Here is a 41,857-nt window from a genome sequence, read left to right on the forward strand (position 1 = left end):
TCGAAGGAGACCAGCGCGCACATCACGTCCACCCGGACGTTGGACAGCGCGGTGAGCGGGCCGTACAGGCGGGTGAGCAGCAGGGCCAGCTTGAGGGCCGCCACCGTACCCGGGATGATCAGCCGCAGGAGCGGGCGCCGTAGGTTGCCTGGTACGACGCCGACACCGCCGCGCCGTCCACCGTCGCGGACGCCGTCACCGTCACCGAGCCGGCCGGCACGCTCGCCGCGCCGGTGGGGAACGAACGGAGCTTGCCCTTGCCCGGCGGCACCGCCCCGAAGGGCCGGGTCCCGTACGCGGACTCGGCCGACGCCGACACGTGGACCGCCTCGTTGTTCGTCGCCCGGACCGTCACCATCACCTGCTCCCCGACGCAGCGGGTGTCCGCCGTCACGGACAGGTCCAGCGCCGGTACGGCCTCGAACGCCCAGGAGTCGAGTTCGAAGAGGTCCTGGCCGGCCGGGCCGCGGTAGGTGAAGTAGACGTCGTGCACGCCGCTGACCCCGGTGAGGTCGGCGCTCACCTCGGCCCACTCGCCGGTGGCGGTGTCGACCGGGACGGTGCCGACCACGGGACCGGCCACGTCGTCCAGGCGTACCTCGATGCTTCCGCCGGTGGTCAGCGGGCGCACCTTGGCCGTCACGCCGCGGGCGCCGTCGCCGAAGTCGACCGACGACAGCGCGGTCCAGTCGCCGTCGTCGATGTCACGCACCACCAGGTTCGGCGCCGCCGTGCCGAACTCGGCGGAGCCGCCGTCGACCTTGCCGGTGGCGATGCCCTTGCTCCAGCCCACGGTCTCGGCCTCGAACGCCCGGTAGGGGTTGAAGTCGCGTACCTGGTCGACCCCGGCGTAGGTGCCGACGACCTGCTGGATCGTGCCGTCCGGGTTGAAGGCCAGCTCCTGGATGTGCGGGCTGCGGTAGCCCTGGGTGGTGTTGCCGTTGATGCGCTTGTTCAACGTCGGGGCGTGGTACGTGAAGTAGTACCTGCCCTCGAACTCGAACACCGACTGGTGGTTGTTGCCGCCGGTGCCGGTGCCGAAGAACTGCGACTGGTTGGGGAAGAGCACCCCGGCGTAGGTCTCCTTCGGCCACGACATCGGGTCGTCGGAGATCAGGTAGCCGATCTGGCCGCCGCCGGGGTAGCCGGGCACGCGGGGCTGGTTGCCGCCGAAGTCGTTCCCGCCGAAGTGCGAGGAGTAGGAGAGGTAGTACCTGCCCTCGCGCTTGAACACCTGGGCCGCCTCGAAGGCCACCGGGGCGTCCACCACCGCCGCCGTACCCTCGGTCGACACCATGTCGTCGCCGAGCTTGATCGCGCGGATGTTCTTCGGGTTGTTGAAGCGCTCGACCGCCGGCATGCTCGTCGACGCGGGGCCGCCACCGAAGTAGAGGTACGCCTCGCCGTCGGAGTCCACCAGCGGAGCCGGGTCGAACTTCCAGGCGACCGTCTCGGCGCCGGGGGTGCGGCCGTCGATCAGCGTGCTGGTGCGCTCGCTGGTCCACGGGCCCAGCGGCGACTTGCCCGTGATCACGTTGCTGGAGCCGCCGCCGTTGGCGTAGTAGAGGAAGAACTTCTCCTCGCCGTTGACCACCTTCTTGGCCATGCCGGGCGCCCAGGAGTTGCCGGTGAACGGCGCGACGCCGTTCGGGCCGGCCACCTGGATCTCGCCGTGGTCGGTCCAGTTCACCAGGTCGCTGGAGGAGATCACGGTGATCTGGTTGATGTTGCCGTAGTTGATGCCCGGCGAGACGCCGGTGGCGGGGTTGGGGGCGTAGCCCTGGGTGTCGTTGGTCAGGTAGAGGTAGACCCGGCCGTCGTGCACGAAGCCGAACCCGTCGGCGCCGAACTTGTGCCCGATGAGCGGGTTGTGCTCGCCGGGCAGCTTGCCGACGACCTCGATGGTCTTCGACACCACGTACTCCTGGAGGGTCACGTCGTCGACCTTGAAGTCCATCAGGTGGGTGTCCGGGGCGGTCGACGGGTTCGACGTCCACGGCGTCTCGACGAAGATCCGCGCGGTGCTGACGTCCTGCCCGGCGGGGATCGTGAAGGTGCCCTGGATCAGCCCCCACTGGCCGCGGGGCACCGTCACGGTGCCGAGGTTGGTGTAGGTGGAGCCGCCGTAGTGCATGGTGACGAAGAACTGCTTGGTCGACGGGCTGTTCGGGTTCTCGTACTTGACCCGCGCGGTGACCAGGTAGGTCTTGCCGGCCTGCACCTTGCCGGAGAGGTTCTGCATCGGGCCGGACCCGGTGGTGGTCCGGTTGGTGACGGCCACGGCGCCCGCGCCGGAGTAGGCGTCCGTGGTGGGTGCGAGGGTGGTGCTGTCGGCGGCGTTGCCGTTGTTCGGGAACCAGCTGGCCAGCCCGTCCTCGAACCCGCCGTTGACGATGAGGTTTCCGCTGGCCGCCTGGACGGGAGCCGCCGCGACGGCGGCGGATCCCGCGACCAGGGTGAGGGCCGCCGCTACCGCGGCGAACCGTCGTCGGGTCGCGTGACGCAAGCGATGATGCACGACACTTCCTCCTTGCTGGGTGAGGTGAACCGGGGTCGGTTCATCGGTGCCCGAGGTCGGTTGCGGTGCGGCCCGGAGCGGATCGGTGTGCTCGAGCGGGTCGGGGTGCGGCCCGGCTCGGCCGGGACCGCGGGGCGTGCGGTTCACCGCGCCCCGTCGGTCGTCTCACGCGCGGGCCCGGTACGGCCCGCGCCGACTGTGGTGGGTCCGGTGCCGGGTCCCGCGGCCGCGGGACCCGTGCCGTCCCTGGCTCACCCGCAGGATCGCGCCTTGTACGGCGCCGTCACCGTCACCTCGGCCGGCTCGCCCCGGTAGGTGGCCGTCCCGGTCACCGTCACTTCGCCGGCGGGCACGTCGGCCGCGCCGGTGGGGAACGACCGCAGCTTCTGGTGGCCCGGCGGCAGCGCCCCGAACGGCGCCGTCCCGTACGCCGAGTCGGCCGACGCCGAGACGTGCATCGCCTCGCCGTTGGTCACCCGTACCGTCACCATCACCTGCTCCCCCACGCAGCGGGTGGCGGCCACCGCGGACAGCTCCAGCGACGGTTGGTCGGTCCTGAGTACGCCGAGCCGGGCCAGCTGGTAGCTGAGCGCCCGCTCCGGGGCGTCGATCTGGTTCTGGGTGCCGAGGTCACCGGCGCGGGCCACCTTCGCGTCGGCGAGCGCGGCCTGCATCGCGGCCCACGCGTCCCCCGGGTGGTAGTGCCGGTCGAGGGTGCCCGCGTACGCGATGGCCGCGTCGAGGTCGCTGGTGCTCAGCGGCCGGCCCTGCGCGGTCAGCGTGTCGCTGAGCAGGTAGTGGTCGAAGTCGACGTGCCCGCCTGTCTGCTGCGTCGCGTAGTTGAACAGCCCGACGCGGTGTCCCATGAAGTGCGCGAGGCTGCCGTCGAGGGTCTGCGGGCCGACGCGGTTGCCCAGCTGGTGCCAGGTCAGGCCGTCCAGGCTGTAGGAGAAGGTCGTCCAGAGCTGGCCGACCGGCGCGGCGAAGTCGAGATCCGCCTTCAGGTGCACCTCGGTCGCGTCGCCGAGCGCGACGGTGGTGCCGGGCAGGAAGTTCTCCAGCGCCGCCTGGTCGAGGTCGACGGCGAACGGCTGTCCCCGGTTGACCACGCCCACGGTGTTGACGCCGCCGATCCGCTTGACCGCCACGTAGGAGAAGCCGCGGTTGTAGGCGGCCAGGCCGGCGACGTCCCCGTTCTTCATGCCGGCGATGTCCATCCGGGTCTCGGCGGACTGGCGGGGCCCGAAGGTGCGCTGCGACAGGGTGTTGCGGGCCTCCTCGAACCAGGCCAGCTCGGCCCGGTTGGACAGTTTGGTGTAGACGTACCGGCCGGTGACGACCTTGCCGTTGGTCAGGCGCAGCCAACCGTCGCGGTCGGTGAGCGACCAGTACCGGTTGTCGGGGGCGTGGTTCCACTCCCAGGCCATGTCCAGGCGGGACCCGTTGGGGGCGATCTCCTCCCGGGTCGGGTACTCGGTCGTCACCGGCTGCCCGACGATCGAGACGTCGTCGATCAGGTACTCGACGCTCGACGACGGTGGCTGCGGGTTGGCCCACGGCGTCTCCACCGCGAACTTGAAGTTGTCCAGGTTCGCCGTCGAGGGCACCGTGTACTGGCCCGACACGGTGGTCCACTGACCGATCGGGACGCTCCTGCTGGCCATCGTCTGCACGCCCGCGCCCCAGTCGGCGACCAGGTTGAACGGGATGCTGCTCGGGCCCGAGGTGTACCTGATCTTCGCCGACACGGAGTAGGTGACGCCGCGCTGCATCCTGCCGTTGAGGAACTGGTTGGGGCCGGAGCCGTTGAGCGTACGGTTGCTGACCTTGAGCGCCGCCGCCCCTGAGGCGGGATCGGTCGAATCCAGACCGAGCGACGCACCGAACTGCCCGCCCCAGGGCGTGACCGTCCCGGTCTCGAACCCCGGATTCTGCACCAGCTCGACGCCGATGAGCGACTGGTCCACGACGGGCGGCGCCGGGATCGACCACTCCTCGTCCAGGTACGCCTTGTGCGGCGCGTCGTTGGCGAAGTCGTCCGAGGCGACGATGCCCTTCTGCCGCTCGAACACCTCCTGCGCCGGGCTGAGCCGGATCGGCTTGTCGAAGACCCCGTCGACCGGCACGACGCCGTTGGTGCCGAAGGTCGGCCAGCCGTCCTGCCAGGTGGCGGGGATGAGCGCGGGAATGCGCCCGATGGGGAAGGTGTCGCGGAAGAACATGCCGTGCCAGTCGGTCCCGCCGTCCGGGCGGGAGGTCGGCACCAGGCTGCCCTGCGCGAAGCCGTTGGAGTTGAGCACGCCGCGGGCCTCGTAGGTGTTCACGCCGCCCGCCGAGGTGTAGCGCCCGAGCAGTTCCCGGGAGCGGAACATGACCACCTGGCGGCCCTGGCCGGACGGCCAGGTGATGATGACGGCGTAGTAGTAGCCGTCGATGTAGTAGAACTGGGCGCCCTCGAACAGGCCGCCGATGAACGGCCGGCCGGCGTAGTTGCTCGCGGTGAAGATGTTCGGGTAGTCCTGCTCGATGGCGGTGAGGCCGGCGTTGAGGCGTACCGCGCTGGTGCCGCCGGAGCCGTAGAAGATGTAGGGCGTGCCGTCGACGTCGAAGAAGAGCGACGGGTCGTGCAGGCCGCGGCCGAGGGCGGTGCGCTGCCACGCGCCGTTGTCGATGTCGTCGGTGCGGTAGAGGTACGCGCCGCCGAGGTTGTTGGTGTTGAACGCGACGTAGAACATGCCGTCGTGGTAGCGCAGGGACGACGCCCACTGGCCCTGGCCGTACGAGTTCTGCCCGTTGCGCAGGGAGAACGAGTCGCCGATGCTGGCCCGGTCGAAGACGTAGTTGACGATCTCCCAGTTCACCAGGTCGTAGGACTTCATGATCGGGGCGCCGGGGCTGAGGTGCATGGTCGTACTGATCATGTAGTAGAGGTCGCGGCCCTCGTCGTTCTCCGCGGCCGGAACGCGTTCCACGCTGATGTCGGGCACGTCGGCGCGCAGCAGTGGCACCGAGTAGGTGCCGTCGCCCCGGTCGGTCGAGGTGTACGAGGATCGGGGTGACCAGCCGTCGTCGGCGTGCGCCGTCGCGCCGGTGGGGAGCAGGGCGGCGCAGAGCAGGGCCGCGACGGCGGCGAGCGAGAACCTCCGCCGGCCTGGCGTGCCTGGCGGTCGTCGGGTCGCTGTCGGATCCGCGGCCGGCCCTGCGACCAGCCGACACGCCCATCGGTTGCCCATGGAGTTCTCCCATGTTAGCGCTAACATCGCGTGGTGACGTATTGAAACATTCGCGTGACGCGATCGTCAACGACCGGTAACCGCGGCTCTCCGATCGATCACCGCGGATCAAGCGCCGCGTCGCAGTCGCCCCTTTTGGACGAACTCACCCCCGACACCCCTTCTTCGTGGCAACTCCCGGGCCTGCGCACGGCGGTGGGAGCGCTTCCTCCCGGGGGGCGACCTGCGCGCTCATCCGCCGACCGTCCGTCGACAGCGCCCCCGCCGCGGCCAGCCGGGAGCCGGTCGGTCGAGAGAACCGCACCGCTCGGCGCAAACTTTCGTCGGCCAGTGAGAAAGTCCGGCCCTCCGCGCTAGAAGGTATGGACACATGGACATTAGTTTTATAGCGTCGCCCGGGTGACGAGGTGTTTCGTCGAGGTTAATCGATCCACCCGGCTCCGTCGTGCCGCGACCGTGTCGGCACCACAGTCGACCGACCACGGGCCCCGGAGCCGGCTGTCGCTCCGTCACCCCCCGCCCCCTGAAGAGAAGGACCAAGCCGTACGTCCCCGACCTGCCCCGCACACCCCTTGAGAGAAATGAGAGGCAGTTGAAGAGACGATTCACGCTCGCCATGGCGGGCCTGATGACCACGGCGCTCGTCGCCACGCCCACCGTCTCGCAGGCCGCGCCCGGTGCGGCCGCCGCGCCGCCGGAGAGCGACTTCCAGAAGGTCACCCTCAACGACCATCCGGGCGAGCCGATGGACCTGGCCGTGCTACCCGACCGCCGGGTCCTGCACGTGACTCGCGCCGGCGAGGTCTGGATGCACCACCCGGACAGCGGCCGTAACACCCTGGCCGCGACGCTCGACGTCTACCGGCACGACGAGGAGGGCCTGCAGAACGTCGCCATCGACCCGAACTTCGGCAAGGGCGGCAACAACTGGGTCTACCTGTACTACTCGCCGCCGATGAACACCCCGGTGGACGACCCGTCCACCCCGGACGTCAACGAGGGTGACGCGCCGGGCTGGGGCACCGCCGCGGACTTCGACAAGTTCAAGGGCGCCCTCCGGCTGTCCCGGTTCCGCCTCGTGAAGGACAAGCTGGACCTCTCCACCGAGCAGCAGATCATGGACGTCCCGGTCGACCGGGGCATCTGCTGCCACGTCGGCGGCGACATCGTCTTCGACGCCAAGGGCAACCTGTACCTGTCCACCGGTGACGACACCAACCCCTTCGAGTCCGACGGCTACGCGCCCATCGACGAGCGCCCCGGGCGCAACCCGGCGTTCGACGCGCAGCGCACCTCGGCCAACACCAACGACCTGCGCGGCAAGGTGCTGCGGATCAAGCCGGGCGCCACGGGCGGATACAGCATCCCGGCCGGGAACCTGTTCCGGCCCGGCACCGCGAAGACCCGTCCCGAGATCTACGTGATGGGGCTGCGCAACCCGTTCCGGATCGAGCTGAACCGCACCAACGGCGAGCTGTACATCGGCGACTACTCCCCCGACGCCAACCGGCCGAACCCGCAGCGCGGGCCGGCGGGCCAGGGCCGGTGGATGGCGGTGCGCAAGGCGGCCAACTTCGGCTGGCCGTACTGCGTCACCCCGGACCAGCCGTACGTGGACTTCGACTTCGCCACCCGTCAGTCGGGGGCGTCGTTCAACTGCGCCGCGCCGGTCAACGACTCGCCGCACAACACCGGCCTGCGGCAGCTGCCCCCGGTCGCGCAGCCCGACATCTGGTACGGCTACGGCCTGTCCGCGCAGTTCCCCGAGCTGGGTACCGGCGGCATCGGCCCGATGGCCGGGCCGGCGTACCAGTTCGACCAGCGCACCACCAGGGGACGCACCGCGGTGGGCTGGCCCGCCTACTACGACGGCAAGCCGCTGTTCCACGAGTGGACCCGCGACTACGTGAAGGCCTTCACGCTGGACGGCGAGCGCAAGGTCACCCGGATCGAGTCGGTGCTGCCCTCGATCGCCTTCGACAACCCGATGGATCTGGAGTTCGGGCCGGACGGGGCGCTCTACGTCCTCGAGTACGGCGACGGCTACTTCAGCGAGAACCCGGAAGCGCAGCTCGCCCGCATCGACTACACCGGCTGGACGGGCAACCACACCCCGGTGCCGCAGGTGTCGGCCGAGCCCACCAACGGCAACACGCCGCTGACCGTCACGTTCTCCAGCGCGGGCACCAGCGACCCCGACGGCGACAAGCTGAAGTACGCCTGGGACTTCGACAACGACGGCAAGGTCGACTCCCGCGAGCCGAACCCGACCTACACGTACACCAGCAACGGCCAGTACGACGCCACCCTGAACGTGACCGACCGGGCCGGCCTGTCGGCGTCGGCCTCGGTGCAGGTCGTGGTCGGCAACACCGCCCCGGTGGTGGAGCTGGTCAAGCCGGTCGAGGGGCAGACCTTCCGCTTCGGTGACACCGTCCAGTTCGAGGTGAAGGTAACCGACGACCAGCCGGTGGACTGCGCCCGGGTCACCGTCACCTACATCCTCGGCCACGACCAGCACGGCCACCCGCAGACCACCGCCAGCGGTTGCTCCGGCACCATCCAGACCACCCTGCCGGGCGGTCACGACCCGGAGCACGACAACCTGACCGGCGTCTTCGTCGCCTCCTACACCGACCCGGGCGACGACGGCCTGCCGGCCCTGAGCGGCTCGGACCAGGTCGTCCTGGTTCCCGTCGCATAGTTTCGAAGGAGCCAGCATGTGTTACGGATTCGACGGGGACGCCGCGCTGCGGCGGTCCGTCACGGACCGGCGGAGCCTGCTGCGCGGTTCACTCGCCGCGGTCGCCGGCCTCGGGCTCGCGGCCTCGGGAGTGGGCGCGACGGCGGCGACCGCCGGCGGCCAGCACGGTCACGGTCGGCGCCCCGTCCCCCCAGGCAAGATCAGTATCCAGCTCTGGACGATGCGGGACGCCCTGCAGGGCTCGCCGGGGTACGACGCCACCCTGAAGCAGCTGGCCCGGATCGGCTACCCGAGGGTGGAACTGGCCCTCGGCTACTTCGGGCGCACCGCCGCCGAGCTGCGCCGGTTCCTGGACGGGATCGGGATCAAGGCCAGCTCCAGCCACGACGGCATCAGCGAGAACGCCGACGCGCTGCGGCAGAAGATCCAGAACGCGGTCACCCTCGGCCAGTCGTACCTGGTGGTGCCGTACCTGTACTCGGAGAACGCCGACGACTGGAAGCGCTGGGCGCAGCAGATGAACGTCGAGGCCGCCGCGGCGGCCCAGGCGGGCCTGCGCTACGGCTACCACAACCACGCCCACGAGTTCACCATCGACCTGGGCGGCGGCAAGCGGCCCTGGGACGTGCTGACCGCGGAGCTCGACCCCCGGCTCGTGCACCTGGAGGTCGACATCTACTGGGCGGTCACCGGCGGCATCAACTCCGGCGACGGGGTGGCCGATCCGGAGGGCTTCACGCTGGACGTCATCCGCCGGGCCCCGCAACGGGTCCTGCAGTACCACGTGAAGGACCGGCATGCCGCCGACGGCGACATGGCCGACCTGGGCACCGGGACGATCGACTTCGCGCGGATCTTCCGGGGTCACCAGGTGCAGGAGTACATCGTGGAGAACGACACGCCGGACGTGACGCCGCAGCAGACCGCCGAGATCGGCTACCGCTACCTGCGCCGCGTGCGGTTCTGACCGGTGAGCTGACGGGTCACCGGGGTCGGCGGTGCGGCGCGGGAAACCCGCCGCGGGGCTGTCGACCCCGCTGACCCGGCGAGGCGCCCACGGTGGCGGCCGGAGAGTCTGTCTCCGGCCGCCACCGCGCGTCTGCGGTCCTGGGCGCTGTCGGCGGACGGGGGCGGGCCGGACCGGCGCACGCTGCGTAACCGACACACCACCCGGGTTCACCCGCCGGGAGGTAAATGCATCTGCATTCCTTGACGCCCTGGCCAGCGGCTGTCTAGCGTCACGTGCCATGACCCGGTCGAAGTTCCTGTCGCTGCTCGCCGCCCTCCTCGTCACCGTGGCCACTGTGGTCCTGCCGGCTCCGGCCGGGTCCGTCGCGGCCGCCCCGCCCGCCGGCCCCGGCGCGGTGATGCTGATCGGCGGTGCGCTGGCCGACGACAACGCCGCCGTCTACGGCGAGTTCGTCCGGCAGGCCGGCGGCACCGGCGCCCGCATCGGGGTGCTCAGCGCGTCGTCGGCGGTGCCGCACTCCAGCGCCAACGCGGTGAGCAAGGTCCTCAAGCAGTACGGTGCCGCCGAGGTCACCTGGATCCCGGTGAGCGTGAAAAAGAAGGGTAGCGGCGACGATCCGGCCAATGCCGCGCTGGCCGCGTCGATGACCGGGTTCTTCTTCACCGGCGGCGACCAGTTCCGGTACGTGCAGTCGATGATTCACGCCGATGGCTCCGACGGTGCGGTGCTCGCCGCGGTGCGGCAGCGGTTCACCGCCGGCGCGCCGGTCGCCGGCACCAGCGCCGGCATGCAGATCTTCGGCGGGCCCGACATGATCACCGGCGGTCTGAGCTACTACGGGGTCCGCGACGGCGCCCGGCCCGGCTACTACGACACCGACGAGGTCCTCGGCTACTGGCCCGCCGGCGGTTTCGGCTTCTTCACCTCCGGCCTGGTCGACACCCACTTCGACGCCCGCGGCCGGACCGGCCGTTCGATCCGGCTCGCCGCCGACACGGGCCACGACCTGGTGTACGGGGTGGGCGAGAACAGCGCTCTGATCGTCACCGGGGCCGGCACGGCGACCGAGTCCGCGCGGGTCGTGGGCACCAACGGGGTGTCGATCCTCGACCTGCGCCCGGCCCAGGTCGGCCGGACTGGCGGGCAGTGGTCGATCAGCGGGGTGCGGTGGAGCTACCTCACCGCCGGCGACACCTACTCGCCCGGCAGCCGGCGGGTCACCAAGGCCGGGACGAGCCGGCTGGCGGTGCCGCACGACCGGCCGGCGGCCGCACCGACCACCAACGTGTTCGGCTCGTACGCGCTGCGGGACGCCGCCTTCGACCTCGCCGACGCGGGCCGGTCCACCTCGACGACCGGCACGACGGCGCAGACCGACCCGCGGTTCGTGGTGGGCCTGACCAAGGAAGGGTCGTTCGGCGCGTACACGGCGGGTGGGGACCTCGTAGCGTCGTTCACCGACCTGACGCTGTCCATCCAGGCCGGCTGACGTCCCAGGGCGGCGACGATGTCCGGTTCGCCCTGGTGCTGGCGGGTGTCCCGTTCGGCGCCCCGACGCTGATCCGGCTCCCCGGGTACCCGGGCGGAGGCCCGTCATTCCCGGACCGCAGGGCACCCGATCGCGGCGGCTCTCGCACGTTTGTCCAGGTGAGCGTCGGGCAATCGCGGGGCTGAGCAGCCGGTGGGGCCGCCGGCCGGGCGGTGCCCGGTCCGCGGTCGGGCCGGGTCGCGCGGGAGGTTCAAGGAGCGTACGGGGTATGCGGCGAAGCGGCACGACCAGGCCGGCGGCCACCGCCGTCGAATCGGCGGGGCTGGCCGACCGGGTGTGGGACAACGCCCACCGCTACCCGGACACGGTGCAGTTCCTCCGGCCGGACGCGGACGCCGCGTCGTGGCCGGTCCCCCGGTCGGCGGCCGGCGGGACGGCCGAGGTGACCTGCCGGCAGTTCCGCGACGACGTGGCGGCCCTGGCCCGCGGGTTCACCGCCGCCGGGGTGGAGGCGGGTGCCCGGGTGGGGTTGATGAGCCGCACCCGGTACGAGTGGACCCTGGTCGACTACGCGTTGTGGGCGATCGGGGCGGTGACCGTCCCGGTGTACGACACGGACAGCGCCGAGCAGCTGGGCTGGATCCTCGCCGACTCCGGTGCGGTGGGGTGTGTGGTGGAGACGGCGGAGCACGCCGCGCTGCTGGCCGGCGCCCGCGACGGCCTGCCGGAGCTGAGCCAGGTGTGGCGGATCGACTCCGGCGGCCTGATCGGGCTGGTCGAGCGGGGCCGAAGCGTCGACGAGGCGGTGGTGCGGGCGCGCCGGGCCGCGGTGTCCGGCGGCGACGTGGCGACGATCGTCTACACCAGTGGGACGACCGGCCGGCCGAAGGGCTGCGTCCTGACCCACCGCAACATCGACCTCGATGTCGGCAACGCGGTCGCGGTGCTGCCGGAGCTGTTCAACGAGGGCGCGTCGACGGTGCTGTTCCTGCCGTTGGCGCACGCGTTCGCCCGGATGGTGCAGGTGGGCATGGTGCGCACCAGGGCGACCATGGTGCACAGCGCCGACATGGTCGGCGTGCGGGACCAGCTGCGCCGCTACCGGCCGACGTTCATCCTGGCGGTGCCGCGGGTGTTCGAGCGGGTGTACAACTCGGCCCGGCAGCAGGCCGCGGCCGAGCATCGGGGTTGGGTGTTCACCGTCGCCGAGCGGACGGCGGTGCGCTACAGCCGGGCGCTGGACACCGCGTCCGGGCCGAGCCCGGCGTTGCGGCTGGCCCGGCGGGTGGCTGACCTGCTGGTCTACCGGAGGCTGCGGGCGGCGCTGGGCGGGCGGTGCCGGATCGCGATCGTCGGCGGCGCCCCGCTCGGTGAGCGGCTCGGGCACTTCTTCCGCGGTGCGGGGCTGACCGCGCTGGAGGGCTACGGGCTGACCGAGACCTCGCCGGCGCTGGCGGTGAACCGGCTCTCGGCGATGCGGATCGGCACGGTCGGGCTTCCGTTGCCCGGGGTGGAGCTGGCGATCGCCGACAACGGCGAGGTGCTGGCCCGCGGTGACGTGGTGTTCCCGGGCTACTGGCACGATCCGGAGGCCACCGACGAGACCTTCACCGCCGACGGTTGGTTCCGCACCGGTGATCTGGGCAGCCTCGACGACGACGGCTTCCTGCGCCTCACTGGTCGGACGAAGGAGATCATGGTGACCGCGGCGGGCAAGAACGTCGCCCCGGCGCCCATCGAGGAGCGGGTACGCGCGCACCCGCTGGTCAGCCAGTGCATGCTCGTGGGTGACAGCCGGCCGTACCTGACCGCCCTGATCACGATCGACCCGACGGCCTGGTCCCGGTGGCGGGCCGCGCACGGGCGGCCGGACGCCTCGGTGGCGCAGCTGCGCGACGATCCGGCCCTGCGCGGGGAGATCCAGGCGGCGGTGGACCACGCGAACGCGGCGGTGTCGCACGCGGAGGCGATCAAGACGTTCCGCATCCTGCCCGACGACTTCACCGAGGCTGATGGGGAGCTCACCCCCACCTTGAAGATCAAGCGCGACGTGGTGCAGCGGCGCCGCGCCGCCGAGATCGAATCCCTCTACCGGGGGCACTGAGCCGCAGCGACAGCGGGAATTGTCGGTCGGCCTGGGTAGCGTGCCCGCCGTGAGCGCGCCTGGCGACGTACCGCCCGAGATTCTCGACCGACTGCGGCCCCGCTGCCTCGGGCTGCCGGAGACGTACGAGGAGCCGGCGTGGGTGGGCACGCGCTGGCGGGTCCGCAAACGCACCTTCGCCCACGTGCTGACGGCCGGCCCGAACCACCCTGCGGCGCGGGCCGCCGGGACCGACGGACCCGTCTGCGTGGTGACGTTCCGGTCGCCCGGTGACGAGATCGGCGCGTTGATCGGCGCCGGCCACCCGTTCTACCGCCCCGGTTGGGGTGCCGACGTGCTCGGGATGGTGCTCGACGGTGACACGGACTGGGTGGAGGTCGCCGAGCTGCTGATGGAGAGCTACTGCTGTGTGGCGCCGAAGAAGCTGGTGGCGCAGGTGGACCGGCCGGTCGGCGGGTAAGGAGCGAAGGACTGTTAGATATTTACATCTGTTTCAAGGTCGGCTACGGTGGCCAGAACTCGAGCACCCGAAGGGTGGCAGCCCCCTTACGAAGCGTGATTGCCGTGCCCACGTAGCACGTGCGAACACCGACGTGACAATGGGAGATTTGCCTTGGGCTCCGACGCCGTCCCGAACCCGTCCGGTCACCGCCAAGCCTCCACCGACGCCGCGATCCCTCGGCCGACGAGGAGAAAGCGCCTGCTTCGCCGTTCCGCCCTGGTGCCCCTGGCGGCGGCTGCCCTCGTACTGGGCAGCACACCGCTGTGGGGATCCGACAGCGCGCCGCTCGGCGCCGCGACCACCTCGGTCGCCGCGCCCACCGTCACCGTCGGGCTGCAGGCCCCGCAGGATCCGGGGCCGTTCCCGGCCAGCGTGACACCCACCTCCCCCACCATCACCATCGCCGGGCAGCGCGACGGGGAGAGCACCTTCAAGGTCGTCCAGTACGACCAGGTGCGGCCGAAGACGCCCGGCCGGATGGACTTCGACCACTTCCACACCGGCATCGAGATCCAGTGGTGGCTGCGCAAGTGGGCCCACGAGCGCCCCGACCTCGTCGACCTGCACGTCGTCGGCGAGAGCTACAGCGGCCAACCGATCCACCAGCTCACCATCACCGACAAGTCCACCGGGAAGGACACCGACAAGCCGGCCGCCTACTTCGAGGGCAACCGTCACTCCGGCGAGGTCTCGTCGGCGGAGAGTTCGCTGTGGCTCGCGCACCACCTCATCACCCGGGCGGGCAAGGACCGGACGGTCGACAGGCTGCTCGCCGACAAGACGGTGTACATCCGGCCGGTCAACAACCCCGACGGGCACGACATGTACCTGTACACCGCACAGACCAACCGGTCGACGGTGCGGCCGGACGACAACGACGGCGACGGCAGACGTGACGAGGATCCCGGCGAGGACCTCAACGACGACGGCTACCTCAGCCAGATGCGCCAGCACGTCGGCGCCGGCGAGGGCACTCACGTGGTGGACAGCCGGGACCCGGCCGGCAACGCCATGCTCAGCGTGGGGGCGGGCAAGGGCGACTACCTGATGTTCTCCGAGGGTGTCGACAACGACGGCGACGGACGTTACAACGAGGACGGTGTCGGCGGCCTCGACCTGCACCGCAACTACCCGTACAACTGGCATGTCATGCCGGCCGACGACGCCACCGGGCGCAATCTCACCCAGGGCGGCGCCGGAGCGTACCCGCTGTCGGAGCCGGAGACCCGGCACGTCTACACCTGGCTGATGTCGCACACCAACATCGGCGCGGTGAACAGCATGGACACCCGCGTACCGATGCACCTGCGCGGCCCGTCGACCTGCGACCCGGTCGAGTGCATGTACACCAGCGACCGCAAGCTCTACGAGCACTTCGACCGGGCAGGCGCCTCGTTCACCGGATACCGGAACACCGGAAGCGTGTACATCGACTACGCCACGCGCAACGGCGGGCAACCGACGCCGTTGTTCGGCCACGGCCCCGACTTCGGGTACTTCCAGTACGGCGCCGTCTGGTACGGCGACGAGATCTGGAACGGCGGCGACTTCACCGACTACGACAAGGACGGCCGGTACGCGGACTGGGAACGGTCGCGCTGGTGCGCGGAGAACGGACGCTCCACCTGCTTCCTGCCGTGGACCAAGGTCCAGCACCCCAGACTGGGCGAGGTCGAGATCGGGGGGATCAACCCGAAGTTCTGGTCGCAGAACCCGTCGGCCGACCTGATCGGTCAGTGGGCGGCGAACCAGGCCCGATTCAACCTCTACCTGATCGAGTCCCTGCCCCAGATCGACCTGACCGACGTCAGCGCCCGCCGGCTCATGGGCAGCCAGGGCGACGGCGCGACGCACGAGATCACGGCTACGGTGCGCAACACGGGCCGGATCCCGACCGCGCTGGAGCAGGCCAAGGAAATCAAGATCGTGGCACCGGACACCGTCCGGGTCGAGGGCGCCCGGGTCGTCGGCGGGGCACCGCAGTTCCACCTCGACGGCGGCGACAAGCAGAAGGTCCGGCTACGGGTGGTCCGGACCGGCGGTGAGACGGCCACCCTGACGGCGGTCAGCGTCCGGGGCGGTCTGGACAGCGCGTCGGCGCGGCTGAGCTGACTCCCCCCGGTGGCCTCCCATTCCGCGGCACGCGGGATGGGAGGCCACCGCGCGGCCGCCAACCCGGGCCGCAGCAACGCCCGCTGGCCGGACGGCGCCGACACCGACAGCCTCTGCCGGGACTTCGTCACCAGCACGCTGCCCACGCCGGGGGCGGCCAACGCCAGATGAGGTGACCGGTCGCTGATCGTCTCCGGTGCCCGCCTCCGACGGCGGGCACCGGAGGCGGTTCCGCCCTCCCCCGGCGCCCGGTCTGGGAAATCCGGGTGCGCGCCGTGGCGCCGGGCCCTACGGTACGGCCGTGACGATCGACATCTCGAGCCTGGCCGAACGCCCCGACCTGGCACCGCTGCTCGACGAGGGCTTCGACCGGGCGTGGCCGGAGTTCATGCTGTGGGATCCGATGGGCGCGTTGTACTACGCCGTCGCCAACGACCTTTACCCGCAGTTCGTGTTCGCCGCCGTCGATTCCGCCGACCCGGGCCGGGCCGTCGCCCGCGCGTACGCCGTGCCGTTGCGCTGGACCGAGGATGTCCTGCCCGACGGCGGCTGGGACCGGATGATCCAGCGCGCCACCCTCAACCGCCTCACCGACGCCACCCCCACCATCGTCTCGGCGCTGGAGATCTGCGTCCGGCCCGACCGACGTGGCAGCGGGCTGTCCGCGCTGATGCTCGCCGCCATGCGCGAGGCCGTCGCGAAGATGGGCTACGACACGCTGGTCGCGCCGGTCCGCCCGAGCGGCAAGCACGCCCGGCCCGACCTGCCGATGACCGAGTACGCGGCGCAGGTCCGCGACGACGGGCTCCCGGTCGACCCGTGGCTCCGGGTGCACGTACGCGCCGGTGGAACCGTCGAACGCGTCGCCGGCCGGTCGATGACGATCAGCGGGAGCCTCGCCGACTGGCGTCGCTGGACCGGGTTGCCGTTCGACCGCAGCGGACCGGTGCACGTGCCGGGGGCGCTGGTGCCGGTGCACTGCGACGTCGCGCACGACCATGCCGTCTACGTCGAGCCCAACGTGTGGGTGCGGCACCGGTTGCCGGTTTCCTGACCGCAGCCCGGGCCGATGCGGCGGGCACCCGTCGCGGTCACGCGCCACCCTCCTGATCAGGAATCGAGAAGCAGCGGGGAGGCGGCCCGGCCTAGCCTTCTTCCAGACAGCCGGCAGCACGCCGACGTTTCCGACGGAGGGAAACCGACAGTGTCCGCGAAGAACTCCACCACCGAATCCGAAGGCTTCAGCCCCGCCGAGCGCGCCGCGATGAAGGAGCGCGCCGCCGAGCTGCGCGCCGAGGGCAGGAAGGGCGCCAAGCGGGCCGACGAGCTGCAGGCGCTCCTGGACCGGATCGCCCAGATGGCGCCGGCGGACCGCGCCCTCGCCGAGCGTGTGCACGTGGCGGTGACCGCCGCCGCCCCGCAGCTGTCGCCGAAGACCTGGTACGGGATGCCGGCCTACGCGAACGCGGACGGCAAGATCGTCGTCTTCTTCCAGGACTCGGGCAAGTTCAACTACCGGTACTCGACGCTGGGCTTCCAGGATGCGGCCAACCTCGACGACGGCGACCTGTGGCCGGTGGCGTACGCGCTCCAGGACTGGAGCCCCGCGGTGGAGAAGCGGGTGGTCGCGCTGGTGAAGGCCGCCGTCTCCTGACCTCAGTCGGCATCGGCGGCGAGCAGCCGGTGGAGAGCGGCCCGGGGCTTCGGATGGTCGTGGCTGTCCACGAACCAGTCGTAGCCGCCGTAGGTGTCCGCCAGCCGGCGGATCAGCCGCAGGTCGACGCCGTCGCCCGGTGCTCGCAGGTGCAGCGGCGGCGGATAGCAGCAGTCGCCGAGGAGGAGCACGCCGGAGTCGGGCACCGCGACCACGGTGGAGTCCTCGGCGTGCCGGCCGCCGACATGGTGCAGGTGCACTCCCCCGGTCAGTTCGAGGGTGTCGGCGAACTCGACGTCCGGCGGCACGACCCGGAATCCTTCCCAGGTGGGCATCGCGCGGGCCCGGGCGCCGAAACTCGCCGCCAGGCGGGGGTTGGCGTCGACCTGCCCGCGCAGGTACGCCTCGCTCCACGGCCAGTCGGCCTCGGCCGCGAGGATCCGGGCCCCGGCGGCGTGCCCGATGATCTCGACGTCCGGCCAGGCGCACGCCCCCCACGTGTGGTCCCAGTGATGGTGGGTGTAGACGAGCCGGGTCGGGAGGGGCAGCCCGGCGGCCCGGACGGCCGCGCGGATCCGCCGCGCGGCGGTGCGGCTGTTGCCCGCGTCGACGAGCAGGGTGCCGCCGGCGTCGGCGACGACGGCCACGCAGCCCTGCACCGCGGCCGGGTCCTCGTCGTGCGGCCACAGCCAGACCCGGCCGGCCAGGTGGCGCAGTTCCCGGGCATGACGGGAGGATACCGCCGGTCGCGCCGAACTCGGCGGCCGGCGGTGCCGGTTCAGGGCCGCACCACCGGTCAGGGCACCCGCTGGCCACCGAGGGACGCGAGATCGCGAGGGTCCTTGGACCGTGGCTGACCTTCCCATGGTGGCGCGTCCGGGGAGCGGGTCACCGGACGCGCTTCTCGTAGCGCCGGCAGGCGACGGTGACGGTCGTGGCGCCGCGATCCGGGCCGCCGGTGCCGGCTTCGGCGCGGTAGTCGAGGGCCGCCGCGTCGTGCCAGCCGCGGCGGGCATAGAACCGGCGGGCCCGGGTGTTGCCGACCGCGACCGCCAGCCAGGCGATGTCGAACCGTTCGGCGACGGCCCGTTCGCCGGTGGTGAGCAGCGTGTCGGCCACGCCGGTCCCGCGGGCTGGCCCGGCGACGTACACCTGCTCCACCTCGTCGTCGCTGACGGTGACGAACCCGACGACCCGCGCGCCCAGGGTGCCGACCGTGGTGGCGGGCAGGCGGGGTGGCACCCGGTCGCGGAAGTCGGCGAGCCGCCGGTGCCGGTACAGCTCGGCGGGGACGTGTCCGGCGTGGCCGTCCCGCCAGCCCTGGTGCCACAGCACGGCGATCGCCTCGGCGTCGTCCGGGCGGGCCGGGCGCAGTACGAGATCGGGGGTGTGCGCCACCATGTGGCCCTCCTTACGGAACAAGACTTGTGCTTCTAACTTAGGGCTCTAAGATATCGTCCATGAACCATCCGAACAACCTCGGGTTGGAGCTGCACACGCTGGTGTCCCGCCTGGAGCGTGCCGGTGACCGGATCCTGCGCGCCGACCACGGCCTGTCCTACCGGCGGTTCATGGTCCTGGTCACGGTCGGCGAGCTGGGCGCGTGCACCCAGCGGGCGCTGGCCGACAGCCTGGCGGTGACCGAGCCCTCGGTCAGCCGGATGATCGCCGCCCTCGCCGGCACCGGGCTGCTCACCGTGACACCCGACCCGGCCGGCGGCAACCGGCGACGGATCGCCCTCACCGACTCCGGCCGGCAGCTGGTCGAGCGGGCCGGCACCGAGCTGATCGGACGGCTCACCGCGCTGGTCGAGTCCGCCGGCGTGCCGTTCGACACCTACCTCGCGCACACCCGACGGTTGAACGCCGCCCTGGGCGGCGCCTGAGCCACCGGCGCCCGCGCCACGACACCCACCCGGATTCCCTGAGGAGTTCGCCATGCCGACCACCCCCGCCGCGCGGACCGTCCGTTCCGCCGACGGCACCACCATCGCCTACCACACCACCGGCGCCGGCCCGGATCTGCTGATCGTCCCCGGCGCGCTCAGCGACGCCGCCGATTTCACCACGCTGGCCGAGGCGCTCGCCGGCAGCTTCACCGTGCACAGCGTGCAGCGGCGCGGCCGCCCGGGCAGCGGCCCACTGGGACCCGAGTACGGCATCGCGGCCGAATGCGCCGACCTCGCCGCGGTCCGGGCGGCCACCGGCGCCCGCTACGTCTTCGGCCACAGCTTCGGTGGGCTGGTGGCGCTGGAGACGGCCCGCCGAAACCAGGACATCAGCAAACTCGTCGTCTACGAGCCCGGAGTCGACGTCGGCGGCCTGATTCCGACCGACTGGATCCCGCGGGCCCGCCGGTTCCTCGACCGGGGCCGCCCGATCGACGCGTTCGCCACGTTCGTCATCGCCACCGGACCGAGCGCGGCACGCCGCAACCCCCGGTGGCTGATGGCCGCCATCCTGCGGCTGGCCTTCCGCGGCGAGAAGCGCGCGAAGGTCTTCGAACTGCTCGACGCGGCCCTGCACGAGCACGCGGAGGTCGGCCGGCTCAACGACAGCTACCCCAACTACCGCGAGGTCTCCGCCGACGTGCTGCTGATGACCGGCGGCAGGAGCGACCTGGCCCACCTGGGCCCGGCCACGGCCCGGCTCACCGAGGCGCTCCCCTCGTCGCGGGTGCTCACCTTCCCGAAACTGGACCACTTCGGGCCGCACCAGAAGGGCGAGGCCGAGGTCGCCGAGGCGCTGACCACGTTCCTGCTCGCCTGACGACGCGCCGCGGTCGACGTACTCATGTTCTTGGAGATTGACGGGGGTCATTTTCCACCCCAACGCCGCCGGTGAACAGGGCATGGCGACCGCCCTGCTGGCCACCCTGAACCGCTGACCCCGGGCGAACGGGCCCCGCCGGCGGCCGGCGGGGCCCGTTCGATCAGGTCCCCTGCTTGCCGCGGGCCTCCTCGGCGGGCCCACCGCGACGAGGGCCAGCGCCCACTCAGCCCCCGGCCGGCAGGCGCAGGCCCGACATGCCCCCGTCGACGGCGACCGAGGTGCCCGTCACCGCGCCGGCCGCCGGCGACGCCAGCCAGACCACGGCCTCGGCCACCTCCTGCGCGGTGACCAGGCGGCCGATGGGTTGGCGGGCGGCCAGCCGGCGCTTCTCGGCCGGCGGGTCGGCCGCGCTGGCGAGCAGCCGCGCCACCCACGGGGTGTCCACCGTTCCGGGCGCGACGCAGTTGACCCGGATCCCCTCGCCGACGAGGTCGGCGGCCATGGCCAGGGTCAGCGCGTGCACCGCCCCCTTGGACGCCGAGTACAGGGCCCGCTTCGGCAGGCCGGCGCCGGCCGCGATCGAGGAGATGTTGACGATCGCCGCCGCCCGGGACCGGCGCAGGTACGGCAGGGCGACGGCGGTGGTCCGGGCGACCCCGGTCACGTTGACGTCCAGGACGCGGGCCCATTCCGCGTCGTCGTTCTCCTCGACGGCGCCGACGGCGGAGATGCCCGAGTTGTTGACCAGGATGTCCACCCCGCCGAACGCGCCGGCGACCGATGCCATCGCCGCGGTGACCGAGGCCCGGTCGGCCACGTCGGCCCGTACCGGGTGGATGCGCGGGTCCGCGGGGCCCGGCGCCGGGTCGAGGTCGAGTATGCCCACCCGGGCGCCGCGGGCGTGGAAGGCCGCCACGCAGGCGCGCCCGATCCCTGAGGCGCCACCGGTCACCACCGCGACCAGACCGTCGAACACGGAAATCCCTCCTTCGGTTCCGCGCCACCGACGCCGGCGGTCACGGTGAACGTGCCTCCTCGGGCAACAGACCGGCCCTCTTCAGGTCGGCCCAGAGGCCGCCCGGGATGTCCCACTCGAACATCCGCACGTTGTCGGCGACCTCCTGCGGGCTCCTCGCCCCGATCACGACGCCGGCCACGGCGGGGTGGCCGAGCGGGAACTGGATCGCCGCCGCCCGCAGCGGCACCCCGTGCCGCTCGCACACCTCCTGGATGGCCGACGCCCGGTCGACCAGCGTCGCCTGTGCCGGAGCCCGACAGCACCGCACCGGCGCGGCGCTCCGACCGGCCGCCGCCGTAGAGCGGGGCGGTGTCGAAGGAGCGCAGGCCGAGGCGCCAGGCCGCCTCGACCGTGGCGTGCGCGGCCTCGTCGCCGACGGCGGTGAACAGCCCGGCGATCGGCGCGAGCCCGAGGCCGAGCCGGGTCACCTCCACCTCGGTGCGTCCCAACCGGACCTTCTCGGTGGCTCGCACGCGCCCTCCCGGGGGATCGGTGGGCCGGCCGCGCGGCGGCCGGGTGTCCGACCGTACCGCGGCGTCGGCGCACCTGCCCGACGACGCAGTTGCGGGCTGATCTTCGGGCTCGCGGCCGCCGTCGGCTACGGCCAGACCCCCGGTTGACCGGGTCGCGGCGCGGCGATCGGGTCACGCGGGGTCGGCGCGGCCGAGTCGCCAGTAACCCATGAACGCCACCGCCCGCCGGTCCAGGCCCCGCTCCCCCACCAGGTGTCGCCGCAGGGCACGGATGACGCCGGCCTCCCCCGCCAGCCACGCGTACAGCGGTGTCGGCGCCACCTCCGCGGGCACCTCCCAGAGGACGTCGACGTCGACGTCGACGTCGATGTCGGCGGCCGGCGGGGTGGGCACCCGGGTAGCACCGTCGAGCAGCTCCCCCGCCGCCGCGGCGAGGGCGGGTACGAGCCGGCTGCCGTGGCCCTCGCCGCCCCGAGGCAGCCAGGTCAGCACCACGCCGGGCGGCGCCGCCAGCGGAAGGGCGTCGTCGGCGTGAGGCACCTCGAGCAGCACCCGGCCGCGCGCGTCGAGCGGCAGCCGCTCCAGGATCGCCGCGATCGCCGGCACGGCGGTCTCGTCCCCGGCCAGCAGCAGCTGACCGGTCGGCGGCGGCCGGAACTCCACGCCGCCGTGCTCGCCGTGGTAGCCGCCGTCCGGGCCGACGATGGCGATCTGGTCACCGGGGCGGGCGCGGCGGGCCCACCGGGTCGCCGGTCCGCCGTCGCCATGCCGGACCAGGTCGACGACGACCTCGGCGAGGTGCGGACGGACGGCCCGGACGGTGTAGGTGCGTACCGGGTTGCGCCGGTGCTCCGGCAGCGCCCGCCACCGCGCGTACCAGTCCGGCCCCGCCGGCATCCGCACCGTGCGCTCGCCGGGCAGCGGCAGCACGAGCTTGATCCGCTGGTCGTAGCCGTTGTCGGCGAACCGGTCCAGGTCGGGTCCGGTGAAGGTGACGCGGGTGAACGACGGGCTGAGCCGGCGTACCGCGCGTACCTCGACGGTGAACAGGCGCCACGGCGCGATGGGCAGGGTCTCGGTCACGGCTTCTCCGGTGGACACGGGCGGCTACCGGGAGGTGGCCGCCACGGCGCGCGAGCGCCACAGCAGCCAGACGAAGTAGGGGGTGCCGATCATGGCGGTGACCAGGCCGGCGGGGATCTGGGCGGGGGCGATGACGGTGCGGCCGAGGGTGTCGGCGACGCTGACCAGGGCGGCGCCGAGCAGCGCGGCGACGGGAAGCACCCGGGCGTGCCGGCCGCCGACGAGCGCCCGGGCGATGTGCGGCGCGACCAGGCCGACGAAGCCGATGACGCCGACGGCGGAGACCGCCGTGGAGGTGAGCACCGCCGCCGCGCCGAGGGCGACCAGTCGGGTGCGTTCCAACCGGACGCCGAGCACCCGGGGAGTGTCGTCGTCGAGGGCGAGCAGGTCGAGTTCCCGCCGGGCGGCGGCCACGGCGGGGGTGAGCAGCAGCAGGGCGATCGCCACCGGCAGCACCTGACCGGCGGTGCGACCGTAGGTGGAGCCGGAGAGCCAGGTGAGGGCCTTGCCGGTGTTCCACGGGTCGAACGCGACGATCAGGAAGGTGATGACGGCCGTACCCCCCTGCCAGGCGCCGAAGCCGATGAGGACCAGCCGGTCCGAGCTGAGCCCGCCGCGCCAGGCCGCAAGGTAGACGAGGGCGAAGGCGAGGACGGCGCCGAGGCCGGCGGTGCCGGAGACGGCCCACACGCCGGCCAGCGGGACGAAGGTGAGCAGCGCGACCGCGCCCAGGCCGGCGCCGGCGGTGATGCCGAGGATGCCGGGTTCGGCGAGCGGGTTGCGGCAGACCGCCTGCACGGTGGTGCCGGCGACCGCGAGGGCCGCGCCGGCCAGCACGGCCGCCGCGACGCGCGGCCACCGCTGGTCCAGCACGAAGGTGTACGCGGGCCCGGTGGTCCCGTCGAGCCAGTTGACGACGTCGCCGAAGAGCATCCACGTGTCGCCGGCGAGCATGCCGACGAGCACGGCGCCGGCGGTGACCGCGGCGGCCACGGCGACCACGCCGCGGTGGAACGTCGCCGAGCGGACCGCGGCGTGCCCGCCCGCGGGGCGGCGGGTGGGGCCGGCGTCGCGGTGGCGGCGGGCGAGCCAGATCAGCACGGCGGAGCCGAGCAGGGTGGTGACGACGCCGGTGGGGATGTCGACGCCGGCCTGCCCGCCCATGACGGCGCGCAGCAGCACGTCGGAACCGAGCACGATGAGCACCCCGGCGACGCCGGACAGCGGCAACAGGATCCGGTGCCGGTGCACGGCGGGCAGCACCGGGGCGAGTAGCCGCACGATCACCGGGGCGCAGAGGCCGACGAAGCCGACCGGGCCGGTGAGGGTGACGGCGGCGGCGGAGAGCAGCACGGCCAGCAGGGTCGTGATCAGCCGGGTACGCCGCACGTCCAGGCCGAGCACGGTGGCGGTGTCGTCGCCGAGGGCGAGGATGTCCAGGCGGTGACCGAGCAGGATCAGCGCCACGACGGCGGCGACGATGACCGGGGCGAGCTGGGTGAGCGCGGCCAGGTCGCTCTGCACCAGCGAACCGTTGCCCCAGGCGAACAGCCCGATGGCGGCCTGCTCGAACAGCAGCAGGAGCAGCATGGTGACGGAGCTGAGGGCCAGGGCGGTAGCCGAGCCGGCGAGGATGAGCCGGGTGGTGCTGGCCCGCCCACCGCCGGACATGGCCAGCACCAGGGTCGCCGCGGCGAGACCGCCGCAGAGGGCGAGACCCCCGGCGGGCAGCGCGGGCAGCGCGATGCCGAGCGCGGCGACGGCGACGATGGCCAGGTGGGCGCCCGCGTTGACCGCGAGGGTGTCCGGGGAGGCGAGCGGGTTGCGGGCGACCGACTGCAGGGCGGCGCCGGCGACGCCGAGCGCCACGCCGATGGCCAGGCCGGCGAGCAGCCGGGGCAGCCGCGCGGCGACCAGCACCCGGGCCGCCTCGTCGTCGGCGCCGGTGATCAGTCGCAGCAGGTCGAGGGCGCCGACGGAGGAGGTGCCCTGGGTGAGGTGCACCGCCGCGACGACGAGCAGGAGCAGGGCGGCGCCGGCGAAGACGCCGATGAGGCGGGGCGTGGCGGGGCGCCCGGCCGGAGCCGGCGCGACGGCCGGCCCCGGGCGCGGGGGTGCGATCGGCACGTTCACACCGCGTAGGTCTTGACGAGTTGGTCGACGTACTGCTTGCCGGAGAGCGGGCCGCCGAAGGTCCAGATGCCGTCGGGCATGCGGTGCAGGTTGCCGCGCTGGACGAAGGGCAGCGACGTCCAGATGGCGTTGCCGGCGAGGCCGTCGGCGAAGACGTCGGCGCCGTCGGAGGCGTTGTAGAAGAAGTGCAGGTTCGGATCCTTGAGGACGGTGAGGCCCTCGACGTCGGTCTGGCCCAGGCCCCACACCTCGTCGGTCTTGCCGGTCCACGCGTTGGTGAGGCCGAGCTGGATGCCGAGCTGGGACACCAGCGCGCCCGGCCCGAACATCCGGATGCTGACCGTGCTGCCCTCCTTCCACCCGTCGGCGACGGCGAACGGACGGCCGGCCGCGCCGGCCTCCGCGATCTTCTTCCGGCCGTCGGCCAGGTGGGCGTCGAAGTCGGCGAGCAGCGTGTCCGCCTGCGCCGTCCGGCCGACCGCGGTGGCGATCATCTTCAGGTCGGTGCGCATCCGGCCGAGGTTGTCCGAGGCGTCGCTGCCCTTGGTGACCAGCACCGGGACGTACTTCTCCAGCTGGGTGACCAGCGCGGCGCCGCGGTCGCCTCCCATCACCACGAGGTCGGGTCGGAGGGCGACGATCGAGTCGACGCTCGGTTCGCCGCGGGTGCCGACGTCCTTGACGCCCGGGTCGAGCCGGGCGGCGCTGACCCAGGTGGCGTAGCCCCTGGCGTCGGCGACGCCGACGGGCATGACGCCGAGGCTGACGAGCATCTCGACCTCGCCCCACTCCAGGCCGACCACCTTGGTCGCGGGGGCCTTCAGGGTGATCGCCTTGCCGCGGCTGTCGGTGACCGTGACCGGTCCGGCGGACGGGGCGGATGCGGTGGGGTGGGTGGCACCGGTCTCGGTGGTGCCGCAGGCGCTGAGCAGCAGCGCGGCCGCTGCGGTGACGAGGGCGGTGACGCGGATACGGGTCATGTCGTTCTTTCTGGTGACTGTGGATCGTCGGATCAGGCCATGGCCCGGGCGAGGTGCCGGCCCACGGGACGGGTGGTCACCAGTCCGGTGAGCGGGTCGGTGGTCACCTCGATGCGGATGCCGTAGGTGTCGGTCAGGGCGGGTTCGGTGAAGACCTCGGCCGGGGCGCCGGTGGCGCGGACCCGGCCACCGTGCAGCAGCACCACCTCGTCCGCCACGGCGGCGGCCTGGTTGAGGTCGTGCAGCACCACGCCGACCGCGACGTCGTGGTCGTCGGCGAGGTCCCGCATCAGGTCGAGAATCTCCACCTGGTAGCGCAGGTCGAGGAAGGTGGTGGGCTCGTCGAGCAGCAGCACCGGAGTGTCCTGTGCCAGGCAGGTGGCCAGCCACACCCGCTGCAACTCGCCGCCGGAGAGTTCGTCCACCGGACGGTCGGCCATCGCGGCCACCCCCGTGACGTCCATCGCCCGGCTGATCGCCGCCGCTCCCTGCGGGTCGTCGGCCCGCCACCGTCCCCGGTACGGGTGGCGGCCGTAGCCGACGACGTCGCGCACCGTGAGCCCGCTGGGCACCGGCCGGCTCTGGGCGAGCAGGGTGACCCGGCGAGCGAACTCCCTGGCCGGCAGGCCGGCCGCCGCGGTGTCGCCGCAGAGGTGGACCGCGCCGCCGGCGATCGGGTGCAGTCGGGCCAGCGCCCGCAGCAGGGTGGACTTGCCGCTGCCGTTTGGACCGACCAGGGCGGTCACCGTGCCCGGGCGGAGGGCGATGGACGCGTCGTGCACCACGAGCGTCCCGTGGTAGCCCAGGCGGAGGTCGACTCCGCGCAGGCTTTCGCTGCCGGCCGATGCCGGTGAACTCGACATGAGGTTAGGCTAACCTAACCCAACGATCACCTGTCAAGGCCAGCGACAATGGACGGGTGGACATCGAGCCGATCGAGCACGCACCCGAGCAGGCGTTTCCCCGCGCGACCCTCCGGCAGCGCTGGGCGGACCTCACCTTCCTGCACTGGGCGGTCGCGCCGGAGGTCGTCGCGCCGCTGCTGCCCGCCGGCACCCGCCCCGACACGCTGGACGGGGTCAGCTACGTCGGCCTGATCGGCTTCCGGATGGTCGGGTTGGGCCTCGGCCGCGGCCCGGCAGTGCCGTATCTCGGCAGCTTCTGGGAGACCAACGTCCGGCTCTACTCGGTCGACGACACCGGCCGCCGGGCCGTGGTGTTCCGCTCGCTCGACGCGTCCCGGCTGGTGCCGGTGCTGGTCGCCCGGGTGACCCTGCGGCTGCCGTACATGTGGTCGGCGATGCGGGTGGACCGCGACGGTGACCGCCGCGTCTACCGGTGCCGGCGCCGCTGGCCGGGGCCGGCGGGGGCGACGAGCCGGATGGTGGTGAAGGTGGGTGAGCCGCTCGCCGAGCCGACCCCGCTGGAGCATTTCCTCACCGCCCGCTGGGGGCTGCACACCAGGGCGTACGGGCGCACCGTGCACCTGCCGAACTGGCATCCGCGCTGGCCGTTGCACCGGGCCGAGCTGCTGCACCTCGACGACGAGCTGGTCGCCGCCGCCGGGCTGCCGGCGCCGGCCGGGCCGCCGGCCAGTGTGCTGCACTCCCCCGGCGTCGCGGTGCGGTTCGGCGTCCCCGCCGCCGTGGATTGACCGGGCGAGCGCGTGGCGGGCGGGCGTCGCGAGGCCGTCGGTAACCGGTTACAGTCGACGGACCGGATCGCCCACGACCGCCAGGAGGACCCCGGTGACGAACGCCAGCGGAGCCCAGCCGTCCGACGCCCGGGCCGACTGGGAGGCCCGCATCGCCCGGCGCAGCGAGGAAGGCGGCACCGCCGCGCTGCCCGACCTGCCGCCGCCGGCCGGGCTCACCGCCACCGGCGGCCACGGACACGTCCGCCTCTGCTGGCAGCCGGTCGACGGCGCGGTCGGCTACCTGGTGCACCGCGCCGAGCTGGACGGCGACCGGGTGTCCGGGCCGTTGCGCCCGGTGGACCACCTCGGCGGGGACGTGCTCTCCGTGCCCGACACCTGGTACGTCGACACCACCGGCACCCCCGGCCAGCGGTACGCGTACGCGGTGGCCGCCGTGCCCGAGGTGACCGTCACCGGGGCGCTGAGCGACCCGGTCCCGGCGGCCGCCCTGCCCGCGGCCGGCGAGCCGCCCACCGTCACCCTGCACCTCGACGCGAACGCCACCGGCGGCCCGCTGCACCGGCCCTGGCAGCCGATGATCGGTTCCGAGCGGCTGTCCCAACTGCTCTGCCGGGAGCACTCCGGTGGCCGGGAGATCGGCACCGAACTGCTGGCGGCGCTGCGCCGGGTACACGACGAGGTCGGCGTGACCACCGTACGGGCGCACGCGATCCTGCACGACGACCTCGGCGTCTATCGTGAGGTCGACGGCGAGCCGGTGTACGACTTCAGCCGGGTGGACCAGGTCTACGACCTGCTGCTGGGCATCGGCATGACGCCGGTGGTGGAGATCGGGTTCATGCCGCGCGACCTGGCCAGCGACCCGGAGCGCACCGTCTTCGCCTACCGCGGCATCATCTCCCCGCCGCGCGACTGGGACCGGTGGTACGGGCTGGTCCGCGTACTGGTGGCCCACCTGCTGGACCGGTACGGCGAGCAGGTGCTCGGCTGGGACTTCGAGGTGTGGAACGAGGCCAACCTGGAGGTCTTCTGGTCCGGCAGCCGGGCGGAGTGGATGCGGCTGTACGACGTGACCGCCCGCGCGGTCAAGGACGTCGACCCGCGGATCCCGGTGGGCGGACCGTCCTCGGCCGCCGCCGGCTGGGTGGACGCCCTGCTGGAGCATGCCGCCGGGTCCGGGACGCCGGTGGACTTCGTCTCCACCCACACGTACGGCAGCCCGCCGCTGGACCTGCGGCCCACCCTGGCCCGGCTCGGCTTCCCGGACGCCCGGATCCTGTGGACCGAGTGGGGGGTCACCCCCACCCACTTCCACCCGGTCAACGACGGCACGTCGGCCGCCACCTTCCTGCTCAGCGGCATGCGCTCGGCGGCGGGCCGGGTCGACGCGCTGTCCTACTGGGTGGCCAGCGACCACTTCGAGGAGCTGGGCCGGCCGCCGCGGCTGCTGCACGGCGGCTTCGGCCTGCTCACCGTCGGCGGCATCGCCAAGCCGCGCTACCACGCCCTGCGGATGCTCGCCCAGCTCGGCGAGACCGAGCTTGCGGTGCGGGCCGACGGTGACGGCGCCGACGGCCTGGTGCAGACCTGGGCCAGCCGGCGGGCCGACGGCAGCCTCGCGATCCTGGTCTGGGCCGCCACCCTGGACCAGGGCAAGCGGGACGGCGATCCGGCGCTGGCCCGGCGGATCCGGCTGGTGGTCGACGGCGCGGCCGGCCGGCCCGCCCTGGTCTCCCGGCTGGACCGGGAGCACGGCGACGTCACCACGGTCGCGGACCGGTTGGGGGTCGCCGACTGGCCGACCGACGAGCAGTGGCCGGCGCTGCGCGCCGCCGACCAGCTCCCGGTGGAGAAGGTGCAGCCGGTCGCCGAGGCCGGGGCCGCCGTGATCGAGCTGGCGCTGCCGCAGCCGGGGGCGGTGCTGATCGAGGTGGCCGGGGCCTGAGATCGGGTCGAGGCAGCCGGCCCGGGCTCGGCCGGCTGCCTCGACGACCGGGCACCGTTACGAGCCGACCCGACGCAGTTGCGGAAGGTCCTGGCCGGCCGGCACGTTGAACGTCTCCTTGGCGATCAACGGCCGGATCCGGCTCTCGAACTGCGGCGAGACGAACGCGCGGCGGATCAGGTCGTGGCGGAGTTCGTTGCCGAGCGCGGCCATGATCATGGCCTGGTCGAGCGAGAGGTGCCGCTTGGCCACCGTGCCGCTGCCGACCGCGATCGCGTCGTAGAAGCCACCGGGCCCGTACGAGTCGAAGTCGGCCTTGAGCCGGGCCAGGTTGTCCACGACCGGGCCCTTGGCGTACGGCAGGGCGAGGAACGCCGCGTGCGGGGTCACCACCCCGTCGCCGTAGTCGGGTTCCGGGCCGGCCGGGCGGCAGTCGCCGAACCCGGCGTCGTACTTCGAACGCTCCATGTCCGACGGGTAGCCGTCGGTGTCCATGCCCATCGCGTCGACGCCCCACGCCAGGTACCCGCCGGCCGGGTCGCTGGCCGGGGAGAAGCCCCAGTAGCCGTACCGGGCGTCGTTCATGCCGTGCTCGATCTGGCCGGCGACCGTGGCGGGGTGGTTACGGCCCCAGCTGTTGGGCGCCCACCGCGCCTCGGGCACGAACAGGTCGGGCATCAGCGCCTCGAACATGTCGCCGCCCCAGCTTGGTACGAACTGGATGCCGCGGTACCGGTAGGCGCCCTCGTACACTCCGACGCCCAGGTGGTGGGTGTCGAAGCCGACCGGCTGCATCTCGTGCCAGCTCCAGTCGCAGGTGGCCGGCAGGGTGCGCATGGTGTGGTAGTAGGCCTCCGGCGGGATCTGGCCCGCCGCGATGCCGAGGTACGTCGCGATGCGCGGCTCGGTGACCGTGATGTCGTAGTGGTTGCAGGTGAACCAGACGCCGGCGCGCTGCCGCGAGCAGCCCGGCGGCGGCGCGTCCCAGAAGCCGCCGGCGATCAGGCCGCTGGCGCCGAACGGGGTCGCCGCCGCCGGGTTGTAGTAGAAGCCGAAGTTCATCTTCCGCAGGATCGCGTCGGCCTGGCCGCGCAGCTGCGGCACGGCGCCCTTGACCACGTGCAGCGCGGCGGCGAGCCAGCCGTTGTCCACGCTGGACATGAACGGGTAGACGGGGTTGCCGTCGTCGGGCCAGACGGTGACGACCGAGCCGTCGCGCGGGTCGTACCAGTTGTAGTACATGCCCGACGGGGTGTGGTGCTTGAGCCGGGCCAGGGTGTCGAGGGTCTGGCCGATCCGCTCGCGGGCCTCGGCGGGCGAGATGATGCCGAGGTCGCGGGCGACCACCGCGGACCACAGGTAGCCGCCGATGTTGGTGGGTGACGTGTAGGTGGACCGGCCGCCGGCGGCGAGGTCGCCGGTGATGTTGTCGGCGACCAGGCCGGTGCCGGGGTCCGTCATCGCGGTCATCGACCGCCAGGTGTCCCGGGCATAGCTGAGCAGGGCGCGGTCGGCGGCACGGTCGTCGGGTGCGGCGACGGCGGCCGAGCCGCCCGCCAGGGTGAGGGTCAGCGCGAGGAGTGGTGCGAGTAGGCGTCGCATGGATCTCCTTGTCTGGTTCCGGCAGGGGTCAGGGGTCACTTGAGTCCGGTGGTGGCGATGCCGCGCAGGAAGTGCCGTTGGAGGACCACGAACAGGACGAGGACCGGGAGCACGACGATCACGGCTCCGGCGAGGAGCGGGCCGTAGTAGATGCGGTTCTGGCCGACGCTGTAGAGCGCGAGCGCGACCGGCAGGGTGTACTTGTCCTCCGTGGTCGCCACCACCAGCGGCCACAGGAAGTTGTTCCACGACTGCAGGAACGTGAGGATGCCGAGGGTGGCCAGCGCCGGACGGCACAGCGGCAGCACCACCCGCCAGAAGATCCGGAACTCTCCGGCGCCGTCGACCCGGGCCGCCTCGATGAGTTCGTCGGGGATCGACTGGAGGAACTGCCGCATGAGGAAGACGCCGAACGCTCCGACCAGGAACGGCAGGATCAGGCCGGCGTAGGTGTTGGCCAGGCCCATGTTGCTGACCAGCACGAACTGCGGGACGAACGTCACCATGCCCGGCACCATGAGCATGCCGAGCACGGCCAGGAAGAGCACCCGCTTGCCGGGATAGCGCAGCTTGGCCAGCGCGTACCCGACGAGCGAGCAGAACAGCAGGTTGCCGACCGTCACCGCGGTCGCGACCAGCAGAGAGTTGACGAAGTAGAGCGGGAAGTCGAGCCCGGAGAACAGGTCCCGGTAGTTGTCGAGGGTGGCCGCCTCGGGCCACCAGGTCGGTGGCACCTCCCGGATCTCCCGCTCCGGCTTGACCGACGAGAGCGCCATCCAGACGAACGGCCCGGCCACGGCGAACAGTCCGAGGATCAGCACGGCGTAGAGCAGGGCCCTCGCGACCCGGTCCCTGGTGCGCGGGGCGGTGTTTGCCGAAGCCATCGTCAGCTCCTTTCCCGCAGCAGGCGGAACTGCACGGCGGACAGCGCCACGATCGCCAGGAAGAGCACATAGCTGGCGGCGGCCGCGTAGCCGTAGTTGCCGAAGCCGAACTGGTTGTAGATGTGGAACGAGACCGACAGGGTCGAGGAGAGCGGGCCACCCTGCGTCATCACGAACGGCTCCTCGAAGAGCTGGAGGTAGCCGACGCCGGTGACCACCCCGCCGAAGAGCAGCGTCGGCCGCAGCATCGGCAGGGTGACGTTGCGGAACTGCTGCCAGCGCGTCGCGCCGTCGAGCGTGGCCGCCTCGTAGAGGTCGGCCGGCACCGCCTGGAGTCCGGCCAGGAAGATCACCATCAGGAACCCGAAGTTGCGCCACGCCGCCATGACGATCAGCGACGGCAGCGCCAGCCGGGTGTCGTAGAGCCAGCTCGGTCCGTCGACACCGACCAGCCGCAGCAGGTTGTTGACCAGGCCGATCTCGGGGTCGAGCAGGAAGCGCCAGACCACCGCGATCGCCACGATGCTGGTCACCACCGGCAGGTAGAAACCGACCCGGAACAGCGTACGGAAGCGGACCAGGCCGGAGTTGAGCCCCGTCGCGGCGGCCAGCGCCAGCACCATCGTCAGCGGCACGCCGACGGCGACGAAGACGAGGGTGTTGACCGCCGACCGCAGGAAGAGCCGGTCGGAGAAGAGCCGGGCGTAGTTGTCGATGCCGAGGAAGTTGACCGCGAGCGGGTTGCGCAGGTCGGTGGAGCGCAGGTCGGTGAAGCTCATGACCAGCGAGACCACCACCGGCAGCGCCATGAACACGACGAAGAGCACGGTGAACGGCGCGGAGAAGGCCCAGCCGGTCAGCGCCTGCCGCAGGCGCTTCCGCCGCCGGACCGGGGCCGGACGGCCGGGACTGGTCTCCCCGGCCGTCCGCGCCGGCGCCGCGGGGGCGCTGGTCATGTCAGCTCCCGGTCCCGATGGCGCTGGCCTGTTCCTGGATCGCCTTCGCGGTCGCGGCGGGGTCGGCGTTCTTCTTGCAGAGCTTCTCGATCTCGGTGTCGACCACGGACGCGATCTGTTCCCAGGTCGGGATCGCCGGCGGCGCCTTGGCGCTGTCGAGCTGCTCGCCGAACGTGGCCAGATACGTGTCGCCGGAGAGCGTCTGGTCGTCCCAGGCCGACTGGACGGCCGGCAGGTCCTTGACCGCCTGGTACCACTTGACCTGCACCTCGGGCTTGCTCAGCCACTGCACGAACTTCCAGGCGCCGTCCCGGTTCTTGGCGTCCTTGAAGACGGCGAGGCTGCTCCCGCCGATAAACGAGGTGGACGACTTCTTCATGGGCATCCGCGCGACCGCGTACTTGTCCTTGAAGCCGGGGCCGCCCTGCTCCTCGACGATGCCCATGTGCCAGGGGCCGGAGATGAACGCGCCGATCTCGCCCTTGACGAAGCCAGGCTCCATCGAGCCCTCCGGCAGCGCGGTCGGGGCCAGGCCCTCGGTGAAGAAGGACTGGTAGTAGCGGAGCGCCTCGGCCGTCTCGGGGGTGTCGAAGTTCAGCTTGTCCGCGCTGGCCACCTCGGCGCCGTTGGACCAGGCGAACGGCAGGACCGACTGCCAGCTGCCGGTCTTGGTGGGCGGCTGGAGGTTGATGCCCCACTTGGCGCCGGCCTTGTCCTTCATGCCCTTGGCCATGGCCTTGAGGTCGTCCCACGACTTCGGGCCGTCCGGGAAGCCGGCCCGCGCGGCCAGGTCCTTGCGGTAGAAGATCAGCCGGGTCTCGACGTACCACGGGACGCCGTACGAGGTGTCGTCGACGATCGTGGTGTCCCAGGCGCCGGGGAAGAAGTCCTCCTTCTTGATCAGATCCGGTGGGGTCGGGTCCAGCGCGCCGGTCTTGGCGAACTCGCCCTGCCAGGTGGTGCCGATCATCGACACGTCCGGGGTCTGCTTGGCGGCGATGGCGCTGGCGAGCTTCTGGTGCGCCGCGTCCCACGGCACCGCCGTCACGGTCACCTTGGCGTCGGGGTTCTCGGTGGAGAACTCCTTGGCGAACTCGCCGAGCTTCTCCCCCTCGGCGCCCATCGCCCAGACGGTGATCTCTCCGCTCGCCTTGCCGCCGCCGACGGACTTCGCCTCGTCCTGGCCGCCGCCGGAGTCGCGGCCACAACCGGCCAGCGCGACCGACGCGGCCAGGACCATCGCGGCCGCGGTGGCCAACCGCGTGCTTCTCATGTCGTACCTCCTGGGTGTGTGGTCTTGCCTGGGATGTCAGCTGCCCGCGCTCGGCGCGGGGCAGCCGCAGCTGCTGCGCAGGACGAGCTCGGTGGGCAGCACGAGGCTGCCGTGTGGGGTGTCGCCGGGCCGGCCGGCGGCGGCCAGGAGCAGCCGGGCCGCCTCGGCGGCCAGTTCGCGTACGGGTTGCCGGACGGTGGTGAGGGCGGGGGTGACGAGGGCGGCCGTCGGTACGTCGTCGAAGCCGGTGATGACGAGGTCCTGCGGCACCCGCAGGCCCCGGCCGAGCGCGCCGACCAGCACGCCGAGGGCGGTTTCGTCGTTGGCGCAGACCACCCCGCCGGGCCACGGGTCGGTCCCGCCCAGCAGCCGCTGGGCGACGAGCACCCCGTCGGCCTGTTGCAGGCCCACGGCGACGGGCTCGGCGGGCGGGGTGACGCCCAGGTCGCGGTGGGCCTGCCGGAAGCCGGCCCACCGTTCGCTGACGTCGGGCGAGCCCTGCGGGTTGCCGACGAAGACCAGGTCCCGCAGTCCGTGGTCGGCGAGCAGGTGCCGGGTGAGCGCCGCCATGCTGGCGGGGTTCTCGGGGCGTACGGAGGCGATGTCGCCCGGGCCCTGGCCCGCGATCACCACCACCGGGACCTTCTCGGCGAGGCGGAGCAGCGCGTCGTCGGAGACGGTGCCGCCGATGACGGCCACGCCGTCGACCCGGCGGCCCATCTCCAGCACCTGGGCGTCGGAGTCGGAGCGCAGGTGCGTGCAGAGGATGTGCACGCTGGCCCGCGACGGCCCGGCCTCGGACTCGAAGCCCTGGATGAGTTCGGTGAAGTAGGGGCCGGAGAGGCCGGGGAAGACCAGGCCGAGGGCGCCGTGCCGGCCGGCGGCCAGGGCCCGGCCGAGGTGGTCGGGACGGTATCCGTGCTTCTCGATCGCCTCCAGGACCCGGCGGCGCATCTCCTCGGAGACCTGCCCGGTGCCGTTGGAGACCCGGGAGACGGTGGCGACGGAGACGCCGGCGAGTCGCGCGATCTCGCGGACCGTCATGCGGCTGTTGCTCATCACTCCCTCGATCCGTAACGTGCGGTTAACAGAAACCGGTTACAGCGACGATAGGTAGCAGAGACGCGGATCACAAGCCCTGACCACAATCTTCGGTTCGAGGAGGTCTGCCCAGATGACAGACGTGCTGCTGCGGGATCGCCGGATCCTCGTCGACGGCCGGCCCGAGCTGCTGCTCGCCGGCGAGGTGCACTACTTCCGCCTCGCCCGGGCCGACTGGGCGGACCGGCTCGACCGGCTCCGCGACTGCGGCGGGGACACCGTCGCCACGTACGTGCCCTGGCTGTGGCACGAGCTGCCGGACGGCTCGGTCGACCTGACGGGGCGTACCCACGAGCAGCGTGACCTGGCCGGCTTCCTCGACCTGGCGCACCGGCGCGGGCTGCGCGCCGTGGTGCGTCCCGGGCCGTTCGTGATGGCCGAGCTGAAGAACGAGGGCATCCCCCACCGGGTGTACGACGAGCACCCGCACCTGCTCCCCACCACCTGGGAGGGCGCACCCGTCGGCACCCGCACCGTCGACTACCTGGCCCCCGAGTTCCTCGCCGCGGCCGACGGCTGGTACGCCCAGGTGATGCCCGTGATCGCGGCGCGCCTCGCGCCGCGCGGCGGCCCGGTGGTGGCGGTCCAACTGGACAACGAGATCGGAATGCTGTCCTGGGTGACCAACTCCCCCGACCTCACCGACGGGCTCTGCGCCGACCTGGCCCGGTGGGCCGTGCAGCGGTACGGCGCCGACGTCACCGCGGCACGGGTCGGCGCCGACCCGACCGACCCGCCGGCCTGGGCGGCCGCGCTGCGCGGCCCGGCCGAGGCGCACTCCCTGACGCTGCACGACGACCTGGGGCGCTACATGCGCGACCGCTACCGCCGGTACGTGGCGGCGCTGCGCGCGAGCGCCGAACGGCACGGGGTGACCGGCGTGCCGTTCCTGGTCAACGTGCACGGCACCGACCAGGGGCGGGGGCGCACCTTCCCAATCGGGATCAGCCAGCTCATGGAGTCGTACCGCGGGCAGCCGCAGCTCACCTCCGGCTCCGACCACTACCTGGGTGACCTGACCGTGGGCAACGTGGCCGACCTGTACGTGGCCAACGCCTTCCTGGCCGCCGCGCACGACGCCGACCAGCCGCTGACCTGCCTGGAGTTCGAGGCGGGCAACGGTGACTACGGCGAGGACCTGGCCACGCTGCACCCGCCGGAGGCGGTCGAGCTGAAGACGCGGCTCTGCGTGGCGCAGGGCAACCGGCTGCTCAACCTCTACCTGTTCGCCGGCGGCCACAACCCGCCGCTGGCCGAGCCGGTCGGCGACGGCAACGACCGGATCGCCTTCACCGGCGAGCGGCACGGCTTCGCCGCCCCGGTCGGCCCGGAGGGGCGGCCCAACCCGACGTACGCCGCCACCCGGCGGGCGCTGCACGCCGTACGTGGGGCCGCCGACCTGCTCGCCGACGGCGACGAGGAACACGACGGGTTCGCCCTCGGTTTCGTGCCCGACCACTACCTGACCGAGTACCACCACCCGGCCTCGACCAGCCGCGCGGAGCAGGTCGCCGAGCTGGAACGGTTCCGCGGCATGGGCGCGCGGGACGTGCTGGCCCGGGCGCTGCTGCTGGCCGGCTACTCGTTCCCGGCGGTGGACCTGCAGGCATCACCGCCGGCCGGCGGGGCCGAAAACCCGGCCGGCGCGGCTCAGCCGCCGGCCGGCCCGCCGCCGGTGCTGGTGCTGGCCACCGCACCCACCCTCGGGCGGGACGTCCAGCAACGGCTGGTCGACCGGTTGCACGCCGGCGGCCGGCTGCTGCTGCACGGCCCGCTGCCCGTCCGCGACCACGACGGCACGCCGTGCACCCTGCTGGCCGACGCGCTCGGGCTACGACCCGACGGCTGGCTGGAGGGCGGGCCGCACTACTTCCCGTCGGTGCTGGGCCGCGGCTGGACGGCCGGTCCCGCCGAGGTTCGGGTCGGCTACGCCCAACTGCTCGCCGGGGACGGCGAACGGCTGCTGACCGAGGTCGGCTCCGGCCGGCCGTGCGGCGCGGAGGTGACCGTGGGCGCAGGCCGGGCCGTGGTGATCGCCTTCGACTACCCGTGCCACCTGGACTTCTGGCGCGCGGCGCTGGACCGGCTGGGCGTACGCCCCCGGCTGCGGCACGACGCGGACCAACCCGGGCTGCTGCTCACCTCCACCGTGGACCGCTCCGACCAGCGGCTGCTGCACCTGGTCAACGTCGCCCCGTCGGCGGTCGAGTTCGGCCTGTGGCACCGGGACCAGCCGGTGCTGTCCGGCCGGCGGCTGCGGATCGGCGCCCGTGCCGGGCTGATGCTGCCCACCGGCGTCCGCGTCGGGCCGGCCACCCTGCTGGAGAGCAGTTGTGAACTGGTCGCCCGCGACCGCTCCGCGGTGCTGCTGCGGCCGACCCAGGCCGAGGACGTCGCGGTCTTCGCCACCGACCGGCCGGTACACGCCGACCGGGGTGCGGTGAGCGTCGCCGACGGACGGGCCACCCTCACCGTCCGGGCGCCGGACGGCGAACCGGTGCGGGTCAGCATCGGCTGACCGCAGCGGGAGCCGCAGCGGCGTACGCGGCGGCCGGGCCGGCCGGCGTCGCCGGCAGATCAGCCTGGTCAGGGCCGTTTCGCCGTGAGGCCGGTGCACCGCTTCGCCGTGGCGATCCTGTCCTCGATCCGGCCCTTGGCCGCGCCGGAGGCGAGCACGGGCTGCCCGGTGCCCGAGACCGTCGCCGGCAGGAACTCGGTGCGGGTCACCGTCCGGCCGCGCACGGTCAGCCGCAGGACGCCGGAGTCGGTGCTGCGCGAGCCGCCGTACCAGAGGAAGTTGCCGAGGCCGTAGTGCACGTACGTCCGGCCCAGCCAGCCGTCGGCGAGCAGGGTGTGCGCGTGGGCTCCGATCACGATGTCCGCTCCGGCGGCGGCCAGCCGGCGGGCGAACGTCTTCATCTCCCCGGTCGGGCAGGGGTCGCCCTCGATCCCCCAGTGCATGAAGACGACCACCAGGTCCGCTCGGTCGCGGGCCGCGCGCACGGCGGCGACGGCCCGGTCGGTGTCGAACGCCATCGCGATCCCCGGCCGGGTCTCCGTCGCCTGCCACTGCGCGGCCAGCTCGTGCACCTGCGACAGGCCGAGCGCCGCGACCCGCACGCCCTTCACCGTGCTCAGCCACGGCGCGTACGCCGCGTCGGCGGTGCGCCCCGCGCCGAACACCGGGAAGTCCACGTCCGCCGCCGCGTCGAGGGTGTCCAGCAGCCCCACCCGCCCGTAGTCGAGGGTGTGGTTGTTGGCGAGCGACACGGCGTCGATCCCCGCGGCGCGCAGCGCCGGGTACGCGGTCTCCGGCGACCGGAACTGGTAGCGCTTGGGCTGCGCGGTGCCGCGGCTGGTCACCGCCGTCTCGAGGTTGACCAGGGTGAGGTCGGCGTCGCGCAGCACCGGCACGATGGGGCCGAATGCCGTCCGCGGGTCGTCGAGCAGGCGCAGCGTGCGGCCCGTGAAGTGCACATCGCCCGCGAAAGCCAGCCGCAGCTCGACCGGCGGGACGGCGCCCGGGCCGGTGGCGCTCGGCGACGCCGCGGCGGTCGACGTCGTCGCGGCCGTGGGCTCCGGTTCGGCCGCCGGGCGGTCCGCTTGCCTGGTGGCGCACCCGGCCAGCGCTGCCCCGACGGCGAGGGCCGCCGCCGCCGTCCGCGCTCTGGTGCCGATCACCGGGACAGGATAGTGGGGCCGAGGTGCGTACCGCTCGCCGATCAGGCGGGGTGATGCCGGGTGGCGGCTGCGCGGGTGAGCACGGACCCGCCGTCCGGCTGGTCTGCGCCGAATCGCTCACCCGGCCCCGGCCCGGCTCACTACCGTGAACCGGGATCGGTAGCTGCCGGGAGGCGGGGCGTTGGCGCACGAGGTGGTCGAGTTGCGGGTGCACGGCGTCTCCGGTACGTCCGCCGAGGCCCTGCTCGACCACCCCGTGGTGACCCGGGTCGCCGGCGACGACCACGCCGGCTTCTACCGGCCCCGGCCGGGGTTCGGCGACAGTGACCGGCCGGCCGAGTTGCGGGCGGAGGCGTACCGCTGGGGTGCCCTGACCGCGGGCAGCGCCGCGCGGACCCTGTCACTGCTGTTCCTGCTGCCGTTCATGCTGGTCAACCTCGCCGTGTGGGCCCGCCCGCCGACCGGCGGGGCCGGTGGGCTCATCGGCCCGGTGAGCCGGCTGCTGGCCGCCACCCTGACCGCCGCGTTCGTCCTGTCGATCGTCGGGGTGACCGTCGACCTCGTCGGCTGGCAGTGCGCCCCCTACCGCCCCTGCGTGCGCGGTCGCCCCTATCTGGCCTGGCTGGCGGACCTGCCGCTCGGGCCGCGCCTGGCGGTGCTCGCGTTGCTGCCGATCGCCGCGCTGCGCCTGCTCTGGTGGCTCGGCGAACGCTCCTCCCGGGTGTTCGAGGCGTTTCCCGCCGGCGGGCAGGGCCGGTCCGGGGGTGCGGAGGACCGGCTGGACCGCCCGGGATTCTGGAACGACGCGCTCGTGGTGCAGCGGCTGCGGGCCATCCACGTCGCGGTCGGGCTCGGCGTGCTCGACGCGAGCCTGCTCGGCGCGCAGATCCACATCTATTCCACGCCGATCGCGCACGTGCTCTTCGTGGCGGTCTGGGTTCTGCTCGCGGCCTGCGTCGTGCTGCTCTGCCTGCCGGCCCGACGACCGGTCGACGGGCCGGGCCGGGGGCCGGTCGACCTGCGCGGCATCCGGGCGTTGCGGGTGACCGCCAACACGCTCACTGTGCTGGCTTTCGGCTACACCGTGGTGCCCCTGGAGCCGCAACCGCCACACGGCCAGTTGCCGGGCTACGAGGGCGGGGTGGCCGCGCTGGTCACCGTCCAGGCCGCCCTGCTGGCCGTGCTCGCCGCCACCACCCTGCACCAGCGGCGCCGCAGCCACAATCCGGCAGCGTCCTGGTTGAGCGGACTGGCCGCTCCGGTGTTCGCCGCCGCGGCCTTTGCGGCCGCGTACGGGTACTCGGCCGCGCTGGTCTACCGGGTCGCCGACTTCCTCGACCGCGGCGAGATCCCGAACCCGGCCCGGCCGAACGCGCCCGGCGCACCCCCGCTGGAGCCGCCGGTCACCTACCGCTGGGCGGCGCTGGCCGGGCTGGTGGCGGTCCTGTTCGTCGCCGTGACCACGGTGTGGCGCATCGCCATGACCCGGCGCCGCCGACGGCGGATGGCCGAGGAGATCGTCGGACGGGACTTTCCCGAGCCGCCGCCGGAGGCACTGCCCCGCCTGGCCGACGTCCGGGCGGTCGTCGCCCGGGCCGGCGTCGCCGAACAGCTCAACCCGGCCTTCCTCGTGTTCCTGGTCCTGTCGCTGCTCGGCGTCACCGTCGTCGCCCTGGACCTGTTCGGCATCGGGCCCTCGAGCCTGAGTGAACGCCTGGCGGGCACCAGCGGTCAGGCGACGATGGCCCTGGCCCTCGCCACCGACGCCGGGATCTACGTCATCGGCCTGGTCGCGCTCGGCATCCTGGTGCTCGGGCTGCTCTCCTACCGTTCGGAGGAGACCCGGCGCACCGTCGCGGTGATCTGGGATCTGGGCACCTTCTGGCCGCGTACGGTGCACCCGTTCGCGCCACCCTGCTACGCGGAGCGGGCGGTGCCGGAACTCGCCCGACGCATCACCGCGCTGACCGGCAAGGGTGGGGTGATCATCTCCGGGCACTCGCACGGCTCGGTCCTGGCCGCCGCCACCCTGCTGCAGTTGCCGGCGGACGTGCTGTCCCGGGTCGCGTTGCTCACCCACGGCAGTCCGCTGCACCGGCTCTACGCCCGGCTCTGCCCCGCCTTCCTCGGTGATCCGACCCTGCACGAACTGGGCGAACGGATCGGCTGGCGGTGGGTGAACCTGTGGCGCGACACCGACCCGATCGGCGGCCCGATCTTCTCGGCGCACCGGCCGGGCGACCCGCCCCGGGCGCCGGCGCCCGCCGGCACGGTCGATCGACGGCTCCGCGATCCGCTGGACGTCGCCGTTCCGCCGGACGACACCGTTCCGCCGCCGATCAACCGGCACTGGCCGTACCACACCGACCCGATGTACGAGGCGGCGGTGCGCGAGCTGGCGGGGCGGCTGGACCCGGCCTGACCGGACCGGACGACGGTCCCGACGGGCCGGTACCCCGAGCGTGTCGGGCACGCTCGGGGCACCGGTCTCCGCCGTCGGCTCACCGTGTCAGGCGGCGAACCGGAACAGCGCCGGGTGGGCCAGCTGGTGCCCCTCGCCGAGGTCGACCCGCAGCTTCTGGCAGGTGCCGGCGTACGACCTCGGGGTCTTCCAGTTGATCTGGTACTGCCCGTCACCGAGGTGCTGCGGCCCGGCGGCCTCGCCGGCGTACTCCTCGATGGTGGTGAGCGGCCCGGTGGTGCCGCGGTCGGTGGCGACGACGGCCAGCGGCGCCGCCGCCAGGTTCGTCACCGGGCTCCGGTGGCGTCGGTGATCCGCCACCTGAGCGGGATCGCCTGCCCGGCCTTTGCGTTGTTGGACCCGCCACCGTACCGTCCGCCGGTGACCCGCGGGTTCGCCGCAGATCGCTGGCGGCACGGCTGGCCTGGGCAGCGGACTCCCCCGCGGCACGCCGTGGCGCGGGGCCCACGTAGAGGAGGAGGGGGGGTGGGCGGCCGCCCCCCACCCCCCGGGGGGCCCGCCCCCCCCCCCCGCCGCGGGGGTGGCCCGCCC

General features: G+C 72.8%; 32 protein-coding genes and 1 pseudogene. 15 read left to right on the top strand and 18 right to left on the bottom strand.

The window, feature by feature from the left end:
• Window positions 1-118: 118 nt before the first annotated feature.
• Complete coding sequence (locus tag AB0H57_RS27250; RefSeq protein ID WP_357511234.1) at window positions 119-2,518, bottom strand: family 43 glycosylhydrolase; 2,400 nt, start codon at window positions 2,516-2,518, stop codon at window positions 119-121.
• 251 nt (window positions 2,519-2,769) lie between these two features.
• Complete coding sequence (locus AB0H57_RS27255) at window positions 2,770-5,751, bottom strand: family 43 glycosylhydrolase (protein ID WP_357511236.1); 2,982 nt, start codon at window positions 5,749-5,751, stop codon at window positions 2,770-2,772.
• A 592-nt stretch (window positions 5,752-6,343) separates the two neighbouring features.
• Here AB0H57_RS27255 and AB0H57_RS27260 point away from each other — a divergent pair.
• The 9 genes from AB0H57_RS27260 to AB0H57_RS27300 all read left to right on the top strand — a co-directional run bounded on the left by AB0H57_RS27260 (window position 6,344) and on the right by AB0H57_RS27300 (window position 17,286).
• Window positions 6,344-8,455, top strand: a complete 2,112-nt coding sequence (locus AB0H57_RS27260) for a PQQ-dependent sugar dehydrogenase (RefSeq protein ID WP_357511238.1) — start codon at window positions 6,344-6,346, stop codon at window positions 8,453-8,455.
• A gap of 16 nt (window positions 8,456-8,471) precedes the next feature.
• Entirely contained in the window at window positions 8,472-9,422 is a 951-nt protein-coding gene (locus tag AB0H57_RS27265) for a sugar phosphate isomerase/epimerase (RefSeq protein ID WP_357511240.1), read from the top strand.
• Window positions 9,423-9,702: 280 nt separating this feature from the next.
• Entirely contained in the window at window positions 9,703-10,914 is a 1,212-nt protein-coding gene (locus AB0H57_RS27270) for a cyanophycinase (RefSeq protein WP_357511242.1), read from the top strand.
• 268 nt (window positions 10,915-11,182) lie between these two features.
• On the top strand, window positions 11,183-13,018 hold the full coding sequence (locus tag AB0H57_RS27275) for an AMP-binding protein (protein ID WP_357511244.1): 1,836 nt from the start codon (window positions 11,183-11,185) through the stop codon (window positions 13,016-13,018).
• A gap of 49 nt (window positions 13,019-13,067) precedes the next feature.
• Window positions 13,068-13,478: an MmcQ/YjbR family DNA-binding protein gene (locus AB0H57_RS27280; RefSeq protein ID WP_357511246.1), complete on the top strand. Its 411-nt coding sequence runs from the start codon at window positions 13,068-13,070 to the stop codon at window positions 13,476-13,478.
• Window positions 13,479-13,739: 261 nt separating this feature from the next.
• On the top strand, window positions 13,740-15,632 hold the full coding sequence (locus tag AB0H57_RS27285; protein ID WP_357511248.1) for a M14 family metallopeptidase: 1,893 nt from the start codon (window positions 13,740-13,742) through the stop codon (window positions 15,630-15,632).
• Between the two features lie 36 nt (window positions 15,633-15,668).
• Complete coding sequence (locus tag AB0H57_RS27290; protein WP_357511250.1) at window positions 15,669-15,803, top strand: hypothetical protein; 135 nt, start codon at window positions 15,669-15,671, stop codon at window positions 15,801-15,803.
• A 130-nt stretch (window positions 15,804-15,933) separates the two neighbouring features.
• Window positions 15,934-16,686 (top strand): N-acetyltransferase, encoded by a 753-nt coding sequence (locus tag AB0H57_RS27295; RefSeq protein ID WP_357511252.1) that lies wholly within the window; start codon window positions 15,934-15,936, stop codon window positions 16,684-16,686.
• Between the two features lie 210 nt (window positions 16,687-16,896).
• On the top strand, window positions 16,897-17,286 hold the full coding sequence (locus tag AB0H57_RS27300) for a hypothetical protein (RefSeq protein ID WP_357511296.1): 390 nt from the start codon (window positions 16,897-16,899) through the stop codon (window positions 17,284-17,286).
• A 2-nt stretch (window positions 17,287-17,288) separates the two neighbouring features.
• Here the strand turns inward: AB0H57_RS27300 and AB0H57_RS27305 are convergent, their stop codons facing one another.
• Both AB0H57_RS27305 and AB0H57_RS27310 read right to left on the bottom strand, forming a co-directional pair.
• Complete coding sequence (locus AB0H57_RS27305) at window positions 17,289-17,945, bottom strand: MBL fold metallo-hydrolase (RefSeq protein WP_357511254.1); 657 nt, start codon at window positions 17,943-17,945, stop codon at window positions 17,289-17,291.
• A gap of 229 nt (window positions 17,946-18,174) precedes the next feature.
• Window positions 18,175-18,687 (bottom strand): GNAT family N-acetyltransferase, encoded by a 513-nt coding sequence (locus tag AB0H57_RS27310; protein WP_357511256.1) that lies wholly within the window; start codon window positions 18,685-18,687, stop codon window positions 18,175-18,177.
• 59 nt (window positions 18,688-18,746) lie between these two features.
• Here AB0H57_RS27310 and AB0H57_RS27315 point away from each other — a divergent pair, with 59 nt between their 5' ends.
• Together AB0H57_RS27315 and AB0H57_RS27320 are read left to right on the top strand one after the other, a co-directional pair.
• The gene (locus AB0H57_RS27315) at window positions 18,747-19,172 is read left to right on the top strand and encodes a MarR family transcriptional regulator (RefSeq protein ID WP_357511258.1); all 426 of its coding nucleotides are present in this window, start codon (window positions 18,747-18,749) and stop codon (window positions 19,170-19,172) included.
• A gap of 52 nt (window positions 19,173-19,224) precedes the next feature.
• The gene (locus tag AB0H57_RS27320) at window positions 19,225-20,055 is read left to right on the top strand and encodes an alpha/beta hydrolase (protein WP_357511260.1); all 831 of its coding nucleotides are present in this window, start codon (window positions 19,225-19,227) and stop codon (window positions 20,053-20,055) included.
• Between the two features lie 226 nt (window positions 20,056-20,281).
• Here AB0H57_RS27320 and AB0H57_RS27325 read toward each other — a convergent pair whose 3' ends face one another.
• The 7 genes and pseudogenes from AB0H57_RS27325 to AB0H57_RS27355 form a co-directional block, all read right to left on the bottom strand.
• The gene (locus AB0H57_RS27325) at window positions 20,282-21,034 is read right to left on the bottom strand and encodes an SDR family oxidoreductase (RefSeq protein WP_357511262.1); all 753 of its coding nucleotides are present in this window, start codon (window positions 21,032-21,034) and stop codon (window positions 20,282-20,284) included.
• 40 nt (window positions 21,035-21,074) lie between these two features.
• The gene (locus AB0H57_RS27330) at window positions 21,075-21,344 is read right to left on the bottom strand and encodes an aldo/keto reductase (RefSeq protein ID WP_357511264.1); all 270 of its coding nucleotides are present in this window, start codon (window positions 21,342-21,344) and stop codon (window positions 21,075-21,077) included.
• A gap of 43 nt (window positions 21,345-21,387) precedes the next feature.
• Window positions 21,388-21,549, bottom strand: a pseudogene (locus tag AB0H57_RS27335) (aldo/keto reductase); the annotation flags it as partial.
• A 171-nt stretch (window positions 21,550-21,720) separates the two neighbouring features.
• Window positions 21,721-22,632, bottom strand: coding sequence for a siderophore-interacting protein (locus AB0H57_RS27340; RefSeq protein ID WP_357511266.1), 912 nt, complete (start codon window positions 22,630-22,632; stop codon window positions 21,721-21,723).
• 24 nt (window positions 22,633-22,656) lie between these two features.
• Window positions 22,657-24,759, bottom strand: a complete 2,103-nt coding sequence (locus AB0H57_RS27345; RefSeq protein WP_357511268.1) for an iron ABC transporter permease — start codon at window positions 24,757-24,759, stop codon at window positions 22,657-22,659.
• Between the two features lie 2 nt (window positions 24,760-24,761).
• Window positions 24,762-25,745 carry an iron-siderophore ABC transporter substrate-binding protein gene (locus AB0H57_RS27350; protein ID WP_357511270.1) on the bottom strand — a complete coding sequence of 328 codons (984 nt, stop codon included), beginning with the start codon at window positions 25,743-25,745 and terminating at the stop codon, window positions 24,762-24,764.
• 32 nt (window positions 25,746-25,777) lie between these two features.
• Window positions 25,778-26,608 carry an ABC transporter ATP-binding protein gene (locus tag AB0H57_RS27355; RefSeq protein ID WP_357511272.1) on the bottom strand — a complete coding sequence of 277 codons (831 nt, stop codon included), beginning with the start codon at window positions 26,606-26,608 and terminating at the stop codon, window positions 25,778-25,780.
• A 56-nt stretch (window positions 26,609-26,664) separates the two neighbouring features.
• Here AB0H57_RS27355 and AB0H57_RS27360 point away from each other — a divergent pair, with 56 nt between their 5' ends.
• Both AB0H57_RS27360 and AB0H57_RS27365 read left to right on the top strand, forming a co-directional pair.
• Entirely contained in the window at window positions 26,665-27,399 is a 735-nt protein-coding gene (locus tag AB0H57_RS27360) for a DUF2071 domain-containing protein (protein ID WP_357511274.1), read from the top strand.
• Window positions 27,400-27,493: 94 nt separating this feature from the next.
• Window positions 27,494-29,347 carry a xylan 1,4-beta-xylosidase gene (locus tag AB0H57_RS27365; protein WP_357511276.1) on the top strand — a complete coding sequence of 618 codons (1,854 nt, stop codon included), beginning with the start codon at window positions 27,494-27,496 and terminating at the stop codon, window positions 29,345-29,347.
• Window positions 29,348-29,404: 57 nt separating this feature from the next.
• Here AB0H57_RS27365 and AB0H57_RS27370 read toward each other — a convergent pair whose 3' ends face one another.
• The 5 genes from AB0H57_RS27370 to AB0H57_RS27390 are packed head-to-tail and all read right to left on the bottom strand — an operon-like array spanning window position 29,405 to window position 35,121.
• Window positions 29,405-30,949, bottom strand: a complete 1,545-nt coding sequence (locus tag AB0H57_RS27370; protein WP_357511278.1) for a glucoamylase family protein — start codon at window positions 30,947-30,949, stop codon at window positions 29,405-29,407.
• 35 nt (window positions 30,950-30,984) lie between these two features.
• Entirely contained in the window at window positions 30,985-31,833 is an 849-nt protein-coding gene (locus AB0H57_RS27375) for a carbohydrate ABC transporter permease (protein WP_357511280.1), read from the bottom strand.
• A 2-nt stretch (window positions 31,834-31,835) separates the two neighbouring features.
• On the bottom strand, window positions 31,836-32,789 hold the full coding sequence (locus tag AB0H57_RS27380) for a sugar ABC transporter permease (RefSeq protein ID WP_357511282.1): 954 nt from the start codon (window positions 32,787-32,789) through the stop codon (window positions 31,836-31,838).
• Window position 32,790: 1 nt separating this feature from the next.
• Window positions 32,791-34,062, bottom strand: a complete 1,272-nt coding sequence (locus AB0H57_RS27385; protein WP_357511284.1) for a sugar ABC transporter substrate-binding protein — start codon at window positions 34,060-34,062, stop codon at window positions 32,791-32,793.
• 36 nt (window positions 34,063-34,098) lie between these two features.
• Window positions 34,099-35,121 (bottom strand): LacI family DNA-binding transcriptional regulator, encoded by a 1,023-nt coding sequence (locus AB0H57_RS27390; RefSeq protein ID WP_357511286.1) that lies wholly within the window; start codon window positions 35,119-35,121, stop codon window positions 34,099-34,101.
• 115 nt (window positions 35,122-35,236) lie between these two features.
• Here AB0H57_RS27390 and AB0H57_RS27395 point away from each other — a divergent pair, with 115 nt between their 5' ends.
• Window positions 35,237-37,681 (top strand): beta-galactosidase, encoded by a 2,445-nt coding sequence (locus tag AB0H57_RS27395; RefSeq protein WP_357511288.1) that lies wholly within the window; start codon window positions 35,237-35,239, stop codon window positions 37,679-37,681.
• A 68-nt stretch (window positions 37,682-37,749) separates the two neighbouring features.
• On the opposite strand, the gene AB0H57_RS27400 is transcribed toward AB0H57_RS27395, so the two are convergent.
• Window positions 37,750-38,844 carry a CapA family protein gene (locus AB0H57_RS27400; protein WP_357511290.1) on the bottom strand — a complete coding sequence of 365 codons (1,095 nt, stop codon included), beginning with the start codon at window positions 38,842-38,844 and terminating at the stop codon, window positions 37,750-37,752.
• 181 nt (window positions 38,845-39,025) lie between these two features.
• Here AB0H57_RS27400 and AB0H57_RS27405 point away from each other — a divergent pair, with 181 nt between their 5' ends.
• Window positions 39,026-41,266, top strand: coding sequence for a hypothetical protein (locus tag AB0H57_RS27405; protein WP_357511292.1), 2,241 nt, complete (start codon window positions 39,026-39,028; stop codon window positions 41,264-41,266).
• Window positions 41,267-41,353: 87 nt separating this feature from the next.
• On the opposite strand, the gene AB0H57_RS27410 is transcribed toward AB0H57_RS27405, so the two are convergent.
• Complete coding sequence (locus AB0H57_RS27410; RefSeq protein ID WP_357511294.1) at window positions 41,354-41,596, bottom strand: PxKF domain-containing protein; 243 nt, start codon at window positions 41,594-41,596, stop codon at window positions 41,354-41,356.
• Window positions 41,597-41,857: the final 261 nt, after the last annotated feature.

Origin of the sequence: Micromonospora sp. NPDC050686 (genome assembly GCF_040654475.1) — a bacterium.
GTDB lineage: Bacteria > Actinomycetota > Actinomycetes > Mycobacteriales > Micromonosporaceae > Micromonospora.

What these genes read in the sequence shown, in the direction of transcription:
- AB0H57_RS27255 (WP_357511236.1), bottom strand. Translation starts at nt 5,751, where the DNA reads ATGGGCAACCGATGGGCGTGTCGGCTGGTCGCAGGGCCGGCCGCGGAT.
- AB0H57_RS27265 (WP_357511240.1), top strand. Translation starts at nt 8,472, where the DNA reads ATGTGTTACGGATTCGACGGGGACGCCGCGCTGCGGCGGTCCGTCACG.
- AB0H57_RS27270 (WP_357511242.1), top strand. Translation starts at nt 9,703, where the DNA reads ATGACCCGGTCGAAGTTCCTGTCGCTGCTCGCCGCCCTCCTCGTCACC.
- AB0H57_RS27275 (WP_357511244.1), top strand. Translation starts at nt 11,183, where the DNA reads ATGCGGCGAAGCGGCACGACCAGGCCGGCGGCCACCGCCGTCGAATCG.
- AB0H57_RS27290 (WP_357511250.1), top strand. Translation starts at nt 15,669, where the DNA reads ATGGGAGGCCACCGCGCGGCCGCCAACCCGGGCCGCAGCAACGCCCGC.
- AB0H57_RS27300 (WP_357511296.1), top strand. Translation starts at nt 16,897, where the DNA reads ATGAAGGAGCGCGCCGCCGAGCTGCGCGCCGAGGGCAGGAAGGGCGCC.
- AB0H57_RS27310 (WP_357511256.1), bottom strand. Translation starts at nt 18,687, where the DNA reads ATGGTGGCGCACACCCCCGATCTCGTACTGCGCCCGGCCCGCCCGGAC.
- AB0H57_RS27315 (WP_357511258.1), top strand. Translation starts at nt 18,747, where the DNA reads ATGAACCATCCGAACAACCTCGGGTTGGAGCTGCACACGCTGGTGTCC.
- AB0H57_RS27320 (WP_357511260.1), top strand. Translation starts at nt 19,225, where the DNA reads ATGCCGACCACCCCCGCCGCGCGGACCGTCCGTTCCGCCGACGGCACC.
- AB0H57_RS27350 (WP_357511270.1), bottom strand. Translation starts at nt 25,745, where the DNA reads ATGACCCGTATCCGCGTCACCGCCCTCGTCACCGCAGCGGCCGCGCTG.
- AB0H57_RS27355 (WP_357511272.1), bottom strand. Translation starts at nt 26,608, where the DNA reads ATGTCGAGTTCACCGGCATCGGCCGGCAGCGAAAGCCTGCGCGGAGTC.
- AB0H57_RS27370 (WP_357511278.1), bottom strand. Translation starts at nt 30,949, where the DNA reads ATGCGACGCCTACTCGCACCACTCCTCGCGCTGACCCTCACCCTGGCG.
- AB0H57_RS27375 (WP_357511280.1), bottom strand. Translation starts at nt 31,833, where the DNA reads ATGGCTTCGGCAAACACCGCCCCGCGCACCAGGGACCGGGTCGCGAGG.
- AB0H57_RS27380 (WP_357511282.1), bottom strand. Translation starts at nt 32,789, where the DNA reads ATGACCAGCGCCCCCGCGGCGCCGGCGCGGACGGCCGGGGAGACCAGT.
- AB0H57_RS27385 (WP_357511284.1), bottom strand. Translation starts at nt 34,062, where the DNA reads ATGAGAAGCACGCGGTTGGCCACCGCGGCCGCGATGGTCCTGGCCGCG.
- AB0H57_RS27390 (WP_357511286.1), bottom strand. Translation starts at nt 35,121, where the DNA reads ATGAGCAACAGCCGCATGACGGTCCGCGAGATCGCGCGACTCGCCGGC.
- AB0H57_RS27395 (WP_357511288.1), top strand. Translation starts at nt 35,237, where the DNA reads ATGACAGACGTGCTGCTGCGGGATCGCCGGATCCTCGTCGACGGCCGG.